The sequence below is a fragment of the Candidatus Poriferisocius sp. genome (assembly GCF_965208475.1).
Taxonomy (GTDB): Bacteria; Actinomycetota; Acidimicrobiia; order Acidimicrobiales; family Bin134; genus Poriferisocius.
Genome location: NZ_OZ242338.1, coordinates 2,627,339 through 2,683,369, shown reverse-complemented (window position 1 = coordinate 2,683,369; position 56,031 = coordinate 2,627,339). Strand labels below are relative to the sequence as shown.

The 56,031-nt window shown below is 64.1% G+C and carries 57 protein-coding genes (2 of these 57 only partly in view); 40 read left to right on the top strand and 17 right to left on the bottom strand.

The window, feature by feature from the left end:
- Positions 1-131, bottom strand: partial view of a gamma-aminobutyraldehyde dehydrogenase gene (locus tag ACOGXA_RS12500; protein ID WP_419926981.1) — the start only. The gene continues 1,291 nt to the left of window position 1, outside the view; only the first 131 of its 1,422 coding nucleotides appear in the window; the start codon lies at positions 129-131; its stop codon lies off the left edge, out of view.
- Positions 132-313: 182 nt separating this feature from the next.
- Between ACOGXA_RS12500 and ACOGXA_RS12495 the strand changes: the two genes are divergently transcribed.
- The 7 genes from ACOGXA_RS12495 (at position 314) to speB (ending at position 7,162) form a co-directional block, all read left to right on the top strand.
- Positions 314-1,678, top strand: coding sequence for an aspartate aminotransferase family protein (locus ACOGXA_RS12495; RefSeq protein ID WP_419924200.1), 1,365 nt, complete (start codon positions 314-316; stop codon positions 1,676-1,678).
- Between the two features lie 47 nt (positions 1,679-1,725).
- Positions 1,726-2,184 (top strand): Lrp/AsnC family transcriptional regulator, encoded by a 459-nt coding sequence (locus ACOGXA_RS12490; protein ID WP_419924199.1) that lies wholly within the window; start codon positions 1,726-1,728, stop codon positions 2,182-2,184.
- Positions 2,184-3,278, top strand: coding sequence for an ABC transporter ATP-binding protein (locus ACOGXA_RS12485; RefSeq protein ID WP_419924198.1), 1,095 nt, complete (start codon positions 2,184-2,186; stop codon positions 3,276-3,278). The genes ACOGXA_RS12490 and ACOGXA_RS12485 overlap by 1 nt, the downstream gene beginning before the upstream one ends.
- A complete protein-coding gene (locus ACOGXA_RS12480; RefSeq protein WP_419924197.1) occupies positions 3,275-4,174 on the top strand; it encodes an ABC transporter permease in 900 nt (299 codons plus the stop codon). The genes ACOGXA_RS12485 and ACOGXA_RS12480 overlap by 4 nt, the downstream gene beginning before the upstream one ends.
- A complete protein-coding gene (locus tag ACOGXA_RS12475) occupies positions 4,171-5,067 on the top strand; it encodes an ABC transporter permease (protein ID WP_419924196.1) in 897 nt (298 codons plus the stop codon). The genes ACOGXA_RS12480 and ACOGXA_RS12475 overlap by 4 nt, the downstream gene beginning before the upstream one ends.
- Positions 5,064-6,185, top strand: a complete 1,122-nt coding sequence (locus tag ACOGXA_RS12470) for a polyamine ABC transporter substrate-binding protein (protein ID WP_419924195.1) — start codon at positions 5,064-5,066, stop codon at positions 6,183-6,185. Before ACOGXA_RS12475 ends, ACOGXA_RS12470 begins: the two co-directional genes overlap by 4 nt.
- 62 nt (positions 6,186-6,247) lie before the next feature.
- Positions 6,248-7,162: an agmatinase gene (gene speB / locus ACOGXA_RS12465; RefSeq protein ID WP_419926980.1), complete on the top strand. Its 915-nt coding sequence runs from the start codon at positions 6,248-6,250 to the stop codon at positions 7,160-7,162.
- A 48-nt stretch (positions 7,163-7,210) separates the two neighbouring features.
- Here speB and ACOGXA_RS12460 read toward each other — a convergent pair whose 3' ends face one another.
- Together ACOGXA_RS12460 and ACOGXA_RS12455 are read right to left on the bottom strand one after the other, a co-directional pair.
- Positions 7,211-7,462, bottom strand: a complete 252-nt coding sequence (locus ACOGXA_RS12460; RefSeq protein WP_419924194.1) for a hypothetical protein — start codon at positions 7,460-7,462, stop codon at positions 7,211-7,213.
- 304 nt (positions 7,463-7,766) lie between these two features.
- Entirely contained in the window at positions 7,767-8,537 is a 771-nt protein-coding gene (locus ACOGXA_RS12455; RefSeq protein ID WP_419924193.1) for a DUF1295 domain-containing protein, read from the bottom strand.
- A 26-nt stretch (positions 8,538-8,563) separates the two neighbouring features.
- Here ACOGXA_RS12455 and ACOGXA_RS12450 point away from each other — a divergent pair, with 26 nt between their 5' ends.
- The 3 genes from ACOGXA_RS12450 (at position 8,564) to ACOGXA_RS12440 (ending at position 10,566) form a co-directional block, all read left to right on the top strand.
- Complete coding sequence (locus tag ACOGXA_RS12450) at positions 8,564-9,301, top strand: hypothetical protein (RefSeq protein WP_419924192.1); 738 nt, start codon at positions 8,564-8,566, stop codon at positions 9,299-9,301.
- A 6-nt stretch (positions 9,302-9,307) separates the two neighbouring features.
- Positions 9,308-9,730, top strand: a complete 423-nt coding sequence (locus ACOGXA_RS12445; RefSeq protein WP_419924191.1) for a nuclear transport factor 2 family protein — start codon at positions 9,308-9,310, stop codon at positions 9,728-9,730.
- A 173-nt stretch (positions 9,731-9,903) separates the two neighbouring features.
- Positions 9,904-10,566, top strand: coding sequence for a GntR family transcriptional regulator (locus ACOGXA_RS12440; protein WP_419924190.1), 663 nt, complete (start codon positions 9,904-9,906; stop codon positions 10,564-10,566).
- Between the two features lie 29 nt (positions 10,567-10,595).
- Here the strand turns inward: ACOGXA_RS12440 and ACOGXA_RS12435 are convergent, their stop codons facing one another.
- Positions 10,596-11,456 carry a fumarylacetoacetate hydrolase family protein gene (locus tag ACOGXA_RS12435; RefSeq protein ID WP_419924189.1) on the bottom strand — a complete coding sequence of 287 codons (861 nt, stop codon included), beginning with the start codon at positions 11,454-11,456 and terminating at the stop codon, positions 10,596-10,598.
- 19 nt (positions 11,457-11,475) lie between these two features.
- On the bottom strand, positions 11,476-12,225 hold the full coding sequence (locus ACOGXA_RS12430; RefSeq protein WP_419924188.1) for a RidA family protein: 750 nt from the start codon (positions 12,223-12,225) through the stop codon (positions 11,476-11,478).
- Between the two features lie 209 nt (positions 12,226-12,434).
- Between ACOGXA_RS12430 and ACOGXA_RS12425 the strand changes: the two genes are divergently transcribed.
- The 6 genes from ACOGXA_RS12425 (at position 12,435) to ACOGXA_RS12400 (ending at position 17,956) form a co-directional block, all read left to right on the top strand.
- Positions 12,435-13,604, top strand: a complete 1,170-nt coding sequence (locus tag ACOGXA_RS12425) for a sugar ABC transporter substrate-binding protein (protein ID WP_419924187.1) — start codon at positions 12,435-12,437, stop codon at positions 13,602-13,604.
- Positions 13,605-13,639: 35 nt separating this feature from the next.
- Positions 13,640-14,551: a polysaccharide deacetylase family protein gene (locus tag ACOGXA_RS12420; RefSeq protein ID WP_419924186.1), complete on the top strand. Its 912-nt coding sequence runs from the start codon at positions 13,640-13,642 to the stop codon at positions 14,549-14,551.
- Between the two features lie 90 nt (positions 14,552-14,641).
- Positions 14,642-15,757 (top strand): ABC transporter permease, encoded by a 1,116-nt coding sequence (locus ACOGXA_RS12415; RefSeq protein WP_419924185.1) that lies wholly within the window; start codon positions 14,642-14,644, stop codon positions 15,755-15,757.
- Positions 15,744-17,327: a sugar ABC transporter ATP-binding protein gene (locus tag ACOGXA_RS12410; protein WP_419924184.1), complete on the top strand. Its 1,584-nt coding sequence runs from the start codon at positions 15,744-15,746 to the stop codon at positions 17,325-17,327. Before ACOGXA_RS12415 ends, ACOGXA_RS12410 begins: the two co-directional genes overlap by 14 nt.
- A 216-nt stretch (positions 17,328-17,543) precedes the next feature.
- Entirely contained in the window at positions 17,544-17,705 is a 162-nt protein-coding gene (locus ACOGXA_RS12405) for a hypothetical protein (protein WP_419924183.1), read from the top strand.
- On the top strand, positions 17,702-17,956 hold the full coding sequence (locus ACOGXA_RS12400) for a hypothetical protein (RefSeq protein ID WP_419924182.1): 255 nt from the start codon (positions 17,702-17,704) through the stop codon (positions 17,954-17,956). The genes ACOGXA_RS12405 and ACOGXA_RS12400 overlap by 4 nt, the downstream gene beginning before the upstream one ends.
- 575 nt (positions 17,957-18,531) lie before the next feature.
- On the opposite strand, the gene ACOGXA_RS12395 is transcribed toward ACOGXA_RS12400, so the two are convergent.
- Positions 18,532-20,169 (bottom strand): Eco57I restriction-modification methylase domain-containing protein, encoded by a 1,638-nt coding sequence (locus ACOGXA_RS12395; RefSeq protein WP_419924181.1) that lies wholly within the window; start codon positions 20,167-20,169, stop codon positions 18,532-18,534.
- A 130-nt stretch (positions 20,170-20,299) separates the two neighbouring features.
- Positions 20,300-21,007, bottom strand: coding sequence for a gamma-glutamyl-gamma-aminobutyrate hydrolase family protein (locus ACOGXA_RS12390; protein ID WP_419924180.1), 708 nt, complete (start codon positions 21,005-21,007; stop codon positions 20,300-20,302).
- Between the two features lie 51 nt (positions 21,008-21,058).
- Between ACOGXA_RS12390 and ACOGXA_RS12385 the strand changes: the two genes are divergently transcribed.
- Entirely contained in the window at positions 21,059-21,862 is an 804-nt protein-coding gene (locus ACOGXA_RS12385) for an alpha/beta fold hydrolase (RefSeq protein WP_419924179.1), read from the top strand.
- 48 nt (positions 21,863-21,910) lie between these two features.
- Positions 21,911-23,224, top strand: coding sequence for a glutamine synthetase family protein (locus tag ACOGXA_RS12380; RefSeq protein ID WP_419924178.1), 1,314 nt, complete (start codon positions 21,911-21,913; stop codon positions 23,222-23,224).
- Positions 23,225-23,233: 9 nt separating this feature from the next.
- On the opposite strand, the gene ACOGXA_RS12375 is transcribed toward ACOGXA_RS12380, so the two are convergent.
- From ACOGXA_RS12375 to ACOGXA_RS12360, 4 genes are read right to left on the bottom strand one after another with little or no spacing between them, the layout of a single operon-like run.
- A complete protein-coding gene (locus ACOGXA_RS12375; protein ID WP_419924177.1) occupies positions 23,234-23,941 on the bottom strand; it encodes a type 1 glutamine amidotransferase in 708 nt (235 codons plus the stop codon).
- Entirely contained in the window at positions 23,938-24,798 is an 861-nt protein-coding gene (locus tag ACOGXA_RS12370; protein WP_419924176.1) for a catechol 1,2-dioxygenase, read from the bottom strand. The genes ACOGXA_RS12375 and ACOGXA_RS12370 overlap by 4 nt, the downstream gene beginning before the upstream one ends.
- Complete coding sequence (locus ACOGXA_RS12365; RefSeq protein WP_419924175.1) at positions 24,798-26,069, bottom strand: cytochrome P450; 1,272 nt, start codon at positions 26,067-26,069, stop codon at positions 24,798-24,800. Before ACOGXA_RS12365 ends, ACOGXA_RS12370 begins: the two co-directional genes overlap by 1 nt.
- Positions 26,069-26,884: an acetoacetate decarboxylase family protein gene (locus ACOGXA_RS12360; RefSeq protein ID WP_419924174.1), complete on the bottom strand. Its 816-nt coding sequence runs from the start codon at positions 26,882-26,884 to the stop codon at positions 26,069-26,071. The genes ACOGXA_RS12365 and ACOGXA_RS12360 overlap by 1 nt, the downstream gene beginning before the upstream one ends.
- A 111-nt stretch (positions 26,885-26,995) precedes the next feature.
- On the opposite strand from ACOGXA_RS12360, the gene ACOGXA_RS12355 reads away from it, so the two are divergent.
- The 14 genes from ACOGXA_RS12355 (at position 26,996) to ACOGXA_RS12290 (ending at position 42,604) form a co-directional block, all read left to right on the top strand.
- Positions 26,996-28,207, top strand: coding sequence for an acyl-CoA dehydrogenase family protein (locus ACOGXA_RS12355; RefSeq protein WP_419924173.1), 1,212 nt, complete (start codon positions 26,996-26,998; stop codon positions 28,205-28,207).
- Positions 28,208-28,224: 17 nt separating this feature from the next.
- Positions 28,225-29,265 carry a peptidase M29 gene (locus tag ACOGXA_RS12350; RefSeq protein WP_419924172.1) on the top strand — a complete coding sequence of 347 codons (1,041 nt, stop codon included), beginning with the start codon at positions 28,225-28,227 and terminating at the stop codon, positions 29,263-29,265.
- Between the two features lie 117 nt (positions 29,266-29,382).
- Positions 29,383-30,609 (top strand): ABC transporter substrate-binding protein, encoded by a 1,227-nt coding sequence (locus ACOGXA_RS12345; RefSeq protein WP_419924171.1) that lies wholly within the window; start codon positions 29,383-29,385, stop codon positions 30,607-30,609.
- Between the two features lie 47 nt (positions 30,610-30,656).
- Positions 30,657-31,367: an ABC transporter ATP-binding protein gene (locus ACOGXA_RS12340; protein ID WP_419924170.1), complete on the top strand. Its 711-nt coding sequence runs from the start codon at positions 30,657-30,659 to the stop codon at positions 31,365-31,367.
- The gene (locus tag ACOGXA_RS12335; RefSeq protein ID WP_419924169.1) at positions 31,364-32,251 is read left to right on the top strand and encodes a branched-chain amino acid ABC transporter permease; all 888 of its coding nucleotides are present in this window, start codon (positions 31,364-31,366) and stop codon (positions 32,249-32,251) included. Before ACOGXA_RS12340 ends, ACOGXA_RS12335 begins: the two co-directional genes overlap by 4 nt.
- Entirely contained in the window at positions 32,251-34,143 is a 1,893-nt protein-coding gene (locus ACOGXA_RS12330) for an ATP-binding cassette domain-containing protein (protein WP_419924168.1), read from the top strand. Before ACOGXA_RS12335 ends, ACOGXA_RS12330 begins: the two co-directional genes overlap by 1 nt.
- Entirely contained in the window at positions 34,140-34,832 is a 693-nt protein-coding gene (locus tag ACOGXA_RS12325) for a GntR family transcriptional regulator (RefSeq protein WP_419924167.1), read from the top strand. Before ACOGXA_RS12330 ends, ACOGXA_RS12325 begins: the two co-directional genes overlap by 4 nt.
- On the top strand, positions 34,833-35,999 hold the full coding sequence (locus ACOGXA_RS12320) for an acyl-CoA dehydrogenase family protein (RefSeq protein ID WP_419924166.1): 1,167 nt from the start codon (positions 34,833-34,835) through the stop codon (positions 35,997-35,999).
- Between the two features lie 14 nt (positions 36,000-36,013).
- On the top strand, positions 36,014-36,994 hold the full coding sequence (locus ACOGXA_RS12315; protein ID WP_419924165.1) for an alcohol dehydrogenase catalytic domain-containing protein: 981 nt from the start codon (positions 36,014-36,016) through the stop codon (positions 36,992-36,994).
- A 23-nt stretch (positions 36,995-37,017) separates the two neighbouring features.
- Positions 37,018-38,361, top strand: coding sequence for a glutamine synthetase family protein (locus ACOGXA_RS12310; protein WP_419924164.1), 1,344 nt, complete (start codon positions 37,018-37,020; stop codon positions 38,359-38,361).
- Position 38,362: 1 nt separating this feature from the next.
- The gene (locus ACOGXA_RS12305) at positions 38,363-39,631 is read left to right on the top strand and encodes a cytochrome P450 (RefSeq protein WP_419924163.1); all 1,269 of its coding nucleotides are present in this window, start codon (positions 38,363-38,365) and stop codon (positions 39,629-39,631) included.
- On the top strand, positions 39,628-40,911 hold the full coding sequence (locus ACOGXA_RS12300; protein ID WP_419924162.1) for an aspartate aminotransferase family protein: 1,284 nt from the start codon (positions 39,628-39,630) through the stop codon (positions 40,909-40,911). Before ACOGXA_RS12305 ends, ACOGXA_RS12300 begins: the two co-directional genes overlap by 4 nt.
- The gene (locus tag ACOGXA_RS12295; RefSeq protein ID WP_419924161.1) at positions 40,911-41,141 is read left to right on the top strand and encodes a ferredoxin; all 231 of its coding nucleotides are present in this window, start codon (positions 40,911-40,913) and stop codon (positions 41,139-41,141) included. Before ACOGXA_RS12300 ends, ACOGXA_RS12295 begins: the two co-directional genes overlap by 1 nt.
- Positions 41,141-42,604 carry an aldehyde dehydrogenase gene (locus ACOGXA_RS12290; RefSeq protein WP_419924160.1) on the top strand — a complete coding sequence of 488 codons (1,464 nt, stop codon included), beginning with the start codon at positions 41,141-41,143 and terminating at the stop codon, positions 42,602-42,604. The genes ACOGXA_RS12295 and ACOGXA_RS12290 overlap by 1 nt, the downstream gene beginning before the upstream one ends.
- Positions 42,605-42,656: 52 nt before the next feature.
- On the opposite strand, the gene ACOGXA_RS12285 is transcribed toward ACOGXA_RS12290, so the two are convergent.
- Both ACOGXA_RS12285 and ACOGXA_RS12280 read right to left on the bottom strand, forming a co-directional pair.
- Complete coding sequence (locus ACOGXA_RS12285; protein WP_419926979.1) at positions 42,657-43,304, bottom strand: NYN domain-containing protein; 648 nt, start codon at positions 43,302-43,304, stop codon at positions 42,657-42,659.
- Positions 43,305-43,821: 517 nt separating this feature from the next.
- Complete coding sequence (locus tag ACOGXA_RS12280) at positions 43,822-44,328, bottom strand: MarR family winged helix-turn-helix transcriptional regulator (protein ID WP_419924159.1); 507 nt, start codon at positions 44,326-44,328, stop codon at positions 43,822-43,824.
- Positions 44,329-44,353: 25 nt separating this feature from the next.
- Here ACOGXA_RS12280 and ACOGXA_RS12275 point away from each other — a divergent pair, with 25 nt between their 5' ends.
- The 4 genes from ACOGXA_RS12275 to ACOGXA_RS12260 are packed head-to-tail and all read left to right on the top strand — an operon-like array spanning position 44,354 to position 47,374.
- Positions 44,354-45,238 (top strand): fumarylacetoacetate hydrolase family protein, encoded by an 885-nt coding sequence (locus ACOGXA_RS12275; RefSeq protein WP_419924158.1) that lies wholly within the window; start codon positions 44,354-44,356, stop codon positions 45,236-45,238.
- A 4-nt stretch (positions 45,239-45,242) separates the two neighbouring features.
- A complete protein-coding gene (locus ACOGXA_RS12270) occupies positions 45,243-46,694 on the top strand; it encodes an aldehyde dehydrogenase (RefSeq protein ID WP_419924157.1) in 1,452 nt (483 codons plus the stop codon).
- 48 nt (positions 46,695-46,742) lie between these two features.
- A complete protein-coding gene (locus ACOGXA_RS12265) occupies positions 46,743-46,979 on the top strand; it encodes a FitA-like ribbon-helix-helix domain-containing protein (protein ID WP_419924156.1) in 237 nt (78 codons plus the stop codon).
- Positions 46,976-47,374 (top strand): type II toxin-antitoxin system VapC family toxin, encoded by a 399-nt coding sequence (locus ACOGXA_RS12260; RefSeq protein ID WP_419924155.1) that lies wholly within the window; start codon positions 46,976-46,978, stop codon positions 47,372-47,374. The genes ACOGXA_RS12265 and ACOGXA_RS12260 overlap by 4 nt, the downstream gene beginning before the upstream one ends.
- Before the next feature lie 8 nt (positions 47,375-47,382).
- On the opposite strand, the gene ACOGXA_RS12255 is transcribed toward ACOGXA_RS12260, so the two are convergent.
- Positions 47,383-48,222: an acyl-CoA thioesterase gene (locus ACOGXA_RS12255; protein ID WP_419924154.1), complete on the bottom strand. Its 840-nt coding sequence runs from the start codon at positions 48,220-48,222 to the stop codon at positions 47,383-47,385.
- Between the two features lie 13 nt (positions 48,223-48,235).
- Entirely contained in the window at positions 48,236-49,087 is an 852-nt protein-coding gene (locus ACOGXA_RS12250) for an SDR family oxidoreductase (protein ID WP_419924153.1), read from the bottom strand.
- A gap of 122 nt (positions 49,088-49,209) precedes the next feature.
- On the opposite strand from ACOGXA_RS12250, the gene ACOGXA_RS12245 reads away from it, so the two are divergent.
- Both ACOGXA_RS12245 and ACOGXA_RS12240 read left to right on the top strand, forming a co-directional pair.
- Entirely contained in the window at positions 49,210-50,208 is a 999-nt protein-coding gene (locus ACOGXA_RS12245; RefSeq protein WP_419924152.1) for a hydroxyacid dehydrogenase, read from the top strand.
- Entirely contained in the window at positions 50,205-52,865 is a 2,661-nt protein-coding gene (locus tag ACOGXA_RS12240) for a hypothetical protein (RefSeq protein ID WP_419924151.1), read from the top strand. Before ACOGXA_RS12245 ends, ACOGXA_RS12240 begins: the two co-directional genes overlap by 4 nt.
- 12 nt (positions 52,866-52,877) lie before the next feature.
- On the opposite strand, the gene ACOGXA_RS12235 is transcribed toward ACOGXA_RS12240, so the two are convergent.
- Entirely contained in the window at positions 52,878-53,264 is a 387-nt protein-coding gene (locus tag ACOGXA_RS12235; RefSeq protein ID WP_419924150.1) for a hypothetical protein, read from the bottom strand.
- Positions 53,265-53,394: 130 nt separating this feature from the next.
- On the opposite strand from ACOGXA_RS12235, the gene ACOGXA_RS12230 reads away from it, so the two are divergent.
- Both ACOGXA_RS12230 and manB read left to right on the top strand, forming a co-directional pair.
- Positions 53,395-54,222, top strand: coding sequence for an enoyl-CoA hydratase (locus ACOGXA_RS12230; RefSeq protein WP_419924149.1), 828 nt, complete (start codon positions 53,395-53,397; stop codon positions 54,220-54,222).
- 82 nt (positions 54,223-54,304) lie between these two features.
- A complete protein-coding gene (gene manB, locus ACOGXA_RS12225) occupies positions 54,305-55,648 on the top strand; it encodes a phosphomannomutase/phosphoglucomutase (protein ID WP_419924148.1) in 1,344 nt (447 codons plus the stop codon).
- Positions 55,649-55,826: 178 nt separating this feature from the next.
- On the opposite strand, the gene ACOGXA_RS12220 is transcribed toward manB, so the two are convergent.
- A protein-coding gene (locus ACOGXA_RS12220; RefSeq protein WP_419924147.1) for an EamA family transporter crosses the window boundary here: on the bottom strand, positions 55,827-56,031 show its 3' end. It continues 623 nt past the right edge of the window; only the last 205 of its 828 coding nucleotides appear in the window; its start codon lies beyond the right edge, outside the window; it ends in the stop codon at positions 55,827-55,829.

The window sequence follows — 56,031 nt, the reverse complement described above, 5'->3', positions numbered from 1 at the left end:
GCGTCCACATCGGCCGCCGAACTGGACGCCACCTCGCCTATCACCTTGCCGGTGGCCGGATTCACCACCGAATCGGTAACTCCTTCGATGGCCGGTTGAAATTTCCCGTTGATGTAGTTGTCCTTCAGCATCATCGTGCTGCCCCCGTTCTGTTAGGCACATCGCTCATATTGCAGCACCAAACCTGCACAATCAAGCCCCTCTTGAGACAAGAACTAGTTGTAGAATCATTTCTGGCAACTGATTTGGTTGCGCTAGTGGTCAAATTGGTGTTAAATCGGTGTTCACCAAGCGGAGTAGGGGGACGCTACCGGTGCAGCATGATGAATTGATTGCGTTGGCCGATCGCCACTTGTGGGGCCACTTCAGCAGCATCGGCAGCGCCGTCGACCGCATGCGCATCGTGGAGCGAGGCGATGGCTGCTATGTCTGGGACACCAACGGCAACCAATACCTAGACGGTTTGGCCGGGCTGTTCGTCTCCCAGGTGGGCCATGGCCGAGTCGAACTGGCCGAGGCCGCCGGGCGCCAGGCATCGCAGCTTGCCTATTTTCCCATCTGGACCTACGCCCACCCTGGAGCGGTGGAGTTGGCCGCGCGTCTTGCCTCGCTGGCCCCCGGTGATTTGAACCGGGTGTTCTTCACCAGCGGGGGGTCGGAGTCGGTCGAATCGGCTTGGAAGCTGGCCCGCCAGTACTTCAGGGTGATCGGCCAGCCTGAACGGCACAAGGTGATCAGCCGCCACCTCTCCTACCACGGCACTTCGATGGGAGCGCTGTCGATCACCGGCCTCGAAGTGTTGCGCGAGCCCTTCGAGCCGTTGGTGCCCGGCGTGTCCCACGCGGCCAACACCAACCGATACCGGTGCAAGCTGTGCGCCGACTGCCCCGGCTGCACGCTGGGGTGCGCCGACGACATCGAGCAGGCCATATTGCGGGCCGGCCCCGAGACGGTGGCCGCAGTGTTCTTGGAGCCGGTGCAGAACGCCGGGGGGTGTTTCGTGCCCCCTGACGGCTACTTCGCCCGGGTGCGCGAGATCTGCGACCGCTACGGGATCCTGCTGGTGTCCGACGAGGTCATCTGCGCTTTCGGCCGCTTGGGAAGCATGTTCGGCTCAGAGCGGCTCGACTATCTGCCCGACATCATCACCTGCGCCAAGGGGATGACGTCGGGCTATGCGCCACTGGGGGCCATGATCGCCAGTGACCGCATCGCCGAGCCGTTCGTGGGCACCGATGAGTCGTTCTTGCACGGCTTCACGTTTGCCGGGCACCCGGTGAGCTGCGCGGTGGCCTTGGCCAACCTCGACATCTTCGAGAAAGAACAACTGCTCGACCATGTGAAGGCCAATGAGGGCGCATTCCGGTCTGCCCTGGAAGACCTGTGCGACCTCCCCATTGTCGGAGAGGTTCGGGGCATGGGCTACTTCTACGGGATCGAGTTGGTGAAGGACCGCGGCACCAGAGAGTCGTTCTCCGAGGAAGAGGCCGAATCGCTGCTGCGGGACTTTCTCACCAACCGCCTCCTCGATTTGGGATTGATCTGCCGGGCCGACGACCGGGGAGAGCCGGTGATCCAGCTCTCACCGCCCCTTGTCGCCGGCCCTGAGGAGTTCGACCGCATCAACCAAACGCTGCGCAAGGTGCTCACCGAAGCCCAGGGAAGGTTCAGCCGATGACCGCCCCTGCCAGTTCACAAACGGACCACTAGGAAGCGACCGGACTGATGGCTGCGGTGTTCGACCTCGACGAGATCGACAAGGCCATCATCCGCGAGCTGCAAGGCGATGGCCGCATGCCCTACGCCCAGATCGCGCCTCTGGTCGGGCTCTCTCAGGCCGCCACCCGCCAACGGGTCAACCGGCTGATGGAGCGGGGAGTGGTCCAGATCGTGGCGGTGACCGACCCGGTCGGGCTCGGAGTGGGTTACCAGGCGTGGATAGGCATCAACGTTTCGGGCGATGCCCGGAGCGTGGCCGAAGCTCTGGCCGAGATCAATGAGGCAGAGTACGTGGTGATCGTGGCCGGGCGGTTCGACGTAATCGCCGAGATCGTGTGCGCCGACAGCGAGGCGTTCATTTCGGTGGTCAACGACCGTGTGCGGGCCATTCCGGGGGTCATCGACATCGAAACGCTGCACTACCTGAGGCTGGTCAAGCAGACCTACAACTGGGGCACCGGCTGATGGGCGGCGGGGGGGATCATCCAGTGGACGGCACAAGCGCAGCGGTGCAGCTCACAGCCATCACCAAGAGATTTGGCGCGGTGGTTGCGGTGGAAAAAGTGGACCTGGAGATTGCCGACGGCGAGTTCTTCGCCCTGCTCGGGCCGTCGGGATGCGGCAAGACCACCACGCTGCGCATGATCGCCGGGCTCGAGTTCCCCACCGAGGGCAGCCTCAAGATCTTCGGCGACGAGGTGGGCACTCTGCCGCCCAACAAGCGGCCGGTCAACACCGTCTTCCAGGACTACGCCCTGTTCCCCCACATGACGGTGGAGGCCAACGTGGCCTTCGGGCTCAAGATGCAGCGGGTGGCCAAGGCCGAGATCGCCGGGCGGGTGCAGGAGGCCATCAGCCTGGTTCGCCTCGAAGGGCTCGAGCAGCGCCGGTCTCAGCAACTCTCGGGAGGCCAGCGCCAGCGGGTGGCATTGGCCCGTGCGCTGGTCAACCGGCCCAAGGTGCTGTTGTTGGACGAACCGCTGGGGGCCCTCGACCTCAAATTGCGCCAGGAGATGCAGCGCGAGCTGAAGGCGCTCCAGCGCGAGGTGGGCATCACCTTCGTGTTCGTCACCCACGACCAAGAAGAGGCCCTGACCATGGCCGACCGGATCGGGGTGATGAATGAGGGCGAACTCCTCCAGGTAGGCACTCCGGAGGGCATCTACGAACGCCCGGTGAACCGGTTCGTGGCCAACTTCATCGGCCAGTCCAACCTGATCGACGCGTCGGTGGTGTCGGGCGACACGGTGTGCTTGGCCGACGGCACCCACATCCCCGGCCGGTCCGATGTGCCGGTGGGCACCCGGGTGGCGTTGTGCCTTCGACCGGAGCGGGTTGAGATGCACCCGGTGGCTGCGGTGCCCGTCGGCCACACCTCGATATCCGGGCGCTTGGAGAGCGTCACCTACCTGGGCAACGCGTTGGTGTACACGGTGGCCAACGAATGGACTGAGCTGGAGGTCCGGCTCGAGAACCAGCCCGGCGGGTTCCGGCCCTACGTGGGCGACGACGTGGCGGTGTCGTGGGCGCCGGACGCCGTCACGGTGGTACGGGCATGACAGTCGTCGAAGAACGGCGGGAAGCCGAGGTCGCCACTCCCGAGTTCGAGAAGGCGGCCAACCGAGCCGCGTCGCGGCGGGGCCTGTTGCTGTCGCTGCCCGCCTACGCCTATCTGGTGCTGTTCTTCGCCGTCCCGCTGGTGATCGTGTTCATGTATTCGTTCGCCACCCGGAACCGGTTTGGCGGCACCGATCTGTCGGGCTGGAATCTCAACGCCTACCGCAAGCTGAGCGAGCCCATCGTGCGCGACATCTTGTTCCGGTCACTGTGGCTGGCCCTCCTCACCACGCTGATCTGCCTGGTGGCGGCCTACCCCTTCGCCTATTTCATTGCCACCCGCCGGCCGGTGGTCCGCAACCTGATGCTGGTGTTCGTGATGATCCCGTTTTGGACCAACTTCTTGGTGCGCAACTATGCGTGGAGGGTCCTGCTGGGCAATGACGGGCTGTTCACCAACGTCTCCGAAGCCATCGGCCTGGGAGAGCGGGAATTGTTGTTCACCACATCGGCGGTGGTGATCGGGCTGGTCTACGGCTTCTTGCCGTTCATGGTCTTGCCCCTGTATGCGTCGATCGAGCGGATCGACCTGAGCCTGATGGAGGCCAGCCGCGATCTGTATGCGTCGGGCTTCCAGGCGTTTCGGCGGGTACTGCTCCCGCTGTCTATGCCGGGGGTGATCGCCGGCTCGATCCTGGTCTTCGTCCCCAGCCTCGGCGCCTACGTGACCCCGGAGATCCTGGGCGGGGCCAAGACCACCTTGCTCGGCTCCTATATCGTCACCCAGTTCCTCACCGCCCGGAACTGGCCGGTGGGGGCGTCGCTCTCGTTCGTGCTGATGGCAGTGATGCTGGTGGCCACCCTGGTGTACTTCCGCACGGGGGGCAGAAACCTATGAGCAGCACCGTGCAGCCCCGGGGCGCCACCAAGATCGCGCTGTCGGTCCACTCCTGGCTCGTCTACCTGTTCTTTTTTGCCCCCATCTTCGTGTTGTTGGTGTTCTCCTTCAGCGACGACCGCAACGTGGGCCGGTGGGGCGGTTTCACGCTGGAGTGGTACCAGGAGTTCGTGGAGCACAATCAGCTTCAGAGCGCGGTGTGGGTGTCGGTCCGGGTGGCCCTGCTCTCCACCCTTATATCGGTGGTGCTGGGCACGCTGGCGGCACTGGCGCTGGAGCGGTTCAAGTTCCGAGGCCGCAAGGTGTTCGACGCCCTGCTGTATCTCCCGATCATCATCCCCGACGTGACGATGGCGGTGATGATGCTGCTGTTCTTCTCGGAGTTCTTCGACGTGCTCGACACGCTGTTCGGGTTGAACCTCCAAAAGGGGCTCGGCTCCATCACCATCAGCCACATCGCCTTCAACATCAGCTTCGTCTCGGTGGTGGTACGGGCTCGACTGGCGGGCATGAGCGAGGTGCTCGAGGAGGCCGCCCTCGACCTCTACGCCACCCGGTGGAAGACGTTCCGCTATGTGACCTTCCCCCAGATCGTTCCCGGTGTCGCCGGCGGGGCTCTCCTCGCCCTCACCCTGTCGCTCGACGATGTGGTAATCACCCAGTTCGCCGCCGGCCCCGGCGCCACCACGCTTCCGGTCTTCGTTTTCGGCCTCATCCGCCGAGGGGTGACGCCGCTGATCAACGCCACATCGGTGATCATGCTGGCCGCCTCGGTCTTCCTAGTCGCCTTGTCGCTGCTCTTCCAGCAATTCAGCGGCCGCGGCCTGCGCCCTGCGCTGCGGGCCGGCGGGGAACCAGTGTCCGCCAAAACCAATACCATGACCACAACATGAAAAGAGGAAAACCCATGAAGAACCGCAGACTCTTTTGCCTGCTGTCTGTGCTGCTGGCCTTTGCGCTGGCAGCCGCAGCGTGCGGTGACGACGACGATGACGGAGGTGCAATCGCCGACTGCGAGGTGAACGAGACCGACGGCAATCTCAACATCTACAACTGGGCCGAGTACATCGACGAGGAGCAGCTCGCCGCGTTCTCAGATGAGTACGACGTGAGCGTGACCATGGACGTCTACGACTCCAACGAGGCCATGCAGCCCATTGTGGCGGCGGGCAACTCGGGCTACGACCTGATCGTGCCGTCGGACTACATGGTGGCCATCCTCATCGCCGGCGGAACCGTCCAGCCGCTGAACAAGGACGCCATCCCCAACATCGCCAACGTCTCAGACGATTTCCGCAATCTGATCTACGACCCGGCGGGCGACTATTCGGTTCCCTATCAGTGGGGCACCACCGGCATCGCGGTGGACACCGCCGCGCTGGGCGCCGACTTCCCCCGCTCCTGGGGTCTGATCTTCGATCCGGCCATCGCCGATGAGTACAGCGGCTCGATCTCGCTGCTCAACGATCCTCGGGAGACGATCGGCGCGGCCCTCAAGTACCTGGGCTACTCACTGAACTCCACCGACGAGGACGCCCTGCAGCAAGCCACCGATCTGGTGGCCAGCGCCCGCGGCCGTCTCGCGGCGTTCAACACCGACTCGGCCGACGAGTTCCTCACCACCGGTGAGACGGTGATCGCCCACGGATACTCGGGCGACATGTTCACTCAGTTCCTGGAGACCGACGATCCGTCGCAGTACGTGTACTTCGTGCCCGACGAGGGCGGCACTCGCTGGATCGACAACATGGCCATCCCGTTCGACGCCGGCAGCCCGTGTACTGCCCACACCTTCATCAACTGGCTGCTCACCGCCGAGCAGGGCGCCGCCCTGTCGAACTGGAACTACTACTCCACTCCCAATGCGGCCGCGTTCGGCGGGCTCGATGAAGACCTCCAGGGGTTCTTGAGCACTCCCGGTGTTGCCCCGGTGGCGATCTTGGAGGAGATCCAGGACACCGGCGACTTCGAGGTGAAGTTCTCCGACGCCTTCATCGAGGCCAAGGGCTGATCGCCTCAGCCCGCTAGGGACTCATGGTGGCCGACGTGCCTCAACCCCTCGGGGGCAATGAGATGCCCCGCTTCGCGGGCATCGCCACCTTCATGCGGCTTCCCGGCCGGTCGGCGGCGGCCGACCTTGATGTCGCCGTCGTGGGCGTGCCGATCGACATCGGCACGTCCAACCGGCCGGGCGCCCGCTTTGGCCCGAGGGGCATCCGCAACGAGTCGGTGCTGGTTCGCCCCTACAACATGGCCACCCGGGCGGCGCCGTTCGACAGCCTGCGCATCGACGACATCGGCGACGTGGCCACCAACCCCTACAACCTGGCCGACGCCGTGGCCCGCATCGAGGCCTTCTACGACGATCTGCTCGGCAACGACGTGATCGCGGTAACGATGGGGGGCGACCACACCATCGCCCTGCCGATTATGCGGGCCATGCGGCGCAAGCACGGCCCGCTGGGGCTGATCCACGTGGACGCCCACACCGACATCAACGACCACATGTTCGACGAGGCCATCGCCCACGGCACCCCGTTTCGCCGAGCGGTGGAGGAGGGGCTGCTCGACACCCACCGAGTGGCCCAGATCGGAGTGCGGGGCACCGGCTATGCCGCCGACGACTTCGACTGGTCGCGGGAGCAGGGCTTCCGGGTGGTGCAAGTTGAGGAGTGCTGGAACCGCTCGCTGGAACCCCTCATGGCCGAGGTGCGCGAGAAGGTGGGCGGCGGACCGGTGTACATGAGCTTCGACATCGACGCCCTCGACCCCGCCTTCGCCCCTGGCACCGGCACCCCCGAGATCGGCGGCCTCACCGCCCCCCAAGCCCTCGAAATCATCCGAGGCTGCCGAGGCTTAGACCTCGTCGGCTGCGACCTGGTGGAAGTTTCCCCCATCTACGACCCCACCGGCGCCACCGCCCTAACCGCCGCCAACCTCCTATTCGAAATGCTCTGCGTGCTGCCGGGGGTGGAGTGCTCGGGTTGAGCGGACTCGCAAACCGGTCGATCGCCCCAGAATCGAGTATCAGCCGCGTCATGTGCTGGAATTTGCAACTGCCGCGTTTCTGATGCTCTCCACGAAGTTCTCGGCGCGAGCCATCTGCTCGGGCGATGGCTCGCCAAACTCCTCGATTAGCCCGGCTAGATGCACATCGGCCTCTTTCATGAGAGCTTGCCGCTTTGAATCGGAGATTTCCATCCAAGCCCGGCAATCGCCCGCGCCGTCAGAACTGCTTGTTGTCGCGTCCTCGTCAACTTGCCTTGTCAGGTCGATGGGATGGTCCATCGGTGCGGTGGCCGCATCGGTACGCGGTGTGGGAGCAAATTGCCCGCCCCGTCTGCTCCCTCTGGGCCACCGGTTCCGCGGCATGCCGGTTAGCTTACCCGTTTACGTCGTCGACGAGACAGGGCTAACTCGCAGAGCATCACCTAATGACATGTCTGTAGTGCTATTTTCTGCATTAGCACCCAGTCCGGCCTAAGGGGAGGCCTGTTGGACGATCCGGTCGAAAGTGGGGTCGGAACGGTGGCACTCTCCTATTGGGTTTCGGCCAGCGGAGCAGTCAAGACATCATGTCAGGTTCCCGTGATCACACAGCCTTCGGGCGACGGGGCAGAAAGGCGCTGGTCTGCTGGACGTACTCCTGGTAACCCGGGCGGGTCTTCGCCAAGCGGTGTTCCACCATCGGCACCCCCGACACTCGGAGCAACAGCCAGGTAATGACGGCCGGGCCAATCAGCCCCACGATTCCGATGAGAGTGGAGGCGGCTACTAGACCGATACCCCACCACGCGGTGGCATCGCCGAAGTAGTTGGGGTGACGGCTGTAGCGCCACAGGCCTCGATCCATTACTTGGCCGGCGTTGGCGGGGTCGGCCTTGAACCGGGCGAGCTGCCAGTCGCCGACGGCCTCGAACCCATAGCCGACCACGAACACCACTGCCCCGATTACCCACAGCGGGGTCCAGCCCCTATCGGCCTCGCTGATGCCGATTTGGAGGGGAAGCGATACCACCCACATCACCGCACCTTGCAGTCCGAAAACCCGGCCTAGGCTGGTGATCCAGAATCGGTCACCGGCCCGGCGGCGCATGGCCTGGTAGCGGTAGTCCTCTCCCTTGCCAATGTTGCGAATCCCCAGGTAGATGGCAAGCCGCAACCCCCATGTGGTGGCCATGGCCGCCAGTAGCGCGGCTCGCACCCCGTGGCCGTCGGTGACCGCCAAACACACCCAGGCCACCACCACAAAGCCAAAGCCCCAGAAGATGTCGACGATGCTGGCGTCTCGAATCGCCACGCTGATGGCCCAAACCGCGAGCATCATCCCGGCGATCACCAGCGCGGCTACCCATAAGACCATCTGCGATCAGCGTACCGTGGTGATCTGTGAGCGACTCCGACCGCCATGTGCTGTTGACATTCACCAACCCGGTGATCGGCCAGGAGGCCCTGTACCACCAGTGGCACGAAATCCATACCCAAGAGGTCGCGTCGTGCGAGGGGGTGGTCAGCGGGCGACGCTACCAAATGAGCCCCGATGCCGACCTGCTGACGCCCGAGTGGATGCGCACCCACGCCGACCGGGCCGATCTGGCGATGCCGTTCGAGTTCTTGGCCGTATATGAGATCGAGGGCCACCTGCCCTCGGTTATCCAGGCGATCACAACCAAAGACGACTATTCCATGCGGCCCGGCGACAGTCTCGACCACGACGCCACGGCCAGTTGGGCCTTCACTCAGACCGGTCCGCAGATAAGGGCGGCCACCCCCGATGAGGTTGACCACCTCGGGATATCGCTGGCCAACCCCACCACGGGCAACCTTGGGTGGTTTGAGCACTGGTACACCATCCACTATCGGGAAGTCATGGCGACTCCTGGCTTCCTCACCGGGCGGCGCTTTTGGGCCGCCGACAACATCCTCACCCCCCAATGGGCCATCGACCACGGTGAAATCGGTCCCAACGGGATGCCGTTTCAGCACCTCGTCATGTACGAGGTGGGCACCCCGTATTCCGAAGCCAAGCCGGCGCTGGAGGAGCAGCGGAATAACTTCACCGTCTTCCCCGACGGCGCCATGGACTACGACAAGATCATCGGCTGGCGCTACACCCCACTAGCCTGAGGCGCCATGTCAGAAGAGATCCGCACCCTGTTGGCCCGCTACTCCGACGGTGTGTGCCGCTTCGACTCCGGGCAGTGGGCGGCAACCTGGGCCACCGACGCAGTGTGGGAGATGGGCCCGATGACCAAGACCGGGCGGGACGAGATCTCAACATCCTGGCAGGGCATGCTGGCCCGTCTCGACGGGGTGATCCACGCCTACCTCAACGGCTGGGCCGACCTCGACGAGGACGCCGGCACCGGCATCGGGCGCTGGTACGTCATAGAGCACTTCAAGCGACCCGGCGAAGGCCCCATGACCATGTACGGCTTCTACGACGACGAATATTGCCTGGAAGACGGCCAGTGGAAGTTCGCCCGCCGAGCCCTCAACCGCATCTACTACGGCCCCCCCGACATGTCCGGCGACTTCACCGGCTTCGGCCTCTAAACGCTTTGAGCCCTACGCCATAGGATGCAGCCCCTGGCTGCTACCAGCGGATTGGGGTGTCCACCCAGGTCGCCTGCGGAGCAAGCAGCGAAAGTTTCCAGCCGAATGATATAATATTTGGCCGCCGAACTCGCCGATTATGGTTCAACCCGATGCATGACCCCAATAGCACAGTGGAACTCGTGGTGCGCCACCTCCGCGAGGGCATTATCGGCGGCACATATCAGCCAGAGTCGAAGCTTCAACCGAAGGTGATCGCTGAGAGGTGCGGCACGAGCTTCATTCCAGTGCGCGAGGCGTTTCGGATTCTCGAGTCCGAAGGATTCGTCACTGTGTTCCACAACCGTGGCGCATGGGTGTCGTCAATGTCGGTAGACGACCTCGACGACCTTTACAGCATCCGCACAGAACTCGAATGTGAAGCGGTGAGACGGGCATCGAGCTGCGATGAGAGAAAGATCGACATGCTCTTGAACAATCTCAGTCAAGCCCAAGAGCGCCATGCCGAGGGCGACCACGCCGCGGTTGTCGCCTTGAACCGCGAGTTTCACTTTGCGATCTATGAATTGGCTGGCTCCCCTCGACGACTCAAGCTGATTGACCAACTCTGGCTGCATTCCGCCCGCTACCAGCGGCTGTCGCTTCACTACCGACATGATGCAGCGAGTGACGAGCACGGGTTGATAGTGGATTCCCTTAGAAATGGCGACCATTTCGCAGCCGCAGAAGCCTTGCGCTGCCATCTTGCATCCACGGTTGAATTGATCAGGGGCGCAGTTGAGGCGGCAAGCTTCGTGGGCCGCGAAGACCGCAGCGGGGTGGAGGAAGCTCCCTAACGTTGCGGCACGGGCACGCAACCACCCGGCTAGCGGGGGGTAGCGATTGTCCTCGTCCTTTGCTCGCCCAGTGAGTCGATTCCGAGATGCATTTCGCGACCAGGCTGTAGGTAGCGGGGTGGCGTCTTGCTGAGTCCGACACCATCTGGCGTCCCGGTGTTTATCAGGTCGCCCGGTTCAAGAACCATGAACTGGCTCACAAACCAGACGATGTGCTCGACGGAGAAGATCATGTCGGAGGTGTGGCCAGTCTGCTCGCGTCGATCGTCGATGTTGAGCCACAAGTTCAGCGTTTGCGGGTCGGGAATCTCGTCGCTCGTCACGAGCCACGGGCCAAGGGGGTTGAAGGTGTCGCAGGACTTCCCCTTGTCCCACTGCCCATCGCGCTCCAGTTGATACTCGCGTTCGGAGAGATCGTTGGAAATGGTGTACCCCGCGATGTACGAGAGCGCCTCCGCCGGAGTCCGCAGGTAGCTTGCGTACCGGCCGATAATGACGCCGAGTTCAACCTCCCAGTCGGTCTTGGTCGATCCGGGCGGAATACGCACATCGTCATATGGGCCGATAATGGTATTGGGTGCCTTCATGAACAGAATTGGCTCATCGGGGATCGGCATGTTCGATTCCACGGCGTGACCTCGGTAATTGAGGCCGATGCCGATGATCTTGCCGGGCCGTTTGACGGGGGGGCCGAGGCGCGAGTTGCTCGACTGGAGCGGCGGGAGGATTTCAGCGTCGAGTGCCTTCCTCAGGCGGTCGAGACCGTCGCTTGCAAAGAACTCAGCGTCATAGTCTGGGGCTACCGATTCCGCGCTCAAAACCGACCCGTTTCTGGGGTCAATAACAGCAGGGCTTTCTTGGCCTTTGGCACCGACTCGAATCAGTTTCACGGGTAGTCCTTCCCGCCGGCTACAACTTGACTTCGGACCGCACGCCGCGCATGTCCATCTCGAAATCGAGCCCCCGAACTGGTGGCCTCGCCCGGCTCCAGCAAAGCCCGTGGCGTCCCGCCACTCCTATCTTCGGCAGAACTGAGTCCTCTAGCAACCCCTCCAGCAAGAACACGGTGTACACGTCAATCGCAGTGACCAGCTCCCAACTGGCACCTAGACCATGAAGGCGTGACTCCATGATCCCGATCACATGGCCGGCCTTCTCCCGCAGGGCGTCGGGCCCGGACTCCCCTCTTCGAATGATGTCGTCCTCGTCCAGGGCGGCCTCGCGCAACTCCGCGGCACCCGCGACGACGAACGTCATCGGGGCATCCTGCATTTCGGGGGCCGTGTAGGAGAAGCCGTGCAAAACAGGGGCGGCAGGGGGAGAATCAGCCGGGGCCACGTTTGTCCGAGCGACAGGATTGAGGTCGCCCACATACAGATCCCATGATTGGACCAAATCGCAGTAGCCCACGTTGAATTCGATGAATCCCTCCATGCTGTAGGGCGTAGGCGACCGAAGCTCAACCCCGCAGAGGGCGTGACGGGGTCGACCGATTTCCCGAAGATGGGAGTCGATCTTCTCAAAGCCTTCCCTCCAGGGCAGCGGAGCTCGCATGGTCGCGTGGACTACTTCGTAGCCAGGGTCGGCAACGACGCCACAGGAGTAGGGGTCGATTCCCATGAGGAAGTGATATCCGCCGCGGCGGTTGGCTAACAGCATCAGGAGTCTCCATTCACGGATGGACTACTACGGGATTATCGATATTCCTATATTATGCTATAATATCCACATTGCAGGGGGGCCTCGTCGGTCTTGACGAGGCCCACGGGCTTGATTAGCCTGAATTATGCTATAATATTCGATCTCAGTTGAACCGCTCATCAGGAGCGGTGCGCTCTGACCGGAAAGTAGGAATCGATATGAGACGGATGAAGTTGTGGGCGGTCTTGGGCATTATTGCGGCACTAGTACTGGTTGCATCAGCGTGCGGGAATGACGACGACCCAGGAGAGACTTCGGCCCCCGAGCCGACTGCCGCCTCTACCCCTGCGCCGACTGCCGCCTCTACCCCTGCACCCACTCCTGAGAGCGCCCCCGAGCCGGTAGAGATCAACGATGAGTACTTCAGGACTCCACTGGATTGCGATGTGAACTCCACGACCGACGATCTGCTGGCGTATGCCCCACCTGCCGCAGACGCTTCCTACGAGATCGACTTCATGCAAGTGAGCCTGGCCGCTGAGTACTACCAGGCCATGGCCTACGGCGCGGAGCAAGCGGCAGCAGACGTCTCGGCAGCCGGTGGCGGGACCGTCACGGTCCGGCATACGGCGGGCGTGGGCTATACGGGTCCTGCCGACCAGCTCGCTGACGCGGAGAACATTCTCCAGCGCAACCCCGATGCCATCATTCTGGCTCCCGTGGACACGGCTGGCTCGGTTGCGATTGTGGATGCGGCAACCGACGCGGGCGTGCCCATCGTGAACGTCTCGACAGAGGTTCCCGACGGCAGGGTCTTCATGATCATGCAGGACGACTACCTGTTCGGCAAAGCAGGCGCCGATGCCATCGCCGAACTGGTTCCCGAAGGGGGGAAGGGTGTCGTGATGGCGGGACCCGCCAATGCCACCTGGTCACGCAAGCGGGCCGAAGGCTTCAGAGACCGGGTAGAAGAAGCCCATCCAAATCTCGAGATCATCGCTGCGCCCAACCAGTTGGTCGATCCCGAGGAAGGTCTCGCCGACTTCTTGAACGTGGTTACCGGAAACCCGGAGATCGACTGGATCTACGCGGCCCACTTCGCATTGCTGCTGCCTCCCTCCATTCCTGAGGAATACCAGGACGTCCCCTACATCGCGTCCGATTTCACCAATTTCTCAGCTCCTTGGATCGACGACGGCAGCGCTGATGCCCTCTTCCTCGTGAGTCCTTACTGGATGGGCTACATCGGTCTCGGAACTGCGGTTTCGGTGCTGAACGGAGATGACGTGCCTCGTATCAACTGCGTGCCCTTCCCCGTCGTCGGCCCGTCCAACGTCAACGAGGATTGGGTCCAGATCGAGCTGATCCCCGCCGGATGGCAGGCTGAGGTCAGCTAAGTTCCCTGTAGCAACCCCCTAGCAAGGAGAAATAGATGACTAACAAAGATCACACGATCTGCCTGACCTTCGATTTCGATGCGATCTGCCTCTGGCTAGGCTCATTTGGAGCTGAGACACCCAGTATGTGCTCTCGGGGGGAATTCGCCGTTCCAGGGCTGAAGCGTGTTCTCAAAGTCCTGGAAGATCGGGACATTCCCTGCACTTTCTTCTGCCCGGGCCACTCGGCCCACCTCTACCCGGACCTCGTCAAGGAGATCGTGGACAAGGGCCACGAGATCGGACACCACGGGTGGAGCCACCGCAACCCCACCAAACTCTCCCTGGAAGAAGAGAGACGAGATTTCGAGCTGGGCTTCGAAGCTATCGACTACGCCGCGGGTGTTCGTCCTACCGGGTGCCGCACCGCAGCATGGGACTTCAGTCCCAACACCATGGATCTCATGAAAGAGTTCGAGCTCGACTATTCGTCGACGTTCATGGCGAGTGACTTCTACCCCTACTACTTGCGCGAGGGTGACGAATTCCCTGCGAACGAACCCTTTGTGTTCGGCACACCGATCGACATCGTGGAACTCCCCCCCAGCTGGGGACTGGACGACTTCCCGCCGTTTGAATACGTCTGGGGTATGAACCAGGGTCCCAATACGCCTTCACAGGTTCGAGAGCTGTGGCAGGGGGAGTTCGACTACATGGTCGAGAACTGCCCGGGTGGGATGTACGTTCTCACCTGCCACCCACAGTTCATCGGCCGCGGGTCGCGTATCAAGATGCTCGAGGAGCTGATCGACTATATGGAGGGCGACGGACGAACCTTCAGCACACTCGGCGATCTGGCCGCGAAGTTCCGCAGTGAGAACCCTCTCGACGAATGGGTGGAGAAGAACCCCTATTTGACAGGGGCGAAAGCACGCCCGCCCGAGTCTTGGGCAGGGTTGGACGGCTGATGCCAACCAGCTAGGAGGAAGCCGCGAGGCTGCCTCCTAACAGGCCGAAGAGCGGTAGTGGAATAGAACTATGCTCTTGAGGGGGCTTCTGTGACCGAAGAATCGTTGGCTGCTCACACCTCGTTTACGGCCAGGAGTTACCGGCTCTCCATCCGAGACTGGGCTTTCAAGTATTCAACCGAACTCCAGCTTCTGGCTGGACTCGCCGTGATGATCGCCGTTTTCTCGCTCCTCGAGCCATCGATCTACCCAACTACAGCCAACGTTCAGAACATCTCGCGCCAGGCAGGCGTGCTGCTCGTGGTGGCAATCGGCCAGATGTTCGCCATAACCGTCGGCGGATTTGACCTGTCCGTTGGGGCCAACATGGGCTTCACCAGCATCGTCACTGCCCAAGCAATGGCAGACCACGGGGTGGCGGCGGCCATAGTCATCGGGCTTCTCACCGGTGCCGCTATTGGGCTCGTCAACGGGGTCCTGATCGCCAAGCTGCGTGTGAGTCCGTTCGTCGTGACCATGGCGATGCTGACCTTTTTGACCGGCTACGGCGGCGTGCGGAGCAACGGAGCCTCAGTCATCGCGAACGATCCCACCCTCAAGTGGTTCGGTGGCCGCGATTGGGGCTTCATGCCATCCACGATCGGTATCGGCATCATCATCTTGCTGTTGGCAGTTGCGTTCACCGGAAGAACGCGTATCGGACTCTATGTGTACGCCATTGGCGGCAGCCGCGAGACATGTCGGCTGGCCGGGATTCCCGTGGCCCGCTACGAGACCATTACCTACATGATCACCGGCATGCTCGCCGGGGCGGGCGGGATCATGCTCACCGCCCGAGTATCGGTTGGCCAGACCGGGCTCGGCGCCGGCTTCGAACTGCGATCAATCGCCGCAGTGGTGATCGGCGGCGCGGTCATCGGGGGGGGCAAAGGCCGATTGAGCGGAGTCTTTCTCGGGGTAGCTCTGATGACGTGCCTGACTGTGGGGCTTGCTGTGACTGGTGTCGGCACCTTCCAGCAGCAGATGGCGATCGGCATCGCCCTCGTTGTTGCCGTGCTGATCAGCCAGTTGCGAGGAGGAAGTTTCCGCCAAGTCTCTGATCTCCTGCCGACGCTCAAGCGTCTCTTCGTCGGATTCGATGACCAATCCCGGAGGTTTGCCGGCCCGGCATCAAAGACAGATACGGCGAGCGATGACACCGCCTGACTCCGCAACCGAGGCCGGTCTGGACGCGGCATCCAACGGGATGGCGTTGCCCGGCGACGTTCCAGCGGCACGACTGGATGGAATAAGCAAGTCATTTCCAGGAGTAAAGGCACTCGACAATGTGAGTTTCGATGTGCGACGAGGCGAGGTTCACGCGCTCCTCGGCGAGAACGGTGCGGGCAAGTCGACCTTGGTGAAGATTCTGGCCGGTCTGATCCGGCCCGACTCTGGCCGCATCCTGCTCGACGACACAGATGCGGTGTTCCACGGCCCTCGAGACGCCCAGCGAAGGGGTATCAGCCACGTCCCCCAGGAAGTGCAGGCTGTGCCGGATTTCAGCGTCGGGCGCAACATGCTATTGGGCTTCGAGAGGCCTTTCGACCGGAAGGGAAAGCTCTCATCCAAGGAGAGAGAGCAAACCAGGGACGCACTCAACCGTTGCGGCGCGGCATTCAGCGAGTCCGCACTAACGGGACAGCTCAGCGTCCCAGAACTTCGGCTTGCCCAGATCTCTAGGACGCTTTTGCATCCCGGCGACGTCATCGTCTTAGACGAGCCCAACGCAGCCCTGTCCGAGAACGACGCCGCGGCGATGCTGGACCGGCTACGGCTACTGCGCGACCAGCAGAAGGCGATCATCTTTGTCAGCCACCGGCTGACCGAGGTTCTCGGCATCGCCGACCGGATCACCGTTCTACGCGATGGCTGTGCAGTGGGCACGTTCCCCCGGGCAGAACTCGACAAGGACAAGATCGTCGCCCTCATGACCAAGACCAGCAGGCTCGCTGATCACGACAGTCCTCCTTCGGGCACCTTCCGCTCCTCTTCGGTGGAAGCGACCAATGGAAGGCCTCTGCTTGAAGTTGACGGACTGACGCGAGAGCCCAATCTCGCCGACGTCTCGCTTCGTCTGCATTCAGGGCAAATCGTTGGGATGGCCGGAGTTCAAGGATCAGGACACGGCCACCTCCTGCGCGCCATTGCCGGTGTAGACGCCTACGACCGCGGTCTGGTTGCCGTACGCGGCCATGCTCTCCACCCGGGCATGATCAGAGGCGCATACCGTGCTGGGGTCGTCCTCGTTCCGGCTGACCGCCGCGCGTCGGCCATCGTCTCGCAACTGTCGGTTCGGGCCAATCTCACACTGCCCATCCACTCGAGGGCTAGCCGAGGCGGAATACGCCGAATCAGAAGAGAGCGGCAATTGGCCCGTGAGCACGTAGAGGCGTTCGGAATCCGCCCATCCAACACAGAGATCCTCGCCGGCAACCTCAGTGGCGGCAATCAGCAGAAACTTGCACTAGCACGAGCCCTCGTCTCGAAACCGGACGTCCTCTTGCTCGACGAGCCCACACAAGGGATCGATGTCGCGGCCAAGGCAGAGATCCTTGCTCTCATTCGCCGGTTGGTGCAGGAACACGGATTCGGCGTTGTTGTGGCATCGTCAGAGTTCGAGGAGTTGCTCGCAGTGGCCGACGTGATCCACGTTATGAGCCGAGGTCGGCTGGTCGAGACGTTCCCGACCGAAGAAGCCGACTACGAGCGGATCCTTCACGCCGCTCTGCCCTAGTGGTGTGTCTTGGGTGAAGCCCGCTTTCAGGGACAGCGCTGCAATCGATGAAAGCCCCTGCCCTATTGGAAGCTGCCCATGGCTGTAGCCAGAGGGTCGGAGTTCCTTGTCGGGGTGGACATAGGGGGAACGATCTCTACCCACCCGACATGTCAGGTCCCTTCACCGGCTTTGATTCTGGTCCGACTAGGACCATTAGTGGCTATGATTGGACCAATGATTCACCTTGAGCTTGAGCGAATTGAAGCCTTGGAGTTAATGGGGATGGTCCTCGCCCACCTCAATAACGCTGAGGCTGCTGGCGATCTGTCACCCAGGGTTCCGATGCTGATGTCGATTCGAGACAAGCTGGCCGACGGATTACGGGAGCAACAATGAGCTACCGAGAAGCAGACGTGTCCGCAGCTGATGCTGCGATGGACAAGTACCGGAGCGGACTAGATGGTGAGGTAGGCGCTGCCCTGTCTGTAGTCGGTCTCAGCGCCGAGCGAGCCCACAAAGAGGTGTTGATCCGAGACGACATGATTCGGATCGCCCACCGCGTCGGAGCCTCACTTCGACAGATCGCCGAAGCTTCCGGACTTGGCCGCAAAACGGTGACCGCCATCGTCGACTCCGATCAAGGCTAAGTAGCAGCCAATAGCTGCTGTCGCAGACACATCAGCAACGCCTACCAACTGTGCCCTGGGCAAACTCGGCATCTTCACGCCCATGTACTTCCTCCACAGCCGCAAGCCGAGCTAGCGGGACGCTCGATCCACCAGCCATCCGAAGATGGGGTCGGTGGGGCGGGTGGGCATCATCTCGGGATGCCACTGGACGGCGACAACGTGATCGCCCATCTCCACGCCCTCGATGGCGCCGTCGCCGGGCTAGGGATTCTGTTTGGTGGCTCTACGCGACGAAGCTGGGACGTCGGGTTCTGATTTTTGTGACGGGTTGAGTTTCGCGTGGTTTTCGTCCGGCTGCCAGCAGGATTCGTAGCCGGTAGTTGTGCAGGATGCGGAACCGTCAATCTCGGCTTCAATCCTTGACAGATCGTCTGTCTTTGCCAGAAGCATCCTCACAAGTCCAAGGCACTCAGCAAAAGCTTGTGCATAGGCACCTTGCGATTCGCTGAGTCGCTGATCGCGAAAGATCTGCCTGGCCTCATTTCGTTGTTCATCGAATTCCGCTGCTGTCCAACGTGGAGGGTTTACCAAGCTCACAGCGCCATCTCGGACAGCAACTCGAGGTTAGGAACGGGAATTCGCTCCATTTCCGAAGGTTCGAACTTGGTCAGCCCGCCAGCGTACGTACGTCCTTGGGCAATCGAGACACCTGCCTTCAGCGACGCAGCTAGAGCGTCTAGGACATCGTCGGACATAGGCTCCCGCGGATAAATCCCATGGGCGACGTTGACATGCCTTGCCCCAACAAGATTGCGTACAAAGGCCGGAGGGCGGCGGGCCATGTAGGTAGCCAGGATGGGGGCCGGAGATCGCAGGCCAACCGACCACCAGGGATTGCGGTGACGGGCAACATATGATGAGCAGGCTCCGTTGCGCTCCGCGAGGTGCAGGAACCGTTGCACGAGCTCTCGGTCTTCTTCTTCGAGCACTTCCAGGTCTGCCGGTAAGTCGATCACAGCTCGAAGTCCGTCGAGGCTCGCTAGCACGCCATCAGCCGCCGCAAACAGCTCACGGGCCTTGGTGATTGATGGGAACAGTGTCTTGACGGGAAGCGCGGAATTGTTAGCTCTAGTAATCCAGATTGCATTTGCCCCGGTAACTGCCCCCCGATGCACCCGGCAAAGTTCGCCAAGCTCGATATACCCTTCGGGCTTAGGCTGTCCCGCGGACAATAGCGTCGACCAGCGCTTCTCAGCTTGCAGACGCTTCTTGGCCACTCGACGTCCCTTGGTGAGATCGGCGAGTTCTTCTACGTTCTTGACTCGTCGCATCTTGACTGATGAGGCCTCCGATCCAACTCGAAAGCAGATCACCGAAGCAGTAGTTGCTGCATCCTCGAAGGGCATCGCCTCCGGGGCCAGAACCTGCACTGACTCGCCACCCAAGCCGTCAGTGAGCATCCCGCGCAACAGCCGCCCGTAGTTGACGTCCATCCACTCTGCCGATGTGATGAACGCCCCGATATCCCCTGTCCGGGCTGACAATAGCGTCGCCAAGAAAAAGTGGATGTGCAGCCCCGCGAGGGCGCTGGCTTGGAAGCCGCGATCTGAGGCGGTTGTAGTCAGCCACTCCTTCCACTTTGGCTCGATCTGATGATGACGCACATAGGGAGGGTTGCCCACAAACGCAGTGACACCGCCGCATGAGCCAAGATCGGCTTGACGGTAGTCATCCACGATGACTCGGGCACGGTGGTCGAAGCCTGCCGCTGTCAGATTGGCCCGGCATACCAACGCTGCTAGGGGATCCAATTCAACCGCTACTAGCTCTGAACTTGGAAGAACCTGCCCAGCCCTTAGGAGGAAGCGCCCTGACCCAGCACCGGGATCGACTACTCGAACTGGGTGGTCGCTGGCTGCAATCCACGTCACCATTGCATCCACTATCAGGTGGGGCGTGTAAACAGCTCCCATAGGGCGTCGCTGCCGCGGTGACCTGATCCGCGCGAATGCATTTCCCAACGGATCGCCGCCCTGTCGGATCAATGAAGCCAGATCAGCGACCTTGCAGTCAGATACCTCGTGTGCCGCGTCCGCAATCCTCAACTCTGCGACTGTCAGGCCTGCAAGAGCACCTCCTCTGGCAACAGCCCACGCCACACCCGCCAGCTCCTGCTCGGACTTCGGGCGCGCCACCGCACCAACAATGTCCTCGTAGTCCATCAACGCCATCTGTTCGCAGTTTGACATAGGCACTCCTCAATCCAGCGGATACGAGCAGCCTGACCTCCATCATCCCAATCAGGGTGACAATTCCTGCTTGGGGACTGTGCTAGAACGAGTTGCCAAGCCCCTTTCGCAGCTAGCGGGACGCTCGATCCACCAGCCATCCGAAGATGGGGTCGGTGGGACGGGTGGGCATCATCTCGGGGTGCCACTGGACGGCGACTACTGAGTCTCCCATCTCCAAGCCCTCGATAGCGCCGTCGTCGGCTCGGGCGGAGACGGTTAGGTCCCGGCCCAGATCCGCCACCGTTTGATGGTGGAGGCTGTTGACTTGGGCTGACGAGCCGTAGAGCTCATGCAAGGTGGAGCCCTCGGTGAAACTCACCTGGTGGATGGTGGAATCAATGGGCAAATCGAAGCGGCCGTGCTCGGGAACATGCTGGTGCAACGTGCCCCCCTGGAAGACGTTGAGCACTTGGATGCCCCGGCAGATGCCGAGCACCGGGACTTCGGCCTCGAGGGCGGCCGAGAGCAATCCGAGCTCAAGATCGTCTCGCTCGGACTCGATGGGCAGAAGTTCGGGGTCGGGATCGGCCCCATAGCGGATCGGGTCTATGTCGGTTCCCCCGGGGAGGACAATCCCGTCGAGCCGCTCGCCGACCACGGCGGGGTCGACATCTATGGGGACGTGTACCGGGATGCCGCCGGCTTCTATGACACCGCGGGCGTAGTCGGCTAGGTAAAGATCGACATCGCTGTTGGCCATCATGTCGGGAAAGCCGCTGATCTCGCAGGCCTGCTTGCGCCGACCGGGCAGTCCTATCAATGGGAGTCTTGTGGTCACCAAATCGTTCGCTTCCAAACGCTCTCGCCGTGAACGTTAGTTTGGATTGTGGTGGCTCCCCTGATTCGAGATGTGGACGATGCCATCGCCTGGCGTGAGGCCGGCGAAGACGACGTGCTGCTGTTCCTCCACGGCCTGGGTGGGTCGCGGACCGCGTGGGCGCCCCAGATCGAAGCGCTCAGCAACCAGTGGCGCTGCGTAGCGTGGGACATGCCGGGATACGGCGCTTCGTCGCCGATCAGCCCGCTGACATTTGAGGCCATCGCGGACGCCGTGGCCGAACTTCTAGACCGGCTGGAGGTGGAATCCGCCCACCTCTGCGGTCTGTCGTTTGGCGGGCACCATGCGCTTCATACCGCGCTGCGCCATCCCCATCGAGTGCGGTCGCTGGTGCTGGCCGACACCAGCGCGGTGTTCGGGGGCGACGGGACCGACCCCGACGAATGGCGCCGTGAGCGGACCGAGATGATCGATGCCGGACTCTTGCTGGCCGACATCGCGGCCCCGGTTATCGACAGCATCACCGCCTCAGGGTTTGGCGGTGTCGAGCGCGACCGCACCATTGCGGCCTTTGTGCGTGTCCCCGAGGCGGGATTCCGGGCCGCCTGCCAGCTATTGCCAACCCACGATGTGCGCCACCGCCTCGGCGAGATCACCGCGCCCACCCTGGTGGTCGTGGGCGAGTTTGACGAGGAGACCCCACCGGCTTACAGCGAGGAACTCCACGCTGCCATCAGGGACAGTCGCATCGAGATCATCCCCTCTGTGGGCCACATCAGCCCGGCGGAAGCCCCTGAGGCATTCTGCGAACTCGTCCGCGAGTTCTTGGGTTCGCTATCGGCAACCCAGCCATGATGGGCTTTTGGGTACTGGCTGCTTCTTAGTCATGAGGGGAATCACTCCATGAGCGACTACGACCGGATTCGCGTGCTGTGGCCTGACCATCTCGGCCTGGCCCGGGGCAAGTATCTGCCTGTCCACCTGGCCGAACACGGCACCGGGCACTGCATCACCACCTTCGCCCTCGGTTACGACCGCAGCCTGATCCCCGCCCCCGGCGCCTACCTGTTGGAAGGGCTTCCCGACGTCGTGGCCAGCTTCGACCCCGCTGAGGTCCGCCCAAGCTGGGAGGACGACACCACCGGTGTGGTGGTGGGCCATCTGGACTTCAAGGGCCAGCCCTACACCGTCTCAGCCCGCTACGCCCTCCAGCGGGCCATCGCGGCGTGGGCTGATATGGGCTATGCCTCGAAAGTGGGCATCGAGTTTGAGGCCTACGTGCTCCAGCCCGACGGCGAGGGCGGCTGGGAGCGATGGGACACTCCCCGGTCGTTCGTCTACGGCACCGGCCGCTCAGCCGACCCGAACGGGCTGATCGACGACATCACCCGCACCGCCTGGAGGTGCGGATTCCCGCTGGAGAGCATCAACGCCGAGTACGACGAATCGCAGTTCGAGCTCACGCTGGAGTACGACGACGCCCTCAAGGCGGCCGACGAGGCGTTCCTATTCCGGGTGCTGGCCCGGGAGGTGGCTTTGTCTTATGGGCTGGACCTGACGTTCTTGGGCAAGCCGTTCGTCGGTGTAGCCGGCAGCGGAGTCCATGTGAACTTCTCGCTGGTCGACGCCGAGGGCCACAACGCCTTCAACGACACCTCGGCCGACGACGGCCTGTCTGCCCTGGCCAAGGGGTGCCTGGCCGGGCTGGTGGCTCACCACCAGGCTCTCATCGCGCTATGTGCCCCCACAGTGAACGCCTACCGGCGGCTTCAGCCAGCAGAACTCAACGGGTATTGGGCCAACTGGGGCCACGATCACCGCTGCGCGGCCAATCGGATGCCCGAGGCGAGGGGGGCCGCCACCCGAATCGAGAACCGGGTGAGCGACGGAGCGGTCAACATCCACCTTGGGGTGGCCACCATCCTCCAAGCCGCCCGGCTCGGCGTAGTCGATGACCTGGACTGCCCCGACCCGCTCACCACCGACGGGTTCGAAGAGGTCAACACCGATGTGGGTGCGGCGCCCAACCTGGCCGCCGCGCTGGAGCATCTTCAGGCCGATGCCGGGTTGATGGCCGCGGTGGGCGACGACCTGTGCCAGAACTTCATCGCCAACAAGCAGGCCGAGTGGGAGCGCTACATCGCCGCGGTGGGTGAGGACGTGCCCGGGGGCGAGGTGACCCAGTGGGAGCTCGACGAATACCTGATGTACCACTGAGCGAGTGGTTCAGTCGGCGAGCACCTCGTCGAGGTACCAGTCGACAAAGGCGTGGCACTGCTTGATGTTGGCCATCTCGTGCTGGCGGGTCTCCTCCATGAGCTGTTGGAGGTCCACCCCGCACTCGTCCAAGTATTCCCTTGGGGCCAACCTGAGAAACGACTCGACGTGGGCCACGTCGACTTCGGGGTGGAACTGGGTTCCCACTGTGCGTCCGCTCCTGATCAGCTGCACTGAGCTGTCGTTGCGGGCCAGAACCTCGAACCCCGGTGGCGGGGTGAACCGGTCGTGGTGCCACTGCATCCACGGTCCCGGTCCGGCCGGGTTGGGGCCATCCTCACCGTTCTCAAGCTCGAACCAGCCGATCTCGGTCACCGGGGACACCTCGACCACTCCCCCCAGCGCCTCGGAGATCAACTGGCCGCCGAAGCAGATCCCCAACACTGGCCTGCCCTCCTCGTGGGCTTGCTTGATCATGTCTAGCTCCTCGTAGATCCAGGAGTCGATCTCGTCTTTGTCGGTGAGCGAGCGAACCGACCCCATCGGCAACAGCAGGTCATAGTCGTCAATCGATGGGAACGGTACGGCGTCGTTGGGGTGGTCGTAGTCGTCGGTCACCACATGGATGTGGACCTCGTAATCCCGCCGGCGCAGGCGGGTGGCTATCTGTCCGGGGAGGCCGTCCGACTCGTGGGCGATGGCCAGGGCGCGCTTCACGGGCTGAACCATAGATGGACTTGGCCGGTTCCGGCGACCGACTCGTATTGGCCGAACTGCTTGCCGGGAGCGGTGCAGGCCGCTCCGCCCAGAGCGCCGACCATTGTCAGGTAGTGGCCGAAGAACCCCTCGGGCGCGTGGGTGGAGAACTCGGGCAAGAAGTCGAGCACGCCGGCATGGTCGCCCCGCTTGAGGCAGGCGATGACGTGCTCGTCGGCGGCTCTCGCTTCAGGGGTGCGCAGATGGAGCGCGGGATCGGCCCCCTCGTGGTCGCGGAACTGCCGCAGCGGCCAGAAGCGGTGGCTCAGCCCGCCGCTGGCCAACACCACCACCCGGCGGTCCAAGCCCTCCACCGCCTGGGCCAACAGCTCGCCGAACAACAGGAAGTCGTGGGGCTCGGCGGTCTGGCAGATGCTGGCCGAAACCCAGGCCTCGTCGCCCTGGAAGAACGGAAGCAGGTTGATGGTGGGATAGTGCACCGGCAGGTGGGGATCGTCGATAGCGGTGATCCAGGTGTCGTCCCGGCCGGCGGCCTGAGCAGCCCACGCCTCGGCCAACTCCCGGTCGCCAGGCATGTCATAGGGCATTTGGCACATGCCTCGGGGCAGTTCTTCGGAGGTGAACAGCCCGCCTCGACGATCGTGGGAGGTCACGATGTGCTCGACAGTGGTGAACCAGTGGGTGTCCACCACCACCACGGTGTCGGCCGCCAACGGCCGCAGCCGCTGGTCGCCCAGCTCATGGAGCCCGCCAAACAACGTGGTGTCCTCGCCGTTGTTGAGCTCCCGGCGGACCGCCTCGGGCATTACCAGCGGGGGAACGTGGGAGATCAGCCCGGCACCGACGATGGCCCCCATCAAACCACCCTGACGGGCAGCCGTTTGATCCCCGAGATGAAGTTGGAGCGCAGCCGGTCGATGGGGCCGGCGGGCTCCAAGCGGTTCACCCGCTTCATCAGCTCTTCGAACACCAGCCTCACCTCCATGCGGGCCAGCCAGGCCCCCAGGCACAGATGCGGCCCGTTGCGACCGAACGCCATGTGGTCGTTGGGCTCGCGACCCAGGTCTAAGCGGAATGGCCGTTCGAACCCCTCGGGGTCGTGGTTGGCGGCCACAAACCAGATCACCACTTTGTCACCAGCCCGTATCTGCGACCCCCGCATCTCGACGTCGCGGGTAGCCGTGCGACGGAAGTGCATGGTGACCGAGCCGGTGCGGAGGATCTCCTCCACCGCGGTGTCGGTCAGGCCGCGGTCGGCCTTCCACGACTCCCACAGGCGGGGATGGTTCAGCAGGGTCCACATGCCGTGGGTCATGGTGTAGTGGGTGGTGTCGTTGCCGGCGGCCACCAACAGGGTGAAGAAGTTGTTGAACTCAAGGTCGGAGAGCGGGTCGCCGTCGATGGTGGGAGCCAGCAGCTTGGTGATGATGTCATCTCGGGGGCAGCCCCGCCGGTCGGCGGCTTGCTCCCGGGCGTACTGGAAGATCTCGATAGCGGCGGGACTGCGGAACGGCACCATCCGAAACTGCTCGGTGTCGGTGAGGTCTACCGGGTAGTCGGTGAAATCGGGGTCGGTGTTGCCGAGCAGCGCGTCGCCCCACGCCACCAGCTTGTGGCCGTCCTCGTCGTCGGTGCCCAGCAGGCGGCCCAGCATCCGCATGGGCAGCTCCTCGGCAATGTCGTGAACGAAGTCGAACTCGTCGTTGGCCAGCGCTTTGTCGAGCACGTCGCCAACCAGTTCCCGGATGGAGGACTCGAAGGTCTCCACCATCCGGCGGGTGAAGCCCTTGTTCACCAGGCGCCGCAGACGGGTGTGCTCTGGCGGATCCGTCTCCATCATGGTCCGTCGGGCCTCGGTCTGCTCGGCGTCCATCTCCTCCAGGCGAATACCCAGCGACGACGTGAACGTCTCAACGTCGCGGCTCACCGCCAAGCCGTCGTCGTAGCGCAGGATCGACCAGAACCCGGCTCCGTCGGCCTCCTCGGTCCAATGAACCGGGTCCTCGACCCGAAGCCGGGTGAAGGTGGCATGGGGCACTCCAGCCACATAGGTGTCGTGATCGGTTATGTCGGCGTCGTCTGGGCCGAGATCGGCCAGGTAGTCATCGACGAAGGCCAACTTGGCCATTACTCGGATTCCATCGGATTGGGGGCGGCCCACAGCGTGGTGCCCCCGGCCATGGAGTTGCCCACCTGCCGGTAGTAGCCGCCGATGATCTCGAATGGCTCTAGGCGGGCGAGCTCCTCGGTGGGGTTCTCGGGAAGCACTAGCTCCGCATCGCCGTTGAACACCGGTCCCAAGTCGGCGTCGTAGCCCCGCATGGTCACCAGCTCGTCCAGCGAGTCGCGCCCGTCCATCTCGATGGCCGGCATCTGGCGGCTGTGCAGCATGGGGTGGCCGTTGACGAATCCGGGTGAATCAGCGGTGCCTTGGATGGTGAACCGGGCCTCGGCGATCCGCCGCCCCCACGTGCTGAGGCTGGCGCCGAATCGCCCGCCCGGCTCCAGCCGGGGGCCGGCCTTGCCGTAGGCCACCGGCCGGGTCATCCATATCTCGCTCATCTTCTTGGGATAGCCCTGGATGTGGCCCCGGGCCATGGCGAAGTCTTTGTCCACCCAGATGTAGGCCGCCCGGCTGAAGATCTGGCCCATGTAGGCGCAGCGCACCACCAAGAACACATCTTTGTACTGGGCTCGGGCCGGGTCGAGGATCTCTTCGAAGCTGTCGCTGCAACTCTGCCAGTCGGCCCAGATGAGGGCGACGGCACCGGGGTCGTCGTCGACCAGGGTAAGCGGCTCGGGGAGAAGCTCGGCCACGTTGGCCGGATCGGTGCGAAACTCCACCGTAAGCATGTCGCCCGAGTAGTGCCATGGTGGACCGGGCAGGATGCCGGCGGCACCGGTGGGTGAGCGGGGATACATGAACCCCTTTAGGTCGGCCACTTCGGCAGTATATTTGTTTGGTACCAAACGATTCAACCGGACTGTCGGAATCAGAGTGGTCGACAATAGAGTCGAGGCCGTGGTTGTGCCCTGCGAACACAAGGTAGCCCGGTGAATCCTGCCGACCTCGCGGCGCGTGATGGGTTGCTGACTCCTGAGCGGACAGCCGTCGTGGAGCGGGTAAGGGAGCTCGGTCCTGCGCTGGCTGCTCGGGCGGCCAGGTACGACAGGGACGCGGCGTTCCCCTATGAGAACTGGCACGACCTCGCCGAGGCTGGCTTGCTGGGCATCTGTATCCCTAGGACGGCCGGCGGCCTCGGCACCGACTTCGTGGGCTACGCCCTAGCGTCAGAGGAGCTCGGGAGGCACTGCGCGGCAACCGCTTTGACATTCAACATGCACACGGCCACCACACTGATGGTTGGCCAGATTGCCGACGACATGGAGCTCAGCGCCGAGGAGCAGTCGGTGCTTCAGCAGCGTCGGAAAGTGCTGTGGCAGGGCGTCGTCGAGCAAGGCCACATACACAGCCAGCCGTTCTCCGAGGGGATCGCGGCCGGGGCCACCGAGGGCTACGCCACCACCGCGACTCCGGTGGACGGCGGTTTCCGGGTGAGCGGACGGAAGATCTTCGCCTCGCTCAGCGGGGCGGCCGACATCCACAACATCGTGTGTACGGTAGAAGGCGATCCCCGAGTGCGCCTGTTGGGCGTGGCCGCCGACTCTGAGGGCCTCCGCATCGAGGGCGACTGGAATTCGCTGGGCATGCGGGCCACCGACTCCCGCAACTTGGTGCTGGATGACGTGTTCATCCCCGAAGAGTGCGAGTGGATCCCGCCGGGGATGTTCGATCAAGCCGCTGCCCGGTGGCCGTATTTCTTCATGACCCTGTCGTTCGCCTATCTGGGGCTGATGGGGGCCGTCATGGACGCCACCTCGGAGTACCTCATCGGCGACGGCGGGCCGTCGGCCCGGCGGTCCCACCCCATCAAGCAGCAGGGCTGGGCCGAGATGAACCTCATCTACGACCGGGCCCAGGCGCTGTGCTACCGGGTGCTGGGAGAGTGTGGGGTCGATCCTGAGCCCGCGGCGGTGCGGCGGGCATGGAGTTCGATGGTCACCACCATGGACGGCGCACCTGAGCTGGCTTCGCTGGCGCTGCGAGTATGCGGCGGACGGGCGCTGCTGCGGCCGTCGCCTCTGGAACAGTATTACCGTGACGCACGGTGCGGCGCGGCCATGCATCCCTGGAGCGTGGACGTGTGCCTTGACCGCCTTGGCCAGGCGGGGCTTTTTGACGGCGCAGAAGAGACTCCGGTGTGAGCAATGGGGGCGTTTGTGTGATTGAGAGTTCCTGGGTCAAGCGATATGCCGAGCAGTTCGAGGCCTGCAAGCTGGTTTCGACCGAGACCGCAGTTGTGCTGTCGGAAACCCGGAGCCGCCCTGAGATAGTACAGACCGCCCGCCTGGCTCTGTCTCAATGCGGGGTTGCCCCCGTCGATGTAGTGGTAACCACCCCGCCCAATCCCGGGCCGGTCCCGATCCGCTCCACTGGGGCGTCGGTGGCGCTGGCGGCCAATCAGGCCGCGCTGGGTGCGCTGACCAATGCCGATTTCATCGTGGATTGCACGGTGGAAGGACTGCTCCACGCCCCCGAACTCGGCCAGATCCTGGCCAGCGGGGCCCGAGTGCTCATGGTGTCCAACGAGCATCCCGAGAACACCGAAAGATGGCCCCACGATCCCTCCCTGGCTGATCGAGTGGCGACCGGGGTCGGCCTGCTGGAGCAGGCCAAGATGATGAGGGTTGAATCGGATGCGGGCACCGACCTGACCGTCGACCTCTTCGGCGCCGTGCGGGCTGGCTCCCACGGCTGGTGTACCGAGCCGGGAACCATCGCCCACTGGCCCGGCGGTCTGGTGTTGGCGTTCCCCGCCGCGGCCACGGTGAACGGAACGGTGGTGCTGGCCCCCGGCGACGTGAACCTCACCTTCAAGGAGTACATCCGCGAACCAGTGGCGCTGACCGTGGCAGACGACTACATCACCGACATCGAAGGCGTCGGGGTGGATGCCGAGCTGTTCCGGTCCTATCTGGGCGCATTCGAGGAGCCCGAGGCCTACGCAGTGAGCCATGTGGGCTGGGGGATGAACACCTCGGCCCGGTGGGAGGCCATGGCCCTGTGGGACAAGGCCGACCACAACGGCACCGAACTCCGGGCTTTCGCCGGCAACTTCTTGTACTCGACGGGGGCCAATGAGGTGGCGGGGCGGTTTTGCCGTGGACACTTCGACCTGCCCATGCGGGGTTGCACGGTGTCCCTGGATGGACGCCTAGTGGTGGTGGGCGGCGATCTGGTAGCCGAGCTGCTTCCTTCTTGAGTGTTGGTTGACAGCAATTGCTGTTATCTGTATTTTGAATTTTGTATGCAAAGGTCGTTTGCTCCCAAACGACCTTTGCCGTAGGGTTTTCCAAACCTGACTGAGGAGGGGGAGCTCATGAAGCTCAAGCTCAATTTCTTGTTGGCGCTCTTGGCGGCTCTTGCCCTGGTGGTGGCGGCCTGTGGCAACGACGACGATGATGGCGGAGCCACTTCGGCACCCGAGGGGGCCGAAGTGGACATCAACTCCATCCTGACAGCCGATCTGGACAACTGCGCCGACGAACCGACGGGCGACCCGATCCGGGTTGGCATGGCCATGGACTTCAGCGATGTGGTGGGGTTTGTGGACATTCCTGGTTCCAAGCTGGTGCCGTTCATCGCCGAGAAGGTCAATTGCACCGGTGGCATCTACGGCTCCCCCGTTGAGGTTCGGGTCGCAGAGGTGGGCAACGACGCCGTTTTAGCCACCCAAGAGCTCCTGGATTGGGGCGCCCACTTCCTAATTGGCCCGCCGTTCGCCGATTTCGCGCTACCGATCCTCCAGACCACCGAGGGCCAAGTGCCGCTATTCGTGGCCGCTTCGACCGAGCCGACGCTGGCCGACGCCTCGAACAACTCGTTCTTGGTGACCTTCGACGACTACGGCATGTCCGGCGCTGCGGCCCAATGGGCCTGGAACCAGGGCATCACCCGGGCCATCGTGTTCACCGAGGGCGAGGGCATCCCCTACACCGGCATCAACCCCGATGCTTTCATCGCCAAGTTCGAAGATCTAGGGGGCGAAGTGGTGAGCGTGCAGACCTACGTCTGGGCCGCTGACACCGACTTCTCGGCCCAGGTCAACGAGATTGCCGGCATCTCTCAAAACAACGAGGTGGTGTTCTCCGCCGCCTTGGGCTTCCAGGTCACTGCGCTGCGGGGCCAACTCGAAGGCCAAGGCCTCGACGGGTTGACCTACATCGGCACCGACGCGCTGGACGCCACCGGCATCCAGTTCGAGGACAACAACGAGGGCATCGCCCATACCCCGCACACCAGCATCTCCCCTGGTGATCGTATCGACACCATGTTGGCCGACTACGAAGCCGCCAAGGGCGAGGCGTTGGAAAGCCGGGGCTTCATGGCCCTATACGTGGACTCGATGTTCCTGGGCATCCAGGGCATTTTGGACTGTGGCTGCACCGAGCCAGCCGACATCGGAGCCGCGGTGGCCCAGATCGAAGGCTTCCAGGGCCTGACCGGTGAGATCACCCTCGCCGGCACCAACGGAATCCCACCCAAGGCTGTGCCGATCAATCGGATCGTCGACGGCGTGGACACCTTGGTCGACACCATCGGCTAAACCCAGGCCGGAAATATCAGGCCTGTTGCTCACATACGATTAGCGCCATGCTCGAAGTATCGAGATTGACAACCAGATACGGTGCGATCTCAGCGCTTCGAGATGCCGATCTGCACGTTGGGTCTGGTGAGGTGGTGGGCCTCATCGGACCCAACGGGGCCGGCAAGACCACCCTGCTGGGATCGATCGCCGGCCTGCTCTCCCCCGCGGCCGGCTCGGTCACCTTCCAAGGGACCGACATCACCGGCAACTCCCCGGAGAAGCTCCTGCGATTGGGCGTGGCGCTGGTGCCCGAGCATCGAAGGATCTTCGGCGATCTCACCGTGGAGGAGAATCTGAAGATAGGCGGCATCACGCAGTCCCGCGACGAGCGGGGCGAGTTGCTCAATGAGATGGCGGAGCGGTTCCCGGTGTTGCGAGAGAAGCGAACGGTGGCCGCGGGCTACCTCTCAGGTGGAGAATCCCAGCAGCTGGCCATCGCCCGAGCTCTCATGTCCAAGCCCCGACTCTTGATGATGGACGAGCCCTCGCTGGGACTGGCCCCGGTCCTGGTCGACGTGGTGTTCGAGCTAATCGAAACATTACGAAGCCAAGGACGGACCCTGCTGGTGGTGGAGCAAAACGCGACCCGCATGTTGGAGGTAGCTGACCGCGCTTACGTGCTGCGATCAGGCGAGGTGGTGGCCGAGGGCACCGGAGCGGAGCTGCGAGAGAGCCCCGATCTATTCGACACCTTTGTCGGAGGCAGCGGGCAATGACCGAGCTGCTTCAGAACCTCATCGACGGCCTGGGTCGGGGCAGCATCTATGCGCTGTTGGCGCTGGGCGTGGCCGTGATCTTCGGAGTCATGCACCTGCTCAACTTCGCCCATGGTGAGCTGATCACAGTCTCGGGTTACGTGGCGTTCTGGACGATCAATGAGGGCTGGTCGTGGTACTTGGTCACCCCGGTAATCATCGGCACCGCCATCGCCACGTCTCTGGTCATCGAGCGGGTGGCGTTCAGCCGGGTCCGAGGCAGTTCCGATTTCACACTGCTGTTGACGTCCTTCGGCGTCCATTTCGTCGTGTCGGCGATCTTCTTGCTCTACGTATCCGCCTCGGTCAAGACGTTTTCTGAACCAGGATGGGTCGCTAACACCTTCCCAGTCGGTTCGCTGAACATTGAGGTGTACGACGCAGTGGTGATCGGAGTGACACTGGCAACCCTGCTGGGCACATCCTGGATCATCCAGCGCACCATGTTCGGCCTGGCCCTGCGGGCGGCAGCCGCCGACTTCGATACCACCCGGCTCATGGGGGTGCGCTCCGACACGGTGATCCGGGGCGCATTTGCCCTGTCCGGCCTGCTGGCTGGCATTGCCGGCGTGTTTTGGCTCATGCGATCCGGGCACACCACTCCCAGTGTCGGGATAACTCCCATGCTCAAAGGGGTACTGGCCGCGTTGATCGGAGGCTTGGGAAGCCTTCGGGGCGCGGTGCTGGGTGGCTTCGTACTCGGCCTGGCTGAGGTTCTCTTGCGGTCGCGGCTGCCCGATTCGGTGGCCAGCCTGACTGAGGGATTCGTGTTCTTGCTGATTGCCCTGTTGTTCATCTTCCGGCCGCAGGGCCTCATCCGGGTAGCCCACGCGGAGCGGGTGTGATGGCCGTACAGCGAGGCATCAACGCCGCCCACGCGGGGATGTTCCCCAACCTGCGCCGCGACGTGGCCTTTCCCACTGTCGGGGTGGGGCTGCTGTTCGGCGCGTTTGTTGCCGTCGGGCTGCTCTACCAGAGCTTCTTCAGTGGAGCAGCAGAGCGCCTAGTAACCGTGGCCATGATTGACGCCATCATCGTCCTCGGCATTCAGATCTATGTCGGCAACACCGGGGTGCTGTCGTTTGGCCATATCGGGTTCGGGGCCATCGCCGGCTACACATTCGCCGTCTTTGCCATCGCGCCCGCCGAAAAGGTCAAACGCATTCCCGACGCGCCACTGGGGCTGACCGATGTGGACATGGGTTCCTGGGGCGCAGTGGGCGTCGCCATCGCCGTCACGGTGGTGGTGGCCATCTTCGTGGGAATCGGCCTGGCTCGCTCCGGGGCAGAGTCGGGGGCGGTGGCCGCCACTGTGATCACGCTCGCCCTGCTGTTTGTGACTCACGAAGTGGCCCGTCATTGGCCGGAGCTGACCGGTGGAGAGCGCGCCGGGCTGTCGTTCCGCATCGGCGGCGCCCTCGACACCCGAATGCCCATCTATTTGGCACTGGCCGGAGCGCTTGTGCTCTCCCGCCTGTTCGCCCAGAGCCGACGAGGGCGGTTGGCCAAGGCCGGCCGGGAAGACGACCTCGCGGCCCGGGCCATGGGGGTGAACCCCATGGCCCAGCAGATGATTGCCCTGTTGATCTCGGTGGCCGTGGTGTCGACCGGCGCGAGTCTCCGGGTCTATGAGACCGGTTCGATCCTTCCCGAGAACTTCTTCATCGACTACACCCTTCTGACCTTGGCCATGCTGATTGTCGGGGGTCGAAACAGCGTCACCGGCGCGCTGTTCGGGGTGGCCGTCATGACCGTGGGCCGGGAGCTGGCCCGCCGACTGGGCCAGGACGGCTTCGAAGTGTTCGGCCTCGGTCTGGACAGCGCGCCGCTGGACTGGATCTTCCGGGAGAACCTCCAGACGGTGTTCTTCGGTGTGGCCATGCTCGGCTTCATGATCTGGCGGCCCAAGGGCCTGCTCAGCGACTGGGAGTTCGACGAGTGGCTCTACCGCCGATTCACCCGGACACAGGGCGTCCCTGCGGTGCCGGAGACCACCATGGACTCCGACCTGCACGACCGGCTTGAAGTGACCGATGTGTGCGTCGTATTCGGCGGGTTCCAGGCGCTCTCACAGGCGGGCTTCGAGGTGCGAAGCGGCCAGGTGGTGGGCATCATCGGCCCCAACGGCGCAGGCAAGACCACGATGCTAAACGTCGTCACCGGGCTCGTTCCCGCCACCTCAGGGCGAGTTCGGCTAAACGGCGCCGACATCATCGGCACCCCGTCGCACGAAATCGCTCGGGCCGGGTTGGTGCGCACATTCCAGAATCTTCGGCTGTTCGGGTCGCTAACCGTGCGGGAGAACGTGGAGGTCACCCGGCTGGTGGCCATTGCCGAACATGACGACCGCTCCACCCCGGAGACCGACGTCTTGGTGGCGGCCGCCGGATTGTGGGACCACCGGAACCGGCGGGCCAGCGAACTCGACTACGGCAACTCCCGCCGACTGGAGTTGGCCCGGGCCGCTGCGGCCCGTCCGCTGTTCCTGCTGCTCGACGAGCCCACGTCGGGAATGAGCGACACCGAATCACTGGCCATGGTCGAACAGGTGCAGACCATGGCCGCGCTGGTGGGCGCCGGCGTGGTGGTGATCGACCACGATCTGGACTTCATCATCGGGATCTGCGACCGCATCTACTGCTTGGACCGCGGCACAGTCATCGCCGTCGGCACCCCCGAAGAGATCCAGGCCGACCCCGCCGTGCAGGCCGCCTACCTCGGATCGTCGGCGTCATGACTGATCTGGCCGTCTTCCCCGATCCCTACCAGGGCACTCTGCCGCCGAGCCGGCGGCGGGGCGGGCTGGCCGACGAGGTGGTGTTCTATGTGAGGGAGCAAATCCTCACCGGGGCTCTGAAGCCGGGAACCAAGATCGATCAAGAGGCACTGGCTGCCGCGCTCGACGTCAGCCGCAGCCCAGTCCGGGAGGCGCTGGTCATCTTGGGCCAAGAGGGGCTGCTGGATTTGATACCGCGGCGCGGCGCAGTGGTTGCCGATCTGACCCCAGAGGACATCGTCGACCACTACGAGCTGTTCGGGGTGGTGGCCGGACGGGCGGCAGCCATTGCGGCCGACACTCTGGGTGAAGACGAGATCGAGCAGCTGCGGGCCATCCATGACCGGTTTGTCGACGGCACCAACGACGACCTCTCGGCGCTCAACTGGGCCTTCCACCGCATCATCAACCGCACCGCTCCCCGCCGCACTCGCTGGCTGCTGCGACTTCTGGAGCGCTCGGTTTCGGCCGACTACTACGAGTTCACCGACGGCTGGGACGCCCAAGCCGTCCAACACCACGCCGCCATTCTCGAGGCCATTGTCGACCGCAACGCTGAGGAGGCCCGCCGCCGGATGGAGCACCACCTCCACGAATCGGGGGTGGCCGCGGTGGCCCATCTGGAGCGCCAGGGATTCTGGGAGGACTAGGTGACTGCCAGCCCCACCGACTTCGAGCTGATCCGAACTGAGGTCCGCCGACTCTGCGACAAGTTCGGCAATGAGTACTGGCGCGACCTGGAGCCCAGCGGCTACCCGGAGGAGTTTGTGGCCGAATTGACCGCTCACGGGTGGCTGGGCGCGCTCATCCCCGAGCAATACGGCGGCGGCGGGCTGAGTTTGGCCGGGGCGTCGGTCATCGTGGAGGAGATCTCGGCCAGCGGCGGCAATCCCAGCGCCTGCCACGCCCAGATGTACGTGATGGGCACGCTGCTACGTCACGGGTCGGAGGAGCAGAAACGGCAGTACTTGCCCCAGGTGGCCGACGGGCGCAAGAGGCTCCAGGCCTTCGGGGTCACCGAGCCGAACGCCGGCTCGGAAACCACCGCCATCCAGACTCGGGCTGAGCGTGACGGGCTCAACTGGCGCATAAACGGCCAGAAGATCTGGACATCGCGGGCGTTGTACTCCGATCTGATGATCCTGCTGGCCCGCACCACTCCGGCCGACGAGGTGGACGGTCGTACCAACGGCCTGTCGGTGTTCCTCATCGAGCTGCGAGGCAACGACGGCGAGCTGGTGCCGGGGCTGACCATCAACCCCATTCCCACCATGATGAACCACAACACCACCGAGGTGTTCTTCGACGACGTGTTGGTGCCGTCCGACGCCCTGGTGGGCACCGAGGGCCACGGCTTCCGCCACATCCTCGACGGCATGAACGCCGAGCGGATCCTCATCGCCGCCGAGTGCATCGGCGACGGTCGATTCTTCCTGGAAAGGGCCAGCGACTACGCCAAGGAGCGCGAGGTGTTCGGGCGGCCCATCGGCATGAACCAGGGGGTGGCCTTTCCGCTGGCCAAGGCGTACACCAACCTCCAAGCCGCCGACCTCATGCGGTGGAAGGCGGCCAATATGTTCGACGCCGGGGAGCCGTGCGGGGCCGAGGCCAACATGGCCAAGCTGCTGGCCTCGGAGGCCTCCTGGGAAGCCGGGAACACCGCGCTCAACACCCACGGCGGGTTCGGCTTCGCTCAGGAGTATGACATCGAGCGCAAGTTCCGCGAGACCCGGCTGTACCAAGTGGCCCCGGTCAACAACAACCTGGTGCTGGCCTTCGTGGCCCAGAAGTGCCTCGGCCTGCCCAAGAGCTACTGACAAGGGCTACTGATATGCGCGCCGTAGTTCTTGAAGCCCGGAACTCCCCTTTGGTAGTGGTGGATGACTACCCCGAGCCCGGTGCCAACGGCAGCGAGGTAATCGACGTCATCGCCTGCGGGCTGTGCCACTCCGACCTGCACGTGGTGGCCGGCGAGTTCCCGAGCCCGCTGCCCATCGTGTTGGGCCACGAGGTCACCGGGAACCACCCCGAACTGGGGCCGGTGATGGTGTACGCGCCGTGGGGATGCGGGCGATGCCGGGAGTGCGCCGACGGATACGAGATGATCTGCGCCGATGCCACCGAGGCTGGCCTGGTGGTGGACGGGGGCTGCGCCGAGCGCATGGCCATCGCCGACCGGGCCTACCTCTACCCGCTGGGCGATCTCGACCCGGTGGCCAGCGCGCCACTGGCCTGCGGGGGCCTAACCGGCTACCGGGCGGTGCAGCAGACTCTGGAGACACTGCGCCGTCCTGGCCGGAAGCGCCGGGTGCTGGTCATCGGCGCCGGCGGGATCGGGCAGTTCGCGCTGCGCTACCTCAAGCTGTTGACCGACGCCGAGGTTTATGCCCTCGACCGAGCTCCCGACAAGCGGGACACCGCTGTGGCCCTAGGCGCCGACGGGGCGTTTGACGCCGACGACGATCTGCCGCTGTTCGATGCAGTAGTCGATTTCGTCGCACTCGACGCCACGTTGGCCCTCGCGGCCGGTGCGGTGGCCAGGCGGGGTCTGGTGGTGGCAGTCGGCCTCTACGGCGGCCGCGTCCCGTTCGGTGTTGGAGCCGTTCCCCACGAAGCCCGCTTCATGTCCAGCATCTGGGGCACCCGACCGCAGCTGGGCGAGCTCCTCGATCTGGCCCGCCGGGAGCCGTCCATCATCGCCCCGGTGGAGACCATGGCGTTCACCGATGCGCAGGTGGCCCACGACCGCTTGCGCGCCGGCGACGTCCAAGGCCGCCTGGTGCTCCTGATCGACCAAGCCCATGCCAACTGAACCGTCAGCGAGGTATTCCAATAATGGCTGAGACCATCAGCATCAACGACTTCCGCACTGCCTGTGAACAGGCGGATGTCCACACCGTCGAAGTAGCCACGCCCGACACGATGGGCCATATCCGGGGCAAGCGGGTTCCGGTAGAGCGCTTCTTTTCGACGACCGTCGAGGACGGCCTCAACATTGCCGACGCCATCTTCACGTTCGACATGCAAAACGACCTGCCCGACCACCCCTACATCAACATGGAGTCGGGCTTTCTCGACTGCCACCTCGTGCCCGACGTCTCCACCGCCCGCATCTTCTCCCATCGACCCGGCTACGCCCTGGTGTTCGCCGACACCTTCGACCCCCACGGTGAGCCCCACCCCGCCGCCCCGCGCAACGTGCTGGCCGACCAGATCAAGCGGTGCCGCCAAGCCGGGTTGGATCCGGTGGTGGCCACCGAACTGGAGTTCTACATCTGCGCCCCCGACTGGACGCCGGTGCAGAACCACATCCAGTACTCCTCGCTCACCGACGCCTTGGAGTTGGAGGACTGCGTGCGGGACATGCGCCACGGATTGCTTGGGGCCGGCTTGGAGTTGGAGTCGTCCAACCCTGAGTACGGCCCCGGCCAGATGGAGATCAACATCGGCCATTCCGACGCCATGGCCTGCGCCGACAACACCGTGCTGCTCAAGAGCATCGTCAAGCAGGTGGCCGTCCAACACGGGATGCGGGCCACCTTCATGCCCAAGCTGTGGACCGAGCCGTCGGGATCGGGCATGCACATCCACACCAGCCTGTCGGAGGGCGGGTCCAACGCCTTCGCCGACTCAAATGGCCTGCCCAACCAGCTAATGGGGCATTGGATCGCCGGGCTATTCGAGCACGCTGAGGCCATGACGCTGTTGGGGGCGCCCACCATCAATGGCCCCAAGCGCATTCGCCCTTACACGTTTGTGCCCACCCATGTGCACTGGGGCCTGGACAACCGCTCGGTGCTGTGCCGGTGCATCTGCGAGCCCGGCTCGCAGGCCAACCGGGTGGAGTTCCGCTCGGCGGGCGCCGACGCCAACCCCTACCTGATGATCGCCGCCATCCTGGCCGCCGGCCTCGACGGAATCGAGCGGGCGCTGCCCTTGCCGCCTATGAGCGACGGCGACATGTACGCCAATCCCGGCGACTCGCTGCCCCTTCCCAGTGATCTGGCCGGGGCCATCGCCGCCTACCGGGACAGCCCGCTGGCCGAGATGCTGGGGAAGATCTTCTCGGAGGGCTTTCTGACCCTGGCCGACCACGAGCTGGCCATGGCCCCGGAAAACTCGCCCCACCCCGACGAGGTGAACAACTGGGAGCGGGCCCGATATGCAGAGCACTGTTGACATGGCTCCTTCTGCTGTGGTCGAGACGCCGAACGTCACCGAGCCCAGCCTGTACCTCCAGGGGATTCCCCACGATCGATTCGCCCAGATTCGGTCCATCGCCGGATTGGCCTGGCATCCCTATGAGAACGGGGGATTCTGGGCCGTCACCCGCCACGCCGAGGCGCGCTACGTCTCCCGCAACCCTGAGCTGTTCTCGTCAGCCATCGGCCACACCAACCTGTGGGACCTGGAGGCCGATGCGCTGGAGGCCCGGCGGTCGCTCATCGACACCGACGCCCCCGACCACACCCGGCTCCGGCGCCTGGTGGCCGGCGCCTTCACCCCCAAGAACATCCGGCGGTGGGAGCAGGTGGTCCGCGAGATCACCGGCAATCTGCTCGACGAGTTCATCGACCAAGGCGGCGGCGACTGGGTTGAGTTGGTGGCTGCGCCCCTGCCCATCCAAGTGATCCTGACCATGCTCGGCGTACCCGTGGAGGATTCCGATTACCTGGTGGAGCTGTCGAATTACCTGGTGGAGGGCACCGGCGACGCCCAGTCGATCCCTCCCGACGCCTTCGGGAACACCACTGAGCTGCGCCTGCTGCCGTTCAATAGCCCAGCCAGCCATGCCTTGTTCGAGTATGGCGAGGGCATGCGCCAAAAGCGGCGCAACGACCCCCGAGACGACTTGGTCGGCCACTTGGTTAAAGCCGAGTTGGAGGGAGAGCGGTTCTCGCTGAGCGAATACCGCAACATGTTCCACTTGCTGGTGTTCGCCGGAAACGAGACCACCCGCACCGCCATCAGCCACGGGGCAATGGCGCTGGCCGCCAATCCGCATGAGTGGCAGCGGGTGCTCGACGACCCATCGATGATCGAGTCGGCTACCGAGGAGATCCTGCGGTGGTCCACCCCGGTCATGCACATGAGGCGTACGGCCACCACCGACACCGAGATGGCTGGCACTTACATCGCCCAAGGCGACAAGGTGGTGATGTGGTACGCCTCGGCCAACCGCGACGAGGCCGTGTTCGAGGATGCTTTCAAGTTCGACGCAGGCCGGTTCGACGCAGGCCGGACCAACAGCGACCACTTCGCCTTCGGCGGCGGCGGTCCGCATTTGTGTCTGGGGGCCTTCCTGGCCCGATTGGAGGTCTCCGTGCTGCTAGAGGAGATGTCCAAACGGTTCCTACGTTTGGAGCAGACCTCCGAGCCGGTGCGAGCCCGATCAAACTTCGTCCACGGTGTCCTCTCGGTGGGCATGCAGCCGGCGGCAACGTCATGACCGCGACCCCCAACACCGACCGGTTGGCCGCCGACCGCTCCCGCTGGGTGGCCGCGGGCACCGCGGGGCGGCCGTTCTTCGTGGCCCGGGCGTCGGGCGCCCGAATCTGGGACGTGGACGGCCGGGAGTACATCGACTTTGTGGGCGGAGTGGGCACCGCCAACCACGGCCACACCAACCCCGAGATCGTGGCCGCCATCCGCGAACAGCTCGACGCCTATCTCCACCAGTGCTTCTCGCTGTCGTCCTATGAGCCCTATGTGGAGGTCTGCCGGCTGCTGGCCCTATGCCACCCCGGCGAATTCGACAAGAAGGGGCTGTTGCTGAACTCGGGGGCCGAGGCGGTGGAGAACGCGGTGAAGATCGCCCGCTACCACACTGGCCGCCAGGGCATCATCTGCCTCGACAACGCCTTCCACGGGCGGACCCTGCTCACCATGTCGCTCACCGCCAAGGTGCGGCCTTATAAGCTGGGTTTCGGCCCGTTCGCCCCGGAGGTCTACCGAGCGCCGGGCCCCTACCCCTACCGAGGCGTCACCAGCGACGATGCCATCGCCGGCCTCCACCGGCTGTTCAAGAATCAAGTCGACCCGGCGAACGTGGCCGCCATCATCTTCGAGCCGGTCCAAGGCGAGGGCGGCTTCATCCCCATGCCCAAGGACTACCCAAACCGAGTGGCTGAGATCGCCGCTGAGCACGGCATTCTCATCATCTCCGACGAGGTGCAGGCCGGCATGGGCCGTACCGGCCTCCCCGCCGCATGTGCCCACTACGGGATCGAGCCCGATCTGTGTACTTGGGGCAAGGCCATGGGAGGCGGCCTGCCCATTTCGGGGGTCACCGGCCGGGCGGAGATCATGGACTCAGTACACGGTGGGGGCATCGGGGGCACTTACGGCGGGAATCCGCTGTCGTGCGCGGCAGCCCAGGCAGCCATCTCCCAGGTACTCGACCCCGAGTTCCAGAAGGCAGCCCAGGACTTGGGCGAGCAGCTTCGGACGCGGCTCGACGGTTTGGCCGCCGATCACCACAGCGTCGGTGAGGTGCGGGGTTTGGGGGCCATGCTGGCCATCGAGCTGGTGAAAGACTCCGACAGCAAAGAGCCCGACGCCGAGCGGGCTGCTCGGGTGATCGACGAGGCGTTCGACCGCGGGCTCATCCTCATGGGCGCCGGGGTGTACTCCAACTGCATCCGGGTGCTGGTGCCGCTGGTGGCCACCCAGTCCGACATCGATGAGGGCATGGCCATACTCGATGAGGCTCTGTCGGCGGTGGGCTGATGACCGAAGGCGGGGACTGGGTGCGGGTGGCGGTCGACCAAGAGCTGTGCATCGGCGGCGGTATCTGCGAGATGCTCGAACCCGAGGTGTTTGAACTGGACGACGACATTGTCATCTCCTCGGTGATCGGGGACGGCCTGCTGCCCCGAGACCGGGCCGAGGTGGTGGTGGATCGCTGCCCAGGCCAGGCCATCGCCATCGTTGAAGAGAATTTGGACAAGGAGCTCTAATGGAGACCTACGACAACTGGGTCGACGGGGGATTCGCTCCTCCGCCCAATGGCCAGCGCATGGCGACGGCCAACCCGTTCACCGGGGAACCCTGGGCCGAGGTGGCCGACGACCCCGCCGCGGTGGACGAAGCCGTCCGGGCAGCTCGAAGGGCGTTCACCGACGGCCCCTGGACCACGATGGCCGCCACCGAGCGGGCCCGGCTGATGCGCCGCCTGGGCGAGTTGCTGAGCCGGGACGCCGAGCTGTTGGGCCAGACTGAGACCCGGGACAACGGCAAGATCATCCGGGAGACATCGGCCCAGGCCAAGGGCTTGCAGGGCTATTACGACTTCTTCGCCGGGATGGCCGACAAGATCGGCGGTGAGCAGCTGCCAAGCCCATCGCCCAATTTTCTGGTGTACACCGAGCGCGAGCCCATCGGAGTGGTGGGGGCCATCATCCCGTGGAACTCCCCGCTGGTCCTGTTGACCTGGAAGCTCGCCCCGCTCTTGGCCGCCGGGTGCACCGTGGTAGTCAAGCCCTCCGACATCACCCCGGTCACCGCGCTGATGCTGGCCGAGCGGACCGCTGAGGCCGGGTTCCCCCCTGGTGTCATCAACGTGGTGACCGGCGGGCCCGAGGTGGGCGCGGCCGTAACCTCCCACCCGGACATCGACAAGATCACCTTCACCGGCGGTGGGGCCACCGCCAAGCACGTGGCCCGAGCTGCCGCCGACAACCTGACCCCCACCGTGCTGGAACTGGGCGGCAAGTCCCCCCAGATCATCTTCGCCGACGCCGACCCCGCAGCGGTGACCAACGGGCTCTTGGCCGGGATCTTCGCGGCCAGCGGCCAGACCTGCATTGCCGGGTCGAGGGCCTACATCCACCGCGACATATTCGACGAGGTCATCGGACGGGTCGCGGCTCGGGCCAACGAACTGGTGCTGGGCGATCCCTCTGACCCGGCCACCGAGATGGGACCGGCCGCGTCCGACGCCCAGCGGGATCGGATCCTGGCCATGATCGACCAAGCCCGCACCGAGGGGGCAACCATTGCCGCCGGCGGCGTGGTCGACCCCGAACTCGGCGGTCGGTTCGTTCGCCCCACCGTGATCACCGGAGTGACCAACCAGTCCACCATCGTCCGGGAGGAGGTGTTCGGCCCGGTGCTGGCAGTGCTGGACTTCGAAGACGAAGACGAGGTGGTGAAGCTGGCCAACGATAGCGACTACGGGCTGGCCGCCGGCATCTGGACCAACGACATCCGCCGGGCCCACCGGGTGTCGAGAGCGCTCCGGGTGGGCACGGTGTGGATCAACACCTACCGCAACGTGAGCTACATGGCCCCCTTCGGCGGCTTCAAGCAGTCAGGCTACGGCCGCGACAACGGCCTCGAAGCCCTCGACAGCTTCCTCCAAACCAAAACCATCTGGATCGAACTAACCGGCGCCACCCGCGACCCGTTTGTAATCGGCTAGCTGGCCAGCGTCGTATACAAAGATTGCCGATGTTGAGCGAATTACGTGTCGTCTACCAATCGCTCGGTGGGATCCATCCATCTGGTGGACGCAAGGGATATTCTTCGCCGCTTCTTGTCGGACGCAGGACAGGGTCCGGGAGGGGGTGCTCACGCAGATGACGGCGGTTCACCCGGAGGTACTTGGACGCTATTGCCGTGAAGGACTCACGGGTGCGGCCACGAGCAGGGGGCGCGATCACCACGACGTCCACTCCGAAGGATCGAACGGCGCGTACCGCGGGTAGCAGATCGGTGTCGCCGGTCACGAGAAGCTGGACGTCAGCCCTCTGCCCCACTGGTGTGGCTGCGTCCTTCACCATTTCCACAGCGATATTCACGTCCGTCTGCTTTTCAGTCTGAAATCCGACACTTGCACCGCAGTCTGTGCACGGCCGCGACTTTTCTTCGTACGATCCTCGCAAGATCTCAATGTGCGCGCAGTGCTGCTCCAAAGCCTGCAAGTAGATGTCTTGTCGTCGAGCTGCCTGCCTGTCCTTGACCAAGCTTGTGCAGTACACGACTCGGATGACTTCAAGCGGGCTCCCCAGCCGCGCACCGGCATCAGCGGCTAGAGATTCGATCATGCCCTCTATATGGAGCCAGTGAAACTTCAAGAGACCCTCGTCTCGAAGTCCGTGGTACAAGTTCAGACCATCCACAAAGGCCGTCGTTCGCACACCCACGATTGCTTACCCTTCAAGAACGCCGAATCGAATATTGCTAGCAAGTCAACACAGTCCCACCGTATGATGGCAGCTAGAGCTGTTTTAGCGGGTGACCGCTAGGAACGAGAACTGCCCATCTCATCAGAGTTGGGCAGTTCTGCTTTCTGGATCTAGCGACGAGGCAATTTCGATCAACGCTTCTTGTGCTTGGCTCTCTCCTGGCTTTCCTTCAAATACTCGTCGAAGAGCTCTGCTGCAACACGCCGTCCGAATGCCTTGGGGTCCATAGGCTGGGGAAACGGTGAGCGCACTCTTTTGGCGTTCCCCTCCGATAGCTTTTGACGCAGTACGTCCTCAGCGCTTCTCGTCATGGCCTCTCCCTCGTTTTGCCAGTGTCTTGGAGCCTTTGGCCATGGCCAAAGTAGCAGTGACGGCACTGAACGCAGTGACAACATCGCGGACCGGACTCGGCGTCATATGTGGCAGGCCCAGCCATCGCGACGCCGATGACCTATACAGAGGCGTTCGTCGTTACCGCTCGCAGGAGGCGGGCCAGCTCGTGCTTTTCGGCGACGGTGAGTTCCCCGCTCATCTTGCCCTCGAAGTCGTTGAACTGGGGGAACAGCTGCTCGATGGTCTTCAATCCAGCAGGGGTGAGGGCCACTGTGACCCGGCGGCGGTCCGATTGCATGCGGGTGCGCTGGACCCGGCCTTGCTTCTCCAGGGTGGTCACCATCCCGGTCAGCGTTCCTTTGGCCAAGTCGCACTCGGAGGCCAGTTGAGCGGCTTCCATCTCTCCCCACACCCACAGCACCCACAAGATGGTGAAGCCTCCCCAAGACAGCCCGGCCTCGGCCAACAACTCCCGCTCGGCCCGGCGCCGCACGGCCGACGCGGCCCGGTAGATGTTAGAGATGGCCTGCATCGAGTCGAAGTCGAGGGGCTGGTCGCCCAGCCGAGCCTGAATGTCTACTTCGGCATCGAGAAGGCGTTCGTCGGGAGTGGAGTCGGTTGCCATGGGATCACTGGGTAGATTGCCAGACATGCCCGAATATCGCCGCATCCTCTTGGACGGCTATCCCTGTCATGTCGAACGCATCGGAGACCGGCTCGTCGCTGGCGACGGACGGACGGTGGGCATCGATGATGCCGTGCATTTGGCACCGGTGACGCCCACCAAGATCATCTGCATCCACCTGAACTACCGCAGCCGGGTGGAAGAGTTCATGACCAAGCTGCCGGCCGCGCCGACCTACTTCCACAAGCCGATTACCGCGCTGACCGGACACCAGAGCGACGTCATCCGGCCAGAGGGCTGCCAGTGGCTGAACTATGAGGGCGAGATCGCCATCGTGATCGGCAAGACCTGCCGAAACGTGTCGCCCGCTGAAGCCGGGGACTTCATCGCCGGTTACTCGGTGGCCAACGACTACGGGCTCCATGATTTCCGGGACACCGATGCCGGTTCCATGCTGCGGGTGAAAGGCAGCGACACCCTGTGCCCGGTGGGGCCAGGCTTGGTTACCGGGTGGGATTTCCGGGGCAAGCGCATCCAAACCATCGTGAATGGCAAGGTCAGACAAGACGCCACCACCGACGAGATGGAATGGAACATGCACTACATCGTGGCCGACATCGCCCGCACCATCACCTTGGTGCCAGGCGACATCTTGCTGTCGGGGACTCCGGCCAACTCCAGACCCGTGGAACCTGGCGACGTGGTCACCGTGGAAGTGGAGGGACTGGGCGCGCTGATCAACACCATCGTGGCTGGCCCCACCCCCATCCGGGACGATGTGGGCGCGCAGCCGTCGAATTCAGAGGAAGTGCAGTCCACTGCTAAAGGAGGCGACTGGGAGTTCCGCGGTATCCGAGCACCTTTGGGTCCCGGCGCCCAGCACTACGAGTCCACCGTCGAGGAGGAATGACTCCGTGACCCGCCAGGACGTCGGTGGCGTCTCAGTTCCTGTCGACCACCTGATCGGCGGCGAATGGGCTTCCTCACCCCAACGGTTTGAGACCCGGTCGCCGATGGGCTGGGAGCACTTGGCCGACATCGCCCGGGGGGACGAGAGCACTGCGGCTAGCGCCGTTGCTGCTGCGGTGGAGGGGTTCGACGCGTGGAGCACCTTAAGCGTTGACGACCGGGCCGACGCCCTCCACCGGCTGGCCGACTTGATCGAGACCCGTACCGATGACATCGCTCTAGTGGAGACCCTCGATATGGGCTTTCTCTACGAGTCGATGAAACAGCGGCTGGTGGCTAGGGGTGCCCTCAACTTCCGCACCTACGCCGACTTGATCACCAGCCACGAGAACCGCACATGGGATGCCAAGAGCATGCGCAACCAAGTGCAGCGCATGCCCGCCGGTCCGGCGGTGGTCATCACCCCCTGGAATGCGCCGTTCATGCTCAGCACCTGGAAGCTGGCCCCCGCTCTGGCCGCCGGTAACAGCGTCATCCACAAGCCAGCCGAGTGGTCGCCGCTTTCGGCCGCGCTGCTGGCCGAGCTCACCGTGGAGGCCGGGTTCCCGTCGGGCGCGTACAACCTGGTGCAAGGCATCGGCGAAGAAGTGGGGGCCGCGCTGGTGTCCGACCCCCGGGTGCGGCGCATCACGTTCACCGGGTCGCCGGAGACCGCCCGCCACATCGGGCGGGCCGCGGCCACCAACATCGTCCCGTTCACCGCGGAGTTGGGGGGCAAGGGGCCGTTCCTCGTATTTTCTGATGCCGATCTCGATGCCGCCGCCCACCGAGCTGCTTGGCAGTTCGACGATTCCGGGCAGGTGTGTCTGGCGGGCACCCGGATTCTGGTGGCCGACGAAATCCGAGAGCCGTTCCTTGAGCTTTTCCACCACCACGCCGACGCTCTGGTGCTGGGAGATCCCCGCGACCCAGCCACCGACATCGCCCCCCTGGCCCACCCCGACCACCGCAACCGGGTCCACGGGTTCGTGGAGCGGGCTCGCGCCGCGGGCGATGTCATCGTGCGGGGCGGCCACCCTACCGACGGCAGCCTCCACTACGAGCCGACGCTCATCGAACCGGCTTCTAACCACAGCGAGGCGGTTCAGCGGGAGATCTTCGGCCCGGTGCTCACCTTCCAGACCTTCACCGATGAAGCCGAGGCCATCGCATTGGCCAACGGCACCGATTACGGCCTGTCGGCCCAGGTCTGGACGTCGTCACAGTCCCGGGCCGAGCGAGTAGGCGCCGCCGTCCGAGCCGGACTGGTGTGGGTCAACACCTTCTTGGTGCGAGACCTCACCGCCCCCTTCGGTGGCTGCGGCATCTCCGGCATCGGCCGAGAAGGCGGCGACTACGCCCTCGACTTCCATAGCGATCTCAAAACCCTGATGATCCTCGACGACACCACCGAGTGATCCCTGCATGTGGTGGCGTTATGAAAGCAATGATGGCATAATGACAGCATGACGGTGCAGATTACGATTCGCGGGGTGCCTGAGGAGGTCCGTGATGAGCTTGCCGCTCGGGCCGCGCTCAATCGCCAGTCCATGCAGGAATTCTTGCGCAGTGAACTGGAGCGGATCGCCTCACGGCCGGCATTGCGTGCCTGGCTTGACGAAGTCCACCGCCGCAAAGCGGCAGCGGGAACCGGCATCCCAACCTCGTTGATCCTCCAAGACCGCGACGCCGATCGGAAGTGAGCGCAGTCGTTGATGCCTCCGTGCTGGTGGCCGCGCTCGTCGATTCCGAATATGACGGCCCATGGGCGATGGAGGCGATCTCAACAGGTCCCTTGGCAGCACCGGAGCAAGCCCTTGTCGAGGCCACCAACATCCTGCGCCGACAGGAGCTAAGAGGCATCCTCACGCGACTGGAAGCGACGGCTGCCCAACGAGACTTGCTCCGCCTTGATCTCGACCTCTACCCGTTTACCCCCTTCGCTGACCGCGTGTGGGAACTCCGGGCCAACCTCACCAGCTACGACGCCTGGTATGTGGCGTTGGCCGAAGCGCTGGGTTGGCCCCTGCTAACCCTCGACCGCCGGATCAGCCGAGCAACCGGCCCCCAGTGCCAGGTGGAGGTTCCTCCGCCCTAAACAGCCAGCTACATCGAGCGGGAGGGGTCCATGGCACCGATAGCGGCTCTGGCCATGGAATCTTGGTGGAACGTGGCCACCAACTGGCCCTCGGCGGTGAACACCTCGCCTTGGCCGTAAACCCGGCCGTTGGCCGCTTTGGTGCCCCGAAGCTGGACCAGCAGCCACTGCGACACGTCCATGCGGTCGAGAAAGTGGAGAGTGTGGGCGATCACCCCGGTGGACAGGGTGCGGTGGGCGTCCTCGATGCGGATGGTGTCGCGGTGGGGGCGCATGGCCAGGCCGATGATGCTGCCGCAGGTGGCCCAGCCGGCAATGCCCTGGTTGGCCGCTTGAGATCCCGCTCCGGGCCCATAGCGGTGCCATGCCCGTTCCACCGGCACCCCGTCGATCTCCGGCTCGCCGGGCACCGGACGCCACTCGGCACCGGGGAAGATGAAGGCGAATCCAGGGTCCAGCCCGTCGGGACCGGGCACGTCGGGCATGTCCGGCTCGTGGCGCATCAAGTCGTCGTCCACCGTGCTCATCAAGATCAGCGCCCGACTGAGCAGCTTGCCCCCCTGGGTGGCGGTTACCGCATCGCTGGCCCACGTGCGCCCCGCCTGCATGGAGTCGACATCCACCTCGATCGGCAGGGTGTAGGTGCCTGCTCGGGCGAAGATGGCGTGGACCGAGCGGATGTCTTTGGCGCCGCCCGCCTCCCGGTCGGACGCCATCATCATCTGGGCCATGAGCTGCCCGCTGAACACCACATCTCGTCCCTCAGCCGATTCCTCCGGTTGGAAAACGTGGTAGCGCTGCTCACCAACCTCGGTGAGCTCCAATAGGTCGGGCAGTTCGCCGCTCATCGGGCGCGATGGCTCACTCGTCCATCCCGAACATGGCCGGGTCGAAATCCATCATCCCAGCCATGACCTTCACAAACGGGTCGTCCCAGGCGTCCACTAGCGAGGCATTGGTGTGGCCCTGGTCGACCAGCAGATTTACCCCATTGATCCCGCTGGCCGCGTCGCTACTCAAGAACAGCAGGGTGTCGCCCATCTGTTCGGGAACCAGGGTGGGCACATCGGCGGCTTCCCGGTAGCTGGCCCCGAATCCGAGCCACAGATCGGCGTTGGCCCGAGCCAGGGGCGTGTCAGTGGGGCCGGGCATGATTGAGTTGATGCGGATGCCCTTTTGCAGGAAGGGGAACGCCTGGCCGGCCACGTAGCCGTTTATGGCCTGCTTGCTGAACGTGTAGGTGTCGGTGCCCTCGTTCTCGTCGATCCACGCCGCGGCGGTGTCCCAATCGGGGGTGGCCAGAAAGTCCTGTACCTGCTCCAGATTGCTCATCCAGCCCATGCCCGCGGCCGATGAGATGAACGACACCGAACCACCCCGACCCAGCTTGCCCGACTTGATAAGCGCCTCAACGAGGTGGCGCTGAGAGGTGAAGTTGATCAGCATGAGGTTGCCGGTGCCGTCGGCCACTCCTGCGCAGGCCAGCACCGCATGCACTGGCTCGTAGATGGCGTCAATGGCTGCATCCACGCTGTCGCGGTCTCCCAGATTGACGTTGATGTACTGCCCGCACTCGTAGCTCACCTCCGCGATGTCCAACACGATGGTGTGAGCCCCCAGCGCCGCCGCCTTTTGGGCCACCGCCGCTCCCATCCCGGTTGCACCGCCCACCACCAGCACCCGCTTGCCTTCGTAATTCACCAAATCAGCCATTGCCTGCCCCCATGTTCGATGTTCGTGCGAAGCGGCTAAAACCGTAGCCCGAAGGTCCCCAATGAGCGCAGCTGGGTAGCGGAAAATGGCTTGACCCCAGCCATGTTGCGAGACTTCATCACATGAGCAGGGGGCAGCCCAACATCGCCATCGCCCACTGGCCGGGCATGGAGCTATTCGGCGACGCCGACCTCAACCGCCTGCGGGCTCTGGGGCCGCTGTTGAAAAGCGACCCCATCGGGGCCTGGGATGATGAGGCCAACACCGTGCTGGCCGAGGCCGAGGTGATCATCGGCCACTGGGGGTGCCCGCCCCTGGACGCCGCCATGCTCGACCGGGCTCCCCAACTCGGGCTTTTCGCCTACGCCGCGGGAACGGTCAAGATGACTCTGACCGACGCCGTGTGGGATCGGGGCATCCGGGTGACCAGCGGGGCCAACGCCAACGCCGAGCCGGTAGCCGAGTTCACCCTGGCCGCCGTCTTGTTCGCCAACAAGGGCGTGCTCTGGCGCCGGGGCCCCGCCGACTACTCCGCTATGTCGGCACTGGGCGACCGCCAGTGGGGCAACTACGGCCGCACCGTCGGCATTGTCGGGGCGTCGCTAATCGGTCGCCGGGTGATCGAGCTGCTGCGGCAGTTTCCCCATCTGAAGGTGGCGCTGTATGACCCTTACGTCACCCCGGAGGAGGCGGCTTTGTTGGGGGTGGACAAGCTCGAGCTCGACGAGCTGTGTGCGGAGGCCGACGTGCTGTCCATCCACGCGCCCGCCTTGCCCGAGACCATGCATATGATCGGCCCGACCCAGCTGTCGGCCTTGCCCGATGGGGCCACGGTGATCAACACCGCCCGGGGCCCGCTGATCGATCACGAGGCGCTGATGCCCCACCTGGAATCTGGCCGGTTGTACGCCATATTGGACGTGACCGATCCTGAACCGTTGCCCGAAGACAGCCCGCTGCTGGAAATGCCCAACGTTTGGATCAGCCCGCATCTGGCCGGAAGCCAGGGCACTGAGCTGGCCAGAATGACCGACAACGTGATCGAGGAGATCTGCCGGTGGTCGGCGTGCGAGCCAGCCCTCAACGAGGTCACCCGCGACCGACTGGCCACCATGGCGTGAGCTTGGACCTGCGCATGCCCGAGCCGCCGCTGAGCGGAGCCACCACCGCCGGGGCGCTGGCCAACCGCCTGGTGTCGGCGACGGCCGAGAAGATGGCCGAATTCGAGCAGACCGCCGCTCCCGGCTTCAAGCTGCCTGGCCTGTACGCGGGCCATCCGGTGCTGGACGACACCACCGCCGACTTGCTGTACGTGCTGGGTTTGCTCATCGACTGCGGGGTCGACGAGGTTGGCGGCTGCGACCTGCAAGACCGAATCCCGACGCTCATCGCCTCACTCGACCCGGACGCAGTCGAGGGCTTCTACAGCTATCGGGTCGGGGAAACCGTGTTGCGTCTGGGCGGTCTGCAAGCGCTGCCCGATGAGCTGCACGACACCGTTCTTGACGCCGTGAATTCCAGGGAGATCATCGCCCGTCTCGATGACACCGATGCCATCCCGCCCAACTTCGCGGTGGTGGCCACCCGATGTCTGCGGGCTCTGGCTCGCCTCCGGGGGGACGACGAGCCTGCCGAGCTCCCTCAACTGCTGGACCGAGTGCGCACAATATTCGCCAGCCCCACCGGTTGGCTCAACGACGGCATGGGGGCCTGGGTCCACTACGACATCTATACGCCCGACATGTACCTGTTCGCCGAGCCCCTTGTGGACCAACTCGGCCCGGGGTGGGCCGACGGACTGTCCCAGGTGCTTCGCGACCTCGACGAGGTGGCCCAGCCGGGCGGGGCTGTCGTGTGGGGGCGCTCTATAGGTGCGCTGGGCAAGGCCATCACCATCGAGTTGGCCGCAATAGCGGCAGGGCGCGACTTAGACTCCCCACAAGACCGCTGGCTGGCCCGGGCCAACGCCACGCTCGACGATCTGCTGGAGTGGTTCCCCAACGGCGTCATCGCCGCCCACCAGAATCGGGCAGCCATGTTCTATCGAGGCCCGGCCCGACGGCTTCAGATGACCTTGGACATCTACGGAAAGCTCCTGTTGTCCGCCCTGGAACTGCGGCGCAGACCAGAGGTGGTCGGCGCGCCGTCCACCGATGCCTTCCTGCCCGCAGAGCGCTTCGTGCGATTCGACGAATCCGGGCGAGCCACAGTGTGGTCGTATCGCTCAAAGTCGCTGTCAATTGCTCTGCCTACCGTTTTCGGCTTCTCGGCCGACTACGCCCCATCGCCCCGGGGTCCCGGTCTGTTGGAGCAGCCCACCTCGGGCCACCCGGTGATGATGCCGGTGATCACGCCGCGTGGCCGAGACGACATGGCTGGCACTAGCAACGCCCCCCTCCTGCCCGCGGGTTTGCCCACCTCGGTGGAGCACTCTCCGGGGACGGTCACCATCATCCACCAAGGCTGGGCTCCGGCGGGCAGCAGCGAGGCAACCGTCGCCGGAACCAGAACGGCCACCTACCGGGTGGAGGGCCGTTCGCTGGTCGTATCCGAGCAACTTAGCTTTGATGACCCTGATGGTCTTCCGGGGCCGCTCACCTTTTCGGTGGCCGAATCAGAAGCACGCCCCATCGATGTGGAGATCGACTCGGGCCCGCTCCAAGTCGTCGACACCGCCGGTATCGCCGAATGGCGCAGCTTCTGGGGCGAGCTGCCCCGGGTGTACCAGGCTGAGCTCGAGCCAGCCGCGGCAGTCGACTTCACCTGGAAGGTCACCCCCCGACTGCGGGTGGCCAGCACCATCCACGGCCACCCCTACGATCGGTCGCTGTATGACCCGCTGGCCGGCCAGGTGGTGGCCACCGGCGCGGGCATCCCCGACGAAAAGCTGGTGCGGAGGCTGCGGGACATCGACGTGCTGCACATGGCCTGGCCCGAGTGGTGGAGCGGTGTCGACCCCCAGCGCACCGCCGAGGTGCTGGGGCAGGTCAAGGCCACCGGCACAGCCATCGTGTGGACCCAGCACAACCTTCTTCCCCACTTCTTCAAGACCGAGGAGGCGGCGGCCAGCTACCAGCTTTGGGCCGACGCGTCCGACGCGGTCATTCACCACAGCCTGGCTGGCCGCCAAGTGGCCCTGGCTGCCTACAACTACGGCACTCACACCGAGCACCACGTCATCCCTCACGGCCACTGGGGCCGCGAGTATGAGGCGGTGGCCAGCACGACCCGCGAGGACGTGGAACTGGCCGAAGGCTGGCCAGCGTGCGGACTCCGGGTGGCGGTTATCGGCACCCCCCGAGTGGAGAAGGACCTGCAACTGGTGGTGGACGCGGTAGCCGCATGCGCCCGGGACGACATTCAACTCGTCATCCGGGTCGACCTCTCGGTGGCCGTGCCCGACGATCCCCGTATCATCGCCGAGCACGGCCATCTTGACTTCTCCCAATACTTGCGGCGTATGCAGGCCTACGACGCGGTGATCCTCCCGTTCGCCCCCACCGGAATGCTCACAACCGGCACGGCGTTCGACTGCATAGGGGCGGGCGTGCCCGCCATTGCCAGCGACTGGGACTTCTTCGATGAGACCTTCGCCGGCGCCGACATCCGCTACGGCTCAACCGTCGAAGACCTCACCCGCTGCCTCAACGAGCTCACCCCCGAAGACCTCGGCCGCTCCCGCCAGGCTCTGGTCGATCGCCGCCCAGCCTTCGACTGGGCCCCTATTGCCAACCAAACCCTGGCTGTCCTCGAAGCCGCCGCTCTCCGTTACGTATGACAACTTCGACCGTCACACAACGGCCGGGACAATCAGCGCGCCCCATGTGGTGAGCATGAACCCTGCCAGAGTCGTCAGATACATACGGGTCTGCTTGGCCAGCGCCAAGTTGATCTCGCCTTTGGACTCGGCGATCTCGCTCCGCATCTCTCCCTTGAACTCGGCGAACTCGTTCCGCATCTCTCCCTTGAACTCGGCGAACTCGTTCCGCATCTCCCCTTTGAACTCGGCGAACTCGCCTCGGAGGGTGGATTCCAAGACCTTGAGGTCGTCCTTGGTGGCCAGTTGATCTCGCCCCTCTGGGATGATGCACTGCATGAGCGTCTCGGTTGCCTCTTTGCCGATGGCCAATACCAGCCGGTTAGCCAACTCCGTGCGCTCTACCTCGGTGACTGCCATTGGGTTCCCTTCGTCGTCTATTCGATTCTGAGGGGAACCCTTTATGCTCTGGGGCAGTGCCGGTTCCGACTGCTTTTCTCACGATACAAGTAGCTACTGGCTGAGGCAACCAATTCCCAAGAGGACACCCATGGACGATTTCAAATACGTTGAGTACGAGACTGCCGACGCGGTGGCCACCATCACGCTGGCCCGGCCCGAGAAGGCCAACGCCCAGAACGAGCGCATGCTCGACGAGCTGCACCACCACTTTTTGGCTGCCGAGTACGACGACGATGTGAAGGTCATCGTGCTGCGGGGCGAGGGCAAGCACTTCTCCGCTGGCCACGATCTGGGCGGCGGCGAGCCCGACCCCGACGCGGTGTCACTGAACGAGCCCGACGGCAGCTGGCAGCTGAACAAGATCTACCGCTGGGAGGCCCGCAAGTACCTGGGGTATTCGTGGCACTGGCGCAACATCCCCAAGCCGACCCTCGGCGCCATCCAGGGCAAGGCCATCGCCGGGGCCCTGAACCTGATCTGGCCGCTCGACCTGCTGGTGGTGGCCGACGATGTGGAGTTCTCCGATCCGGTGGTGCTGATGGCCATCGGCGGGGTGGAGTACCACGGTCACACCTGGGAGCTGGGCGCCCGCCGGGCGAAGGATCTGCTGTTCACCCAGCGCACACTAGGTGCCGAAGAGGCTGTCCAAATCGGGGTGGCCCGAGAGGCGGTGGCCCGCGACCGGCTCTGGGAGCGCACTCACGAACTGGCCGCCCAGATCGCCCAGAACAACTCTTTCGGTCTGGCCCAGGCCAAGCGGGCGGTGAACCAGACCCTAGATGTGCAGGGCTACTACACCGCCCTCCAATCGGTGTTCGACGTCCACCACACCGGCCACGGCAACGCCATCAGCGTCAGCGGCTATCCCATCTTGATGCAGCTCGACGAGATGAAGCAGAACCTAAAGAAGCAGTAAGGCTGCCGGATGGCTCAAGACTCAAAGAAGCAATAGCCGCCCGATGCCGCCAATCTCCCACAAGCACTAGGCCGCAAACGGCATGGCCACCGACTACGACGCCATCTTCAAGGCCTATGACGTGCGGGGCACGGTGGGAGACCAACTCGACGCCGACGGCGCCCGGGCCATCGGCGGCGCCTTCGCCCGGTTCACTGCCAAGTCGGGAGCGAGGGCGGTGCTGGTCGGGCGGGACATGCGTCCCGAAGGCGAGGAGTTCGCTGCCGCTTTTGGCGAAGGCGCGCTCAACCACGGCGTCGATGTGGTGGACGTGGGCCTATGTGCTACCGACATGCTCTATTACGCCTCGGGAAAGCTCGATATGCCCGGAGCGGTGTTCACCGCCTCCCACAATCCCGCGGGCTACAACGGGATCAAGATGTGCGGCGCCAGCGCCGCACCGATCAGCTCTGACTCCGGTCTGGGAGCGATCAAGGCCATGGCAATCGCCGGTCCCGATCCATCGGCAAGAAAAGGCATCCGCAGCACCCGCGACCTGCTGAGCGGCTATGTCGACCATGTGCGCTCGTTCGTAGATCTAGATTCTTTGGACCCGCTGCTGGTGGTGGCTGATACCGCCAACGGCATGGGCGGTCTAGTAGTGCCCGCGGTGTTCGACGGGCTTCCCCTGGTGCTCGATCACCTGTATCCCGAACTGGACGGCACGTTTCCCAACCATCCGGCCGACCCCCTCCAGCCCGAGAACCTGCGGGATTTGCAAGACCGGGTGGTGGAGTTGAACGCGGACATCGGCCTGGCATTCGACGGTGACGCCGACCGGGTGTTCCTGGTAGACGAGACGGCCCGGCCGGTGTCGGGATCGTTGACCACCGCCATCATTGCCCGCTCGATCCTGGCCCATGATCCCGGTGCCACCGTGATCCACAACCTGATCTGCTCCCGAACGGTTCCCGAAGTGATCGCCGAAGGGCGGGGAACGGCCGTACGCACCCGGGTGGGCCACTCCTACATCAAACAGGCCATGGCCGAGACCGGAGCAGTATTCGGCGGCGAGCACTCCGGCCACTACTACTTCCGGGACAATTTCCGGGCCGACAGCGGACTGATCGCCGCCCTGGTGGTGTTGGAGGCCATCAGCCGCCACCCTGCCGGGCTCGCCAATCTGGTGTCCGATCTCGACCGCTACGCCGCCTCGGGCGAACTCAACACTGTGGTGGAGGATGCCGCCGTGGTGATCGAACGAGTGGCCACCGCCTACGCCGATGCTGATCAAGACCGCCTCGACGGCCTCACCGTGAACCTGGGCGACTGGTGGTTCAACCTGCGCCCCTCCAACACCGAGCCCCTGCTGCGATTGAACTTGGAGGCATCCACCCCCGACGACGTGCAACAAAGGGTGGCCGAAGTCCAAGCCCATTTCGCGTAAATCGCGTGCTGCGCTGAGCCATTGCCCCGGTTTGATGAACTGCACAGCCGGGGAGAGGATTGCGCCCCCTCCCGTCCTCCTCTCCCCGGTTCGACCGTAACTTAGACGCTAAGCAGAAATCCCGCACGGCTGGTCGGCCGGAAGTGGACGGCAGCTACCAGACCCGGGTTGACAGGACTCAGCCGATAGTGATCAGGGTGGTGCCAGCCAGCACGGCGGCGATACCCGCGGCCTGCCACCACCGCAGGGTGTCGTCGTCGAATATCACCGCCAGGGCGATGGTGACCACCGGATAGAGCGACCCGGCCACCGACACCTCCCCAACCGGGCCTCGCTGCACTCCGGCGATGAAAGACGCCATGCCCAAACCTCCGGCGATGCCA

Excerpts from the sequence above, each read along its gene's own strand:
- ACOGXA_RS12245 (WP_419924152.1), top strand. The coding sequence starts at position 49,210 with ATGAGCAGGGGGCAGCCCAACATCGCCATCGCCCACTGGCCGGGCATG.
- ACOGXA_RS12400 (WP_419924182.1), top strand. The coding sequence starts at position 17,702 with ATGAGCTACCGAGAAGCAGACGTGTCCGCAGCTGATGCTGCGATGGAC.
- ACOGXA_RS12490 (WP_419924199.1), top strand. The coding sequence starts at position 1,726 with ATGGCTGCGGTGTTCGACCTCGACGAGATCGACAAGGCCATCATCCGC.
- ACOGXA_RS12300 (WP_419924162.1), top strand. The coding sequence starts at position 39,628 with ATGACCGCGACCCCCAACACCGACCGGTTGGCCGCCGACCGCTCCCGC.
- ACOGXA_RS12340 (WP_419924170.1), top strand. The coding sequence starts at position 30,657 with ATGCTCGAAGTATCGAGATTGACAACCAGATACGGTGCGATCTCAGCG.
- ACOGXA_RS12475 (WP_419924196.1), top strand. The coding sequence starts at position 4,171 with ATGAGCAGCACCGTGCAGCCCCGGGGCGCCACCAAGATCGCGCTGTCG.
- ACOGXA_RS12280 (WP_419924159.1), bottom strand. The coding sequence starts at position 44,328 with ATGGCAACCGACTCCACTCCCGACGAACGCCTTCTCGATGCCGAAGTA.
- ACOGXA_RS12380 (WP_419924178.1), top strand. The coding sequence starts at position 21,911 with ATGAGCGACTACGACCGGATTCGCGTGCTGTGGCCTGACCATCTCGGC.
- ACOGXA_RS12410 (WP_419924184.1), top strand. The coding sequence starts at position 15,744 with ATGACACCGCCTGACTCCGCAACCGAGGCCGGTCTGGACGCGGCATCC.
- ACOGXA_RS12425 (WP_419924187.1), top strand. The coding sequence starts at position 12,435 with ATGAAGTTGTGGGCGGTCTTGGGCATTATTGCGGCACTAGTACTGGTT.
- ACOGXA_RS12455 (WP_419924193.1), bottom strand. The coding sequence starts at position 8,537 with ATGGTCTTATGGGTAGCCGCGCTGGTGATCGCCGGGATGATGCTCGCG.
- ACOGXA_RS12235 (WP_419924150.1), bottom strand. The coding sequence starts at position 53,264 with ATGGCAGTCACCGAGGTAGAGCGCACGGAGTTGGCTAACCGGCTGGTA.
- ACOGXA_RS12445 (WP_419924191.1), top strand. The coding sequence starts at position 9,308 with ATGTCAGAAGAGATCCGCACCCTGTTGGCCCGCTACTCCGACGGTGTG.
- ACOGXA_RS12315 (WP_419924165.1), top strand. The coding sequence starts at position 36,014 with ATGCGCGCCGTAGTTCTTGAAGCCCGGAACTCCCCTTTGGTAGTGGTG.
- ACOGXA_RS12250 (WP_419924153.1), bottom strand. The coding sequence starts at position 49,087 with ATGGCTGATTTGGTGAATTACGAAGGCAAGCGGGTGCTGGTGGTGGGC.
- ACOGXA_RS12325 (WP_419924167.1), top strand. The coding sequence starts at position 34,140 with ATGACTGATCTGGCCGTCTTCCCCGATCCCTACCAGGGCACTCTGCCG.
- ACOGXA_RS12470 (WP_419924195.1), top strand. The coding sequence starts at position 5,064 with ATGAAAAGAGGAAAACCCATGAAGAACCGCAGACTCTTTTGCCTGCTG.
- ACOGXA_RS12310 (WP_419924164.1), top strand. The coding sequence starts at position 37,018 with ATGGCTGAGACCATCAGCATCAACGACTTCCGCACTGCCTGTGAACAG.
- ACOGXA_RS12370 (WP_419924176.1), bottom strand. The coding sequence starts at position 24,798 with ATGGGGGCCATCGTCGGTGCCGGGCTGATCTCCCACGTTCCCCCGCTG.
- ACOGXA_RS12460 (WP_419924194.1), bottom strand. The coding sequence starts at position 7,462 with ATGGACCATCCCATCGACCTGACAAGGCAAGTTGACGAGGACGCGACA.
- ACOGXA_RS12480 (WP_419924197.1), top strand. The coding sequence starts at position 3,275 with ATGACAGTCGTCGAAGAACGGCGGGAAGCCGAGGTCGCCACTCCCGAG.
- ACOGXA_RS12255 (WP_419924154.1), bottom strand. The coding sequence starts at position 48,222 with ATGAGCGGCGAACTGCCCGACCTATTGGAGCTCACCGAGGTTGGTGAG.
- ACOGXA_RS12485 (WP_419924198.1), top strand. The coding sequence starts at position 2,184 with ATGGGCGGCGGGGGGGATCATCCAGTGGACGGCACAAGCGCAGCGGTG.
- ACOGXA_RS12230 (WP_419924149.1), top strand. The coding sequence starts at position 53,395 with ATGGACGATTTCAAATACGTTGAGTACGAGACTGCCGACGCGGTGGCC.
- ACOGXA_RS12430 (WP_419924188.1), bottom strand. The coding sequence starts at position 12,225 with ATGCTGTTAGCCAACCGCCGCGGCGGATATCACTTCCTCATGGGAATC.
- ACOGXA_RS12405 (WP_419924183.1), top strand. The coding sequence starts at position 17,544 with ATGATTCACCTTGAGCTTGAGCGAATTGAAGCCTTGGAGTTAATGGGG.
- ACOGXA_RS12330 (WP_419924168.1), top strand. The coding sequence starts at position 32,251 with ATGGCCGTACAGCGAGGCATCAACGCCGCCCACGCGGGGATGTTCCCC.
- ACOGXA_RS12335 (WP_419924169.1), top strand. The coding sequence starts at position 31,364 with ATGACCGAGCTGCTTCAGAACCTCATCGACGGCCTGGGTCGGGGCAGC.
- manB (WP_419924148.1), top strand. The coding sequence starts at position 54,305 with ATGGCCACCGACTACGACGCCATCTTCAAGGCCTATGACGTGCGGGGC.
- ACOGXA_RS12290 (WP_419924160.1), top strand. The coding sequence starts at position 41,141 with ATGGAGACCTACGACAACTGGGTCGACGGGGGATTCGCTCCTCCGCCC.
- ACOGXA_RS12365 (WP_419924175.1), bottom strand. The coding sequence starts at position 26,069 with ATGGCCAAGTTGGCCTTCGTCGATGACTACCTGGCCGATCTCGGCCCA.
- ACOGXA_RS12395 (WP_419924181.1), bottom strand. The coding sequence starts at position 20,169 with ATGGCGTTGATGGACTACGAGGACATTGTTGGTGCGGTGGCGCGCCCG.
- ACOGXA_RS12295 (WP_419924161.1), top strand. The coding sequence starts at position 40,911 with ATGACCGAAGGCGGGGACTGGGTGCGGGTGGCGGTCGACCAAGAGCTG.
- ACOGXA_RS12345 (WP_419924171.1), top strand. The coding sequence starts at position 29,383 with ATGAAGCTCAAGCTCAATTTCTTGTTGGCGCTCTTGGCGGCTCTTGCC.
- speB (WP_419926980.1), top strand. The coding sequence starts at position 6,248 with ATGCCCCGCTTCGCGGGCATCGCCACCTTCATGCGGCTTCCCGGCCGG.
- ACOGXA_RS12265 (WP_419924156.1), top strand. The coding sequence starts at position 46,743 with ATGACGGTGCAGATTACGATTCGCGGGGTGCCTGAGGAGGTCCGTGAT.
- ACOGXA_RS12420 (WP_419924186.1), top strand. The coding sequence starts at position 13,640 with ATGACTAACAAAGATCACACGATCTGCCTGACCTTCGATTTCGATGCG.
- ACOGXA_RS12305 (WP_419924163.1), top strand. The coding sequence starts at position 38,363 with ATGGCTCCTTCTGCTGTGGTCGAGACGCCGAACGTCACCGAGCCCAGC.
- ACOGXA_RS12275 (WP_419924158.1), top strand. The coding sequence starts at position 44,354 with ATGCCCGAATATCGCCGCATCCTCTTGGACGGCTATCCCTGTCATGTC.